35 protein-coding genes and 2 riboswitches are annotated in these 57,671 nt (G+C 42.5%); of the genes, 26 read left to right on the forward strand and 9 right to left on the reverse strand.

Annotated features, from left to right (window positions below):
- Positions 1–103: 103 nt before the first annotated feature.
- The gene (locus V7D18_RS20990) at positions 104–814 is read left to right on the forward strand and encodes a 4Fe-4S binding protein (protein WP_426157179.1); all 711 of its coding nucleotides are present in this window, start codon (positions 104–106) and stop codon (positions 812–814) included.
- Between the two features lie 77 nt (positions 815–891).
- Here the strand turns inward: V7D18_RS20990 and V7D18_RS20995 are convergent, their stop codons facing one another.
- Together V7D18_RS20995 and V7D18_RS21000 are read right to left on the reverse strand one after the other, a co-directional pair.
- Complete coding sequence (locus tag V7D18_RS20995; protein ID WP_426157181.1) at positions 892–3,303, reverse strand: PEP/pyruvate-binding domain-containing protein; 2,412 nt, start codon at positions 3,301–3,303, stop codon at positions 892–894.
- Positions 3,304–3,382: 79 nt separating this feature from the next.
- A complete protein-coding gene (locus V7D18_RS21000) occupies positions 3,383–3,958 on the reverse strand; it encodes a TetR/AcrR family transcriptional regulator (RefSeq protein WP_426157183.1) in 576 nt (191 codons plus the stop codon).
- Positions 3,959–4,134: 176 nt separating this feature from the next.
- Between V7D18_RS21000 and V7D18_RS21005 the strand changes: the two genes are divergently transcribed.
- Entirely contained in the window at positions 4,135–5,031 is an 897-nt protein-coding gene (locus tag V7D18_RS21005) for a metallophosphoesterase (protein WP_426157185.1), read from the forward strand.
- A 10-nt stretch (positions 5,032–5,041) separates the two neighbouring features.
- On the opposite strand, the gene V7D18_RS21010 is transcribed toward V7D18_RS21005, so the two are convergent.
- Together V7D18_RS21010 and V7D18_RS21015 are read right to left on the reverse strand one after the other, a co-directional pair.
- Positions 5,042–6,433, reverse strand: coding sequence for a sensor histidine kinase (locus tag V7D18_RS21010; RefSeq protein ID WP_426157187.1), 1,392 nt, complete (start codon positions 6,431–6,433; stop codon positions 5,042–5,044).
- Positions 6,414–7,127, reverse strand: a complete 714-nt coding sequence (locus V7D18_RS21015; RefSeq protein WP_426157189.1) for a response regulator transcription factor — start codon at positions 7,125–7,127, stop codon at positions 6,414–6,416. Before V7D18_RS21015 ends, V7D18_RS21010 begins: the two co-directional genes overlap by 20 nt.
- Positions 7,128–7,294: 167 nt before the next feature.
- On the opposite strand from V7D18_RS21015, the gene V7D18_RS21020 reads away from it, so the two are divergent.
- A complete protein-coding gene (locus V7D18_RS21020) occupies positions 7,295–7,777 on the forward strand; it encodes a hypothetical protein (protein WP_426157191.1) in 483 nt (160 codons plus the stop codon).
- Between the two features lie 112 nt (positions 7,778–7,889).
- On the opposite strand, the gene V7D18_RS21025 is transcribed toward V7D18_RS21020, so the two are convergent.
- Both V7D18_RS21025 and V7D18_RS21030 read right to left on the reverse strand, forming a co-directional pair.
- Positions 7,890–10,439, reverse strand: coding sequence for a cation-translocating P-type ATPase (locus V7D18_RS21025; protein WP_426157193.1), 2,550 nt, complete (start codon positions 10,437–10,439; stop codon positions 7,890–7,892).
- 115 nt (positions 10,440–10,554) lie between these two features.
- Positions 10,555–10,652: riboswitch (NiCo riboswitch) on the reverse strand.
- A gap of 88 nt (positions 10,653–10,740) precedes the next feature.
- Entirely contained in the window at positions 10,741–11,373 is a 633-nt protein-coding gene (locus V7D18_RS21030; protein WP_426157195.1) for a CPBP family intramembrane glutamic endopeptidase, read from the reverse strand.
- A gap of 191 nt (positions 11,374–11,564) precedes the next feature.
- Between V7D18_RS21030 and V7D18_RS21035 the strand changes: the two genes are divergently transcribed.
- From V7D18_RS21035 to V7D18_RS21055, 5 genes are read left to right on the forward strand one after another with little or no spacing between them, the layout of a single operon-like run.
- Positions 11,565–13,484, forward strand: coding sequence for a BglG family transcription antiterminator (locus tag V7D18_RS21035; RefSeq protein ID WP_426157197.1), 1,920 nt, complete (start codon positions 11,565–11,567; stop codon positions 13,482–13,484).
- Between the two features lie 19 nt (positions 13,485–13,503).
- Positions 13,504–13,845, forward strand: coding sequence for a PTS lactose/cellobiose transporter subunit IIA (locus V7D18_RS21040; protein WP_426157199.1), 342 nt, complete (start codon positions 13,504–13,506; stop codon positions 13,843–13,845).
- Positions 13,842–14,147 carry a PTS sugar transporter subunit IIB gene (locus tag V7D18_RS21045; protein ID WP_426157201.1) on the forward strand — a complete coding sequence of 102 codons (306 nt, stop codon included), beginning with the start codon at positions 13,842–13,844 and terminating at the stop codon, positions 14,145–14,147. The genes V7D18_RS21040 and V7D18_RS21045 overlap by 4 nt, the downstream gene beginning before the upstream one ends.
- A 49-nt stretch (positions 14,148–14,196) precedes the next feature.
- On the forward strand, positions 14,197–15,504 hold the full coding sequence (locus tag V7D18_RS21050) for a PTS sugar transporter subunit IIC (protein ID WP_426157203.1): 1,308 nt from the start codon (positions 14,197–14,199) through the stop codon (positions 15,502–15,504).
- 30 nt (positions 15,505–15,534) lie between these two features.
- Positions 15,535–17,016 (forward strand): sulfatase-like hydrolase/transferase, encoded by a 1,482-nt coding sequence (locus tag V7D18_RS21055; RefSeq protein ID WP_426157205.1) that lies wholly within the window; start codon positions 15,535–15,537, stop codon positions 17,014–17,016.
- Positions 17,017–17,058: 42 nt separating this feature from the next.
- On the opposite strand, the gene V7D18_RS21060 is transcribed toward V7D18_RS21055, so the two are convergent.
- From V7D18_RS21060 to V7D18_RS21070, 3 genes are read right to left on the reverse strand one after another with little or no spacing between them, the layout of a single operon-like run.
- Complete coding sequence (locus V7D18_RS21060) at positions 17,059–17,646, reverse strand: accessory gene regulator ArgB-like protein (protein WP_426157207.1); 588 nt, start codon at positions 17,644–17,646, stop codon at positions 17,059–17,061.
- Positions 17,615–18,943, reverse strand: a complete 1,329-nt coding sequence (locus tag V7D18_RS21065) for a sensor histidine kinase (protein WP_426157209.1) — start codon at positions 18,941–18,943, stop codon at positions 17,615–17,617. The genes V7D18_RS21060 and V7D18_RS21065 overlap by 32 nt, the downstream gene beginning before the upstream one ends.
- A gap of 12 nt (positions 18,944–18,955) precedes the next feature.
- The gene (locus tag V7D18_RS21070; protein WP_426157211.1) at positions 18,956–19,663 is read right to left on the reverse strand and encodes a LytR/AlgR family response regulator transcription factor; all 708 of its coding nucleotides are present in this window, start codon (positions 19,661–19,663) and stop codon (positions 18,956–18,958) included.
- Between the two features lie 269 nt (positions 19,664–19,932).
- Here V7D18_RS21070 and V7D18_RS21075 point away from each other — a divergent pair, with 269 nt between their 5' ends.
- The 18 genes from V7D18_RS21075 (at position 19,933) to V7D18_RS21160 (ending at position 57,596) form a co-directional block, all read left to right on the forward strand.
- A complete protein-coding gene (locus tag V7D18_RS21075) occupies positions 19,933–20,052 on the forward strand; it encodes a cyclic lactone autoinducer peptide (protein WP_314459683.1) in 120 nt (39 codons plus the stop codon).
- Between the two features lie 28 nt (positions 20,053–20,080).
- Positions 20,081–20,169, forward strand: a riboswitch (cyclic di-GMP riboswitch).
- Between the two features lie 78 nt (positions 20,170–20,247).
- Positions 20,248–29,163, forward strand: a complete 8,916-nt coding sequence (locus tag V7D18_RS21080) for an amino acid adenylation domain-containing protein (RefSeq protein ID WP_426157213.1) — start codon at positions 20,248–20,250, stop codon at positions 29,161–29,163.
- A gap of 23 nt (positions 29,164–29,186) precedes the next feature.
- Entirely contained in the window at positions 29,187–30,461 is a 1,275-nt protein-coding gene (locus V7D18_RS21085) for a hypothetical protein (protein WP_426157215.1), read from the forward strand.
- A 22-nt stretch (positions 30,462–30,483) separates the two neighbouring features.
- Complete coding sequence (locus V7D18_RS21090; protein WP_426157217.1) at positions 30,484–44,265, forward strand: amino acid adenylation domain-containing protein; 13,782 nt, start codon at positions 30,484–30,486, stop codon at positions 44,263–44,265.
- On the forward strand, positions 44,252–44,974 hold the full coding sequence (locus tag V7D18_RS21095) for a thioesterase II family protein (protein WP_426157219.1): 723 nt from the start codon (positions 44,252–44,254) through the stop codon (positions 44,972–44,974). The genes V7D18_RS21090 and V7D18_RS21095 overlap by 14 nt, the downstream gene beginning before the upstream one ends.
- 74 nt (positions 44,975–45,048) lie before the next feature.
- Complete coding sequence (locus V7D18_RS21100; protein WP_426157220.1) at positions 45,049–45,405, forward strand: ArsR/SmtB family transcription factor; 357 nt, start codon at positions 45,049–45,051, stop codon at positions 45,403–45,405.
- A 137-nt stretch (positions 45,406–45,542) separates the two neighbouring features.
- Complete coding sequence (locus V7D18_RS21105; RefSeq protein ID WP_426157221.1) at positions 45,543–47,000, forward strand: VanW family protein; 1,458 nt, start codon at positions 45,543–45,545, stop codon at positions 46,998–47,000.
- A 39-nt stretch (positions 47,001–47,039) separates the two neighbouring features.
- Positions 47,040–48,566 carry a peptidoglycan-binding protein gene (locus V7D18_RS21110; RefSeq protein ID WP_426157223.1) on the forward strand — a complete coding sequence of 509 codons (1,527 nt, stop codon included), beginning with the start codon at positions 47,040–47,042 and terminating at the stop codon, positions 48,564–48,566.
- Positions 48,567–48,761: 195 nt separating this feature from the next.
- Positions 48,762–49,604, forward strand: a complete 843-nt coding sequence (gene licT, locus V7D18_RS21115; protein WP_426157224.1) for a BglG family transcription antiterminator LicT — start codon at positions 48,762–48,764, stop codon at positions 49,602–49,604.
- 69 nt (positions 49,605–49,673) lie between these two features.
- Positions 49,674–51,503, forward strand: a complete 1,830-nt coding sequence (locus V7D18_RS21120) for a beta-glucoside-specific PTS transporter subunit IIABC (protein WP_426157226.1) — start codon at positions 49,674–49,676, stop codon at positions 51,501–51,503.
- Between the two features lie 12 nt (positions 51,504–51,515).
- Positions 51,516–52,967 (forward strand): glycoside hydrolase family 1 protein, encoded by a 1,452-nt coding sequence (locus V7D18_RS21125; protein WP_426157227.1) that lies wholly within the window; start codon positions 51,516–51,518, stop codon positions 52,965–52,967.
- 150 nt (positions 52,968–53,117) lie between these two features.
- Positions 53,118–53,399, forward strand: coding sequence for an autorepressor SdpR family transcription factor (locus tag V7D18_RS21130; protein ID WP_426157228.1), 282 nt, complete (start codon positions 53,118–53,120; stop codon positions 53,397–53,399).
- The gene (locus V7D18_RS21135; RefSeq protein ID WP_426157230.1) at positions 53,386–54,051 is read left to right on the forward strand and encodes an SdpI family protein; all 666 of its coding nucleotides are present in this window, start codon (positions 53,386–53,388) and stop codon (positions 54,049–54,051) included. The genes V7D18_RS21130 and V7D18_RS21135 overlap by 14 nt, the downstream gene beginning before the upstream one ends.
- A 49-nt stretch (positions 54,052–54,100) precedes the next feature.
- Entirely contained in the window at positions 54,101–55,249 is a 1,149-nt protein-coding gene (locus V7D18_RS21140; protein WP_426157232.1) for a serine hydrolase domain-containing protein, read from the forward strand.
- Positions 55,250–55,251: 2 nt separating this feature from the next.
- The gene (locus tag V7D18_RS21145) at positions 55,252–55,659 is read left to right on the forward strand and encodes a hypothetical protein (protein WP_426157233.1); all 408 of its coding nucleotides are present in this window, start codon (positions 55,252–55,254) and stop codon (positions 55,657–55,659) included.
- 47 nt (positions 55,660–55,706) lie between these two features.
- Positions 55,707–56,381, forward strand: coding sequence for a response regulator transcription factor (locus tag V7D18_RS21150; RefSeq protein WP_426157235.1), 675 nt, complete (start codon positions 55,707–55,709; stop codon positions 56,379–56,381).
- The gene (locus tag V7D18_RS21155; RefSeq protein WP_426157236.1) at positions 56,371–57,441 is read left to right on the forward strand and encodes a sensor histidine kinase; all 1,071 of its coding nucleotides are present in this window, start codon (positions 56,371–56,373) and stop codon (positions 57,439–57,441) included. Before V7D18_RS21150 ends, V7D18_RS21155 begins: the two co-directional genes overlap by 11 nt.
- A 17-nt stretch (positions 57,442–57,458) precedes the next feature.
- The gene (locus V7D18_RS21160) at positions 57,459–57,596 is read left to right on the forward strand and encodes a hypothetical protein (RefSeq protein WP_426157238.1); all 138 of its coding nucleotides are present in this window, start codon (positions 57,459–57,461) and stop codon (positions 57,594–57,596) included.
- Positions 57,597–57,671: the final 75 nt, after the last annotated feature.

Raw genomic sequence — 57,671 nt, forward strand, 5'->3', positions numbered from 1 at the left:
ACTCTGAAAAACTTTTATTGACTAACATATCATAATGTTATATCATAAAAATATATTAAATAAATAAGAATAATACCAATAATTAAAAAAGGAGTACATCATAATGAGACAACGAGTTCGCAAGGGTATATTAGTTTATTCCGCTCTGATGTTTCCGATGACATTCTTACTTTTATCACCTTTTATAATTGTTTTATCCGCAGCAGAAGGTGTTTTAAATGGAAGCGCAATGATTTTTGGACTTTTCCTGATGTTTTCTGTCGTCGGTAGCCGTCTTTTCTGTGGCTGGCTTTGTCCGGGAGGTGCTGTACAGGATTACATTTCTGCTGCAAACAACCGCCACTGGAACAGTAAGTGGAAAAATCGGTCCAAATATGTGATCTGGGTGGTGTGGTTTTCTTTCATCGTTTTTCTATGGATACATAACCGGCCGATAAAAGGAGATTTTCTGCATTTTATGGGCATTAACAAATTTTATCTGATTATCTATGTAATTGTAATGTCTATCATATATTTGTTCACGCTAGTGACCGGCAGACGCGGAATGTGCCACAGCCTCTGTTGGATGGCTCCGTTTATGGTAATTGGTGAATCAATTGCAGATTTTCTTCATATACCAAGATTCAGGCTGAAAGCAAACCCTGATGTCTGTGTTTCCTGTGGCAAATGCAGCAGAATCTGTCCAATGGGGTTGAATGTAGCTGATATGGTTAAATCTGGAAGTGTGGATAGTACGGAATGTATTAACTGTCTGGAATGCGTGGATGGATGCCCGAAGAAAGCAATTGGATTTGGAATATGTCAGAAACGGTAATATGTATGAGCAAATGGTGAAACTGCAGGAGATAAACGGAAAGGCAGTCTCCTTTTTCAACAGAGCCTGCCCTGAAATTACTTTAATATAATTACCTTGCCGGAACTGCCGTCAACAAACACCTCATCTCCATCCTCTAACAGATCTGTGGCATTTCCAATTCCCAGAACTGCAGGAATGTTATATTCTCTGGCAACAATTGCACTATGAGACAGAGGGCCGCCTGTATCCGATATAACCGCCGAAGCAAGAACAAACAGGGGCGTCCAGGAGGGATCTGTATAGCGGCAGAGCAATATGTCACCGGGCTGCATTTTATCAAATGCCTGCTGAGTCAGTATTTTCCGTACCCGGCCCCGGCACCGTCCGCCGTTTCCGGAAACACCGGTCAGGATATTCTGAGTGCCTGTTTTTGTGCCGATTGAAAACCCAGACCAAAGCACTTCGTTTTTCTGCCGGTTGAATTTTCTTACAGAAATCAATTCTTTCAGGTCCGTTATGTTGTCCGGTAATTCATATACCTCGTTTAGGGTGAGATACCGGATATCGTCAGCCTGTTTAAACAGCTGGGGAAAACGGTTCGCCAGCTCAAATGCAGCCCTGCGGGCAAGACCGTAGCACATTTCTATCATATAAAGGCTTTCTTCCCGGTTCACATGATATGCGCGTATTTCTTCAATTTTTGTTTTCAACCGTCTGGCTTTCTTTTTATCAAATTGCTTTGTAATCTTTGTCATAATGTTTTGAAACTTGTCTGATGCTTCCTCGTTTCTTCCGGAGTTTTGCAGCACTTTCAGCATTGAAAACAGGGAATCCGGATTTTCAAACCATGAAACGGAGCCGAAGGCGCAGTAACTGCTGTTTGATTTCCAGCCGAATTCATTTAAGAAATTTTGTAGTTTTGCCTTAAAATAAGGCTGATTAGAAAGAAATTCCGACATGGCACGGGGATTGGTTCTGTCCAGCTCCATAAATAACTGCTCCAGTTCAGGGCTGCTGTGGATGTAACCGGATAGTTTTTTTAACTCAATGTTTAAATTCCAGGTTTTATAGGAAAGATTACTCAGCAAATCATATTCGTTCATATTTTTATCTATTTTTTTCAGGTCATGATGAATGAGTTTTGAGACAGCGACAGACGGAAAGATATTGTATCGGAATCTTGTGTAAGCAAGCTCCTCAGACAGTTCCATGAGTTCCATGATCTGCCGGATCAATGCTTTGGAAGCTAATGAAGAAGGGTCCGTTTTCTCTATGGTGGTCAATTCCTTCCTTATGGTATGAAAAGAATCGTTTGTCCTGGCTGAATTGATGGAATAGTCGGTAAAACTTCTCAGCAGGAAGGGAATATTAAATATCTTAGGTGAGATATGTATTTTTCCGGCAGATAGTGAAAGCAATCCGTTATCAGCCATGGTCAGTTCGCTTTCCACAAAGATGCCAAGCTCATGAAACACTTTGTTTTTTGCTTCATCCACTAACAGGCATGGTGCCACATCAAGGGGATAAAGCGGGGTGGGGCAGTGCTCAATCCAGTTGTTTAATACCGCTCTCTGGGATTTTGTAAGCTGGATCTCGCTGTTATTTTTTACGTTCAAAGTGGTGATTGGGCGTGCCTGCAGTAAATACAGCCTGTTTTGGGAGATGGCCCATTCCAGATCCTGGGGGCACTGAAAGTGCTGTTCTGTTTTTCTGCCCAGTTCAAATATTTCTATTGCCTGTTTCTCAGTTAAACTAAATTCACTTCTTAGCTGTGAGGATGTTTCTTTTTCTTCGGTTCCGTCTGCGCTGTAGCAGATCAAAATCTTTTTATCACCTAAACGCTTTTCAATTATCTGCCGGTGGTCTCTGTCGTATATATAGATATCGGGAGTTACTTTCCCTGAAACAATGGATTCGCCCAGCCCCCATGAGGCATTGAGCATCATTCGGCTTTTATTTTTACTAACAGGATCCACTGTGAAAAGAACTCCGGATATTTCACTGTTCACCATGCACTGGACCACAACTGATAACGAGATCTTTATGGTATCAAAGTTCGTCTGCTTTCGATACGCGGCCGCCCGTGATGAAAATAGTGAAGCAAAACATTTTTTAACGGACAGATAAAGCTGTTCCAGCCCCTGTATGTTGAGATAAGTTTCCTGCTGCCCGGCAAAACTCGCTTCCGGCAGATCTTCGGCTGTGGCAGAGGAACGTACCGCAACCTTTAAATCGGGGGCCAGTGCATGATAATATTCTGCGATTTCATCCTCCAGTTCCTTCCAGAGCTGCCCTTTTGCTATGTTTTCGCTGGTAAGGTTGTTTTTTGATGAAGGAGTATCAAACCCATTCCGTTTCATGTAATCATCAAAAGCACGGCTGGTAATGCAGAAACCATTGGGAACCGGAAAACCGGCATTAAACAGTTCACCGAGATTCGCACCCTTGCCGCCTGCAGCAGAGATATCTTCTTTTCTTATTTCACTAAATTTCATAACATAATTCATAGTTCAAGCACCTCCTTTTTCGATTATAACACTGACCTGTGAAAATAACAAATAATATTCATAGCTTTGATAAAAAATATCAGATAGTCTCTAGAATTAATTTTTGTATTTTTTCATACCAGAAAGAAAAGCCCTCACCAATCATTTCTTTCTGCATGCATAAAACAGCCAGTGCAGCAACTGCAGAAGCGATTTCTTCATCGGAAGCTGACAGGGAAATCCCCTTACCTGCCCAGATATTCTTAAGCTTACTGATAAAGTCTAAATTATCCTGTAATGCAGATGTATCATTATTCCAGACCAGTGATTCTAAAAGACCGCCGTATTCACTGGCATAAAATTTGTTTGTTGAGGTTTTTTCCAGAAACACATTTGCCAGATCGGAAAAAAATCCCTGAGGTGTCTGATTTTCCTCATCGATGATTGTCAGAATTTTCTGCCTTATTCTGTTTTTTTCATCTCGCAGGATTTCTTCGTAAAGTGCTTCTTTGTCTTTGTAGAAGGTATAAAAGCCCCCCATGGAAATACCGGCCTTTTTGGTTATCTCCTGTATTTTGCAGTTTTTAAACCCTTTCTCCATAAACATGAGATAAGCGATTTCCTTTATTTTATTTTTTAATTCTTCCCGTTCTTCCTCAGTGTAAGGCCGCCCCAAGATGACTACCCCCTTTCCTTATTTGCATTTCTATATTAACTTGCCGCCATAAATTCGTCAATATCAGATTTGTTCTGATTATTTACGTGTTCTGGCATATTCCTTTTATCCAATGGAATCAGTATAAAACATTAAATAAGTTAAATACTAATAAAAAAAGTGAAAATGGAGCAAAGATGAAAGCAAATAAAAGACTGACAAAAGCATTTAAACATGCTGAAAACAGAACATTTGATAAAAATTCAAAATATATATTCTTTAGTGACTGCCACCGTGGTGATGACAGTGTTTCAGATGAATTTATCCGGAACCAGAACATCTTTTTACATGCATTAAATTATTATTATAAAGAAAATTATGTATATGTAGAGGTTGGCGATGGCGATGAACTATGGGAATATAAAAAATTCGGTGTGATCCGGCTGGCACATACCGATGTGTTTACTGTAATGAAAAAGTTTTATGATTCCGGCCGGTTCATCATGCTGTATGGGAACCATAATATATATTTAAAATCCAAACATTTCGTAAAATCTAATTATTATCAATATTATGATTTATATAATCAAAAAACCGTAGATTTATTTAAGGGATTAAAGCCAAAGGAGGCATTGGTTCTTAACTATAAAGATAACAGACAGAAGATCTTTGTAATTCATGGGCATCAGGGAGACATTATGAATGATCAGCTATGGTTTCTGTCCATGATTCTGCTTCGGTATTTTTGGAGATATCTCCATCTTGTAGGTTTTGACAATCCCACAAGCCCTGCCCGCAATTTATTTAAAAGGCATAAAATAGAGCGGATATATGATGAATGGATTGATAAGCATAAGATCATGCTGATTTGCGGACATACCCACAGGCCGAAATTTCCAAAAGCAGATGACCTTCCGTATTTTAATACCGGATGCTGTACCCGGACCAGGGGAATATCGGGAATTGAGATAATTAACGGGGAGATTTTGCTGGTTGACTGGAGAATCGCAGCCGATGAAGAGGGAGGGCTGAAAGTCCTCCGTACCGTAGTCAGAGGACCGGAGCCCATTGAAAAATTTGATGGCAGGAAATAATCCGCGTTTGTTAAAAGGAAATCTCAAATACAGCGCCCTGTTCCTGGTTATATGCAGCAATTCTGCCATTCAGCAGTTCTGCTGCAGATTTTGCTATGGCAAGCCCCAAACCGAAATTGCCGTTTTTCCCTTTATAGAAACGGTCGAAGATAAAGGGGTGGTCACTTTGAGGGATGCCGTCTCCGTCATCAGATATTCTTAAGAATACAGTTTCGCCTTTTTTTTCAAGGACGATGGTGACTTTTTGTCTGGCATAGCGCATACAGTTGGATACGATATTTATAACTGTCTGGGATAGAAGTATGTCATCGGTCTGAATCATTACATCATATTCCGGCAGAAGCAGCTCTAAATTTTTATCTGATTTCGCCGCCAGCCCCATAAGACGCTGGGAATAATCCTTTAATAAGTGGCAGAGATTGACTTCCTCCCATTGGGGTTTGTACATGCCGCTTTCGTATCTTGAGAGTGTAAGAAGTTCGCTTACCAGCTCATTGAGGCGTATGCTCTCGCGTTTGATGATCCGTGCGGCTTCCTTTGCATCCGGAAATATACCGCTTTCAATCCCTTCGGCATATCCCTGGATGGACATAAGAGGTGTGCGAAGCTCATGAGAGGCATTTTGCAGAAATGTCTTTTGATTTTTGTCATAAGTTTCAAGCCTTCCAACCATGATGCAGATATTATCATAAAGCTGTTTGAATTCCAGGGTGTCCTGGGGCATCGTGAAATGGCTGACATCGAAATTGCCCTGTCCGATCTGCAGGGACAAGACACCAAGTCTGGTGACAGGAACCGTTATATGTGCCGCTATTTTCTCCGAGAAATAGATGGCGATAAGGATACCCAGAAGCATGATGGCAAAAAGGATAAGATTGACCGCACCCAGGTATTTCTTCATATGGTCTGTTGGGAGAGCAAATACGGCAGTTAAATTGCTCAAATCGTCATTGTTCATGGAATAGGCAATGGTAAAATATTTTTTGCCGTTTACAGGAATGGTGTAAACGGTTCCCTGTTCCATCTGATGAAACTTAACCTTTATCACATCTAAATATGCAATCTGTGAAGGGGCAAGCTTTATTTGTGCCGGAAATACAGGCAACGCATCCTGGTCCAGAAGGTAGAAATCCATCCCCTGTGAGAAATGAGAGGATTTAAGGGCCATCAGGATGTTTCTTGCCATATTTAAGGCTTTCTTTTCTGATGGCTGGCCTCCGTCTGTTTCCAACTCACTTTTTATTTCCTTTTCTACTGCCCGGATTGTGGCTTTTAATTCATTCTTTGCAGTAGCGTTGATGTAGATCTGAAAGGAAAAGTTGAATAATATAAGCGTTGCAAGGGGGATTACGATAAGCAGGATCAGAAATGGCTTCCGGATCTTATTTTTTATACTCTTCATGGGTATCTCCTAATTCCAGTCGGAAACCAAAGCCCCAGACTGACTGGATTTTCACATCTGCTTCGGCTGCCGCCAGCTTTTTCCGAAGCCGTTTAATCACATCATCGGTTGCTCTGGTATCCGCATCAAAGTCGAATTTCCATACATGCTTTAACAGCTCTTCCCTGGACACTGCCTGTTCCTTTTTTTCCAGCAGATAGACCATAAGTGCAAATTCCGTTGGGGTGATATCAAGTGTCTTTCCGTTAACGGAGAACTCTCTTTTATTCACATCTGCTTTTATATTACCAAAGAGATAGATTTCACCCTTGTAGCTGCCTAAGTCTAACTCCATTCTTCGAAATAATGCTTTTACTCTTGTTACAAGTTCCATTGGGGAAAATGGTTTTGTTAAGTAGTCATCAGAGCCTAAGGTAATTCCGGCTATGCGGTCGGTTTCACTGTCTCTGGCAGAAACGATTACAATCAGTGCATTGCTTCTCTTTCTGATCTCCCGGCAAAGTACCAGACCGTCCGTGCCGGGCATCATGATATCAAGAATTACCATATCGGAAGGATTTTTATCAAATGCGGCATATAAGCGATCGCCGTCAGGAAATGTCTGAACCTCAAACCCCTCAGCTGCCAGAAAAAGCTGTATTAAATCCCTGATGGGCTGTTCATCATCTGCAAGGTAAATCCGTTTCTTTTCCATTTATCTGTAACCCCTCCTCTCAGCTGTTTCCCCTATTTTATCATTTTATTTTTCTATTTGATAGAGCTGCCACAATTTTGCCACAGTTTCACCTTTGAAATGCGTCAGGGAAAGGTAGTATATTTCAAAAAGAAAAGCAAATTCCCCCATTGAAAGGAGTAACAATTATGAGAAAATCCATGAAATCAATTACCTCTCTTTTGACAACAGCTATGCTTATTACAGGAACAGTAACCGTTCCGGCCCAGGCAGCACAGACAGCGGCGGCAAACCCGACCAAAGCAGCAACCAGCCAGGCAGCCACAACCCAGAACAGCAAGTCCGGTACGGCAGCAAAAACAACAGAAGCAGCAAAGGCAACAGAAGCAGCAAAAACAACAGAAGCAGCAAAGGCAACAGAAGCAGCAAAAGCCGGCTCAGCAAAAGCAGGAGCTGTAAAAGCGGATAAAAAAGCGACAGCAAAAAAAGCGACAGCAAAAAAAGTCAAAAAGGCTAAAAAGGTATCTGCAGTTAAAAAACATAAAAAAGCAGCAAAAAAGACCAGTAAGGCAAAAACACATAAAAAAGCAGCAAAGGTAAAAAAGACGGCAGCCAAATCAGCAGTAAAGAAAGCAGCAACAAAAAAGGCAGCAGCCACTGCAAAGAAATAATACATGAGATGTAGTTAATGTTCACGTAAAATGATGCATGATATTTTATACTGCAGCCCGTTCCCATTGATCTGGAAACGGGCTGTTTTTAAATACTGGTTTGATTTAAAGATTACAGATTGGCGGACGTTTCTTCTGTTTTAACAGCTTTTTCATTTACTTTGGTCAGTTTAACCAACTCATACCAGAGAACCGATGCGGCAGCCAGCCCAAGAGCAGTTAACATCTGCCAGGCAGAGAGAGGAGCCAGTTTTAAAAGTCCTGCAATAGGCGAATAAAGGATGACAGCCAGCAGTACAATGGTGCCCACATTGACAGCCCACATGACCTTGTCATTTAAAAGCTGTCTGAATGAACAAAAGACGTTGTTATAATCGGAACTGTTGACCTGCACAAGAAATAAATTTGCCAGCATGATTATGGCAAGCCCCATTGAACGGGCAGCAGGTGCATGAGCAGGACTGCCGGCCAGAGTGATGAAATATGCTCCAAAGGAAGCAGCAAATACAAACAGACCCTGGAGTATGCTTTTGGCAAGCAGTTTTCCAGTCAGCAGTTTTTCTTTTGGATTGCGGGGGCTGCGTTTCATAATATTGGTTTCAGCAGGCTGGCGTTCCAGCACAACGGAACAGGTGGGGTCGATCAGCACTTCCAAAAGCACCACATGAAGAGGCAGGAGTAAAAGCGCTGCAGGGGCAATGCCAAGGAACGGACCGAGCAGGGAGGAGAAAGCAATGGGGATATGGATTGTAAACACGTAACCCACGGCTTTGCGGATGTTGTCATATATACGGCGTCCGTCCCGGATCGTTTCCACGATGGTGGTGAAGTTGTCATCCATTAAGATGAGGTCAGCGGCCTCTCTGGACACCTCGCTGCCGCGTTTTCCCATAGCGATACCGATGTCGGCATATTTGAGGGCGGGAGCATCATTGACTCCGTCACCGGTCATGGCAACAATATCCCCATTCTCCTTAAATGCTTTTACAATCCGCATTTTATGCTCGGGAATAACCCGGGAGAAAATGGAGACATTTTTAACGGCCTCCTGCAGCTGGGTATCGGACATGGCTTCCAGCATTTCTCCTGTGATGATACGGTCGCTGCCGGGAATTCCGATTTTCCTGGCAATTGCGGAAGCTGTAATACCGTTGTCGCCAGTGATCATGACGACACGGATGGCGGCCTCTTTGCATACGGCTATATCATTTTTCACATTTTCCCGGGGAGGATCGGCAAGACCCACCAGTCCGAGCAGAGTCAGGCGGCAGTTTGTAATGGAAGCAGGAATCGTTTCGTCATTCTCAGGATTTGCAGTTGCAATTCCTATAACCCTCAGTCCTTCGCTGGATAAGTCGTTGATCTGTTTTTCAACAATCGTTCGTTCTTCATCGGTGAGTTCACAGATTGTCAGGATCCGCTCAGGACTGCCTTTTGCCGCGATGACCAGCTGTCCGTCCCGGCGCCAGACATGCCCCATCATTTTTAATTCATTGGTAAAGGCGTATTCTGTTACGAATTCATTATGAAACAGGCTTTCTTTTGAGACACCATGTTCCTCACAATAGCTGAGCATGGCTTTTTCCATAGGATCATAGGTATCTGTTTCACAGCCAAGTCCCATTGTTTCTATCAGTTGTAGTTCCGATTGGTTTACCGTCCATATTTTTTGAACCGTCATCTGATTCATGGTGATAGTGCCGGTTTTATCCACACACAGGACTGATACTGCACCAAGTGTCTCCACACTGGGCAGCTTGCGCACCAGTGAATTCTTCTTTGCCAGTCTCCAGGCCCCCATAGAGAGAAAAACTGTGAGGATAACTGGAAACTCCTCCGGAATCATAGCCATGGCCAGAGTCACGCCGGAAAGGATACTTTCAATAAGCCTGTCACTGAAACTGTGATCAGGAATATTAAACCAGGTAAAGATGCCTACCAGCAGAAAAAGAACACCGGCGATAACGGCACAGGTTTTAACCAGCTTTCCGGTCTGCTTTTGCAGCGGGGTATCTTCCTGTGGAGTTATGGCTACTCCCAGACCGATTTTGCCGTATTCGGACTGTGCTCCGGTCTTATCCACTTTAATGGCTCCGGTGCCCTGCATAACCAGTGTACCGGCATAGCAGTAGTCCTTTCGCCAATAGTCCTTTGCAGGTTTCTCATTTCCTGAAGGTATTTTCCAGACTCTTTCGGCTTCACCGGTCAGAGAGGATTCATCAACACATAAATCAGCACAGCGGATCACCACACCATCTGCCGGAATCTTCACACCTTCATAAATCATCATTAAATCACCAGGCACAAGGTCTGCGCTGGCAATCAGTTTTTCAGCCCCATCCCGTATGACCGGAATTGTGGGTGCAGAAAGGTCTTTCAGGGCGTTTAAGGTTTTATCTGTTTTCCATTCCTGAATTACATCAATGCTGATTATGCCGACCACAAAAATAAGCATAATAGCACCATCTCTGGGTTCCCCCAGAATAAAATAAATGACAGCTGCGATGATAAGTAAAAGGAACATGGGTTCACAGATGATGTGAAGAACTTTCATGAAAAAGTTCTCCTTCTTCTGGGGTGTCAGCTCATTTTTACCATACTGCTGCTGTCTTAGCCTGGCCTCCTCGCTGGATAGGCCGTTGTAATTTGGGGTGTCTGTCATAAAAAAAATCCTCCGTTTCTCGCCATTACGGCGGTGTCATGATTTCTCCTATGGCACTTCATTTGAGTTCGTTGTTCCGTAAGTGAATATAAAAAAACACACCGGCGGAACATACTACTGTCCCGCAGATGTGCATAAGATGCAATCCGCTGCCGTTCGTTGGACGGCCCAGCCCCACGCCCCTTCGGGCATCGCCTGCTCAGTTTGTACTGTTGATCTCAAATTCCATTGGAATATAATGCAGTGCAAAGAGATTTTTATATTATATGAAGAGATATGGAAAATGTCAACCAATATTTTTTCATCTGCCGAAAATATTAAGTATTCCGTGAAGAAGTATGGTGGAAAAAATGTTTTTCGTCTTAATGCGCAGTGCTCCCAGGACAATTCCAAAACAGAACCCCGTAATTACTTTCCATATCATAACTGTCGCCAGTCCTGATTCCACACGAAAAGAGATTGTATCAATATATCCAAGATGCCAGATTGCAAACAGCAGTGTCGATAAGAGGTATGTGATCCACTCTTTTTTACTTATGTTATTCAGCTCGTTCCATACAAATCCCCGAAAAATTAGTTCTTCAAATGCAGGTATGATGATTGCAGAATAAATCAATAAAAAAATTCCCGTAAAACTGGTGCTTTGTGTAAGTATGGGGGTTGAAATCAGCAGAGCCGCATAAACAACCGTGAAAACAAGATAGCCTGCGCCAAAATGAGCAGGAAAGACGGAAAGTTTTACTTCCTTTAATTTAGCTGTCAGCAGGATAAATGAGGAAATTAGTACCATTGCAATCAATGAGATAATTCTGTCGGATAATTCTGTTCTTTCAATCACAAGAAAGCAAACGTATCTGATTCCAATACGAAGTAACTGCAAAACAATTAATAAGCCTGTTATCTTTAAGACAGTTTTCAAGTAATTTGTGTTCAATGTTTTCCCTCCAATATTATGCTGTAAATATAGATATTATAGCATTCTATATTTATGACGTAAATACATTGACTGCAAGTAGAGTATAATAGATTGTCGATTGCTAAATTACCGTAATGAATACGGAAAATAACCGGGTTGAGTTTCATTATCCCAATGTTATAATGAAATTACCGAAAGGAGGTGGCAGCTTGATTGAAAGAAGGCAGCAGCTTTTGTTCTCAAAACTTACCGGAAATGAGTACATCACGGCAGCTGAACTGGCGAAACAGATGGGGATCAGTGAAAAAACAGTCAGGACCAGAGTAAAGGAGTTAGATAAAGAGCTTTTGCCCTGCGGCGCCCGTATTATATCGAAACAGGGGCATGGATACCGCATATCCATAACCGATAAAGCGCTATATCAGGAGCTTATCAAATCCCTGTCAGCAGACGGGAATGCATTGCCCACATCTTCACAGGAACGGATTTTATATCTTCTTTCGTGTCTGCTTAACAGCGGGGACTATGTAAAACTGGATGATTTAAGTTCCTTTTTGTTTGTATCAAGAAATGTGCTGACAGGGGACTTAAAAAAGGCAGAGGACATGCTTTTGAAATACGGTGTCAGACTGGTGCGCAAACCTCATTATGGCATCAGGGCAGAGGGGACTGAATTTGACAAGAGGCTGTGTATTTCCAATTATCTGATGAAGCCGGATTTTATTCTGCAGGGGCACCGCCGCAGAAGTACAGATGAGATGAGGTCCATCGGAGACACGCTTCTTACCTGCATCAGAGAGCATAACATCAAATTGTCTGAGGTTTTATTTCAAAATCTGATCATTCATATATACATTGCAGCAAAGCGCATGAAAGCCGGGCTTTATATGACTGCAAAGGAGACCGATTTTTTTCAGATAAGCCTTGGCGAGAAAGAAATGGTCATAGCACAGGATCTGGCGAAGGGGCTGGAGGCCAGTCTGGGGATCGTTTTTTCAGAGCCTGAGATAAAATATCTGGCAATTCATCTGGCTGGAAAAAGAAGTATTGGGGAAGAAGACGGTGAAAGTCTTAAACCGGAAATTCCCAGGCGGCTTATAGATCTGATTATGGAAATGCTGCAATCGGTGTATGACAGTTTTAAAATAGACTTCAGACAAAACCAGGAGTTAATTTTGTCGCTTTCTCAGCACATGGTCCCTTTGGACATCAGAATCCGGTACGATATGGGAATCGATAATCCTTTGCTGGAGGAAACAAAAAAGAATTATTTTCTGGCCTATGCCATTGCCAGGCAGGCTTGTATTGTTCTTAACGAACATTACCACAAGAGTCTGTCAGAGGATGAGGTGGGGTTTATAGCGCTTCTCTTTGCACTTGCCCTTGAGCAGGAGAAGGGAAACAACGGCAGGAAAAATATTCTGATTGTATGTGCATCAGGAAAGGGAAGTGCCCAGCTGTTAACCTATCGCTACAAAGAGGAGTTCGGCAATTATTTAAATCAGGTTTATACCTGTAACACACATGAACTGGATCATTTTGATTTAAGCAGAGTGGATTACATCTTCACCACAGTTCCTCTGGAAATTTCTGTTCCGGTTCCAGTTATTTCAGTGAAAGATTTTCTCGGGGACAGAGAAATTCTGGCAGTTAAAAAAATCCTGTTTATGGGGAATAAAAGTTTTCTGTATGAATTTTACGACAGGCGTCTGTTTTTTACGGATATCCAGGGGGAAAGCAAAGAAGAGATAATTGGAGAGTTATGCAGACGTATCAGTACGGTAAGAGAATTGCCCAAAGGATTTTATGAAGCAGTTTTAAAGCGGGAAAAACTTGCCCAGACAGACTTTGGAAATCTTACGGCGTTCCCGCACCCATATAAAACGCTGACTGAGGAAAGTTTTGTTTGCGTGGGAATTTTACGAAAACCGATTCTTTGGAACACAAACCAGGTGCAGGCAGTTTTTCTTGTCTCTATCGGTGAAGAGGAGCAGGAACAGCTTCAGGCTTTTTACCAGCTGACTATGAATCTTCTGCTGAATCAGAGGGGAGTGTTAAGGCTTATTAAGGAAGCATCCTTTGATACGCTGATCGAGCTTTTAATGGATGACAAAAATATCAGACAGTGATAATGGGGGAGAATAACAAATGGACTTAACTATTGAAACAATCATGATGGAGCTGGTTGTAAACGGCGGTAATGCCAGGAGCTGCGCAATGCAGGCAATTGCTGCGGCAAGAGAGGGAAAGCCTGATCTGGCTGAACAGTTAATGAAAGAGGCAGATGAAGCAATTGAGAAAGCTCACGAGTTTCAAACCGGGATTTTACAGGCAGAGGCCTCAGGGGAACATCTTGATATGAGCCTGATTATGGTTCATGCACAGGATCATTTAATGAATGCCATGACCGTAAGAGATCTTGCAAAGGAGTTTGTAAAGCTTTATAAAAATCAGATATCTGCGGCAGGTAAGGAAGGAGTGGTAATATGATAAACATTACGTTGATTTGTGCGGCGGGAATGTCCACATCCATGCTGACTCAGAGAATGCTAAAAGCGGCGGAAAGTAAGAATCTGGAGGTTGAGATCATTGCTATGCCTGAATCAAAGTTCCGGAAATATAAGGGAGAGACACAGGTTCTTCTTCTGGGGCCTCAGGTGCGGTATCTTTTCGAAGAAATCAAGGCAGAATTCCAGCCAAAGGGAATGAAAGTGTCAGTTATTGATATGAAAGATTATGGAATGATGAATGGGGAAAAAGTATTGGAGGATGCATTAAAACTTTTGGGGTGAAACAGGGCGCAGCAGATAAACGGTATGTATGTTAAAAGGAGAGGGATATATGAATAATTTAACTGGATTAATTGAGAAATATTTCGTTCCCATGGCTGGAAAGCTTTCAAAAAACAAGTTTTTAAAAGCAATTTCCAATGGATTTTCTGTGCTTTTGCCAATTACAATGATAGGTGCAATCTTTACACTTCTTGCCAACCTGCAGATTGCGCCCTATCAGAGCTTTGTTAAAGCTGTTCACTTAAAAGAAATATTTGGTTTTGCACCTAAGGTGACGACGGATATGCTTGCAGTATACGCGGTTTTTCTCATTGGAAAAGCGTTGGCGGAGCAATTTGATTTTGATGACAATGTTTCCACTATAGTCGGGGCGCTGAGTCTGTTTTCATTCCTGGTTTTAATTCCTCTTGGAGTTTCAGGTAAAGCGGAGAAAAGTCAGGAAATTGTATCGATCGCCGGGGCAATGCCTACCACGTATCTGGGAGCTGCCGGTTTATTTACAGCCATGATTGTCGGTTTGCTTGTACCGTTTATCTATCAGATATTTATTAAGTACAATATTGTTTTAAAGATGCCGGAGCAGGTTCCGCCCACAATCGCAAAATCCTTCAGCGCTTTGATTCCGGCCTTTAGTATCGCATTTATTTTCGGTCTGATCCGGTTTTTATTTTCCTTAACACCTTTCGGGGATGCGAATAGTTTTGTATACACAATGATGAAGGCGCCTCTGGCCAATCTTGGAGCCAGCCCTGCAACCTTTATCCTGTTTATTCTGGTCGGCTCCCTCATGTGGTTTTTCGGTCTCCACGGCGGTATGATTGTTATGCCTTTTATCAATGTTCTATATACGGCAGCAGGGCTTGAAAACCTGGAAGCATATGCAAACGGCGTGGCAGGTCCCAATCTGATCACAAATGCATCATGGTTAATTTTCGCCTCTGTGGGAGGAGCAGGCGGAACTCTTGGACTATGCATTATTATGGCTTTCATGGCAAAAAGCTCCCGGTATAAAACCCTTGGAAAACTTGCACTCCCGGCAGGAGCCTGTGGCATTAACGAGCCGATTACATTTGGTCTTCCAATGGTATTAAATACCATCATGATAATCCCACTGATAATTACACCCATTACCACGTTTCTTATTTCGTATTTTATGATGAGGATTGGAATCATTCCTCCCCTTAATGGTACAACCATTCCTCTTGGCACTCCGGTGGTGTTTGCCGGTCTTATTGCAGGAGGATGGAAAACAGCAGTTTTGCAGATTGTATTAATTGCAGTTCAGATGATAATCTATCTTCCGTTTTTTAAAGTTCTTGATAAACAGGCCGTCCTGGAAGAAAAGGGTACAGCCTGACCTTAAAACAAATAGAAAAGGAGGGGCACGGTGGAAAAGAAATCCAATATACTGCTGTTTGTAGCAGATCAGATGCGCAGTGATTCATTAGGTCACTTAGGAAATCCGGCATCAATTACTCCTAATCTTGACAAGCTTACAAAGGAGGGAGTTTCATTTCGGAATGCCTACTGTCAGAATCCGGTATGTGTTCCTTCCAGATGCAGTTTCCTTACGGGATTATATCCGCATACTTCGGGACACCGCACCATGCATTTCCTTCAGAATCCGGATGAACCTAATATTTTAAAGGTTATGAAGCAGGCGGGCTATGAAGTGATCTGGGTGGGCAGAAACGATGTAATACCAGGAAACCGTTCCAAGGAAGAGTATTGCAGTGAATATTATAATGGTGTGGTAATGGAGGACACAAAAGGGGAGAGTAACAATGCCTTTGGTTTCAAAGGAAAGGGTGAAATTCCCAAAGCCAGGCCGGAAGAGGATGATAATTATTATTCTTTCTATACCGGAAAGCTTGATCAGGCAGAAGCGAAGGAGAGTTTTGACTGGAACTGTATGAAAAGTGCACTGGATTATCTGGAGAGAAGAAGCAAAGAAGCAGATTCCCCGCCATTCTTTCTGTATGTGACGCTGACCTTCCCCCATCCGCCTTACGGGTGTGAGGACCCATGGTATTCCAGCATAGACAGGAAAAAGCTGCCGCCAAGAAGACCTTGTGTGGAAAATTTAAAAGATAAGCCGTCCATGCTTTATGGGATTAATTCTAAACAGAACTTAAACGGCTGGTCCGAAGAGCGTTTTGATGAACTGAGAGCTACCTATCTGGCTATGGTTTCACGATTTGATTATCAATATGGTTTAATCTCAGATAAGCTGAAGGAAACAGGGATTTACGATGATACCAATATCATTGTTTTCAGTGATCACGGCGATTACACCGGAGATTACACCATAACGGAAAAAGTACAGAATTGTTTTGAGAACCCCATCAGCAATGTTCCGCTTTTAATAAAGCCTTCCCGGGATCATGAATGCAGTCCCCGTATATCGGAAGCACTTGCAGAGCTGGTGGATATTCCGGAAACAGTGGCAGATATGGCTGGAGTCAGGCTGCCGTATAAGCAATTTGGAAAATCACTTCTGTCTGCGGTGAGTGGCCTGGAATTTCATAAGGATGCGGTATTCTGTGAAGGAGGCAGGCTTCATGGGGAGGAGCACTGCATGGAAAAGGGACACGGACCTTTATCTCCTTACTGGCCCCGACTTGATACGCAGTGCAGTGAGGGGGCAGAGCATACAAAGGCAGTTATGATAAGGATGGGGAATTTGAAATACGTCAGGCGTTTGTATGAGACAGATGAACTTTATGATCTTGAAAAAGATCCGATGGAGTTGAATAATGTAATCAAAGACAGGGATTATAAGGAAGAAATATTTAGACTGAAAGAGCGTATGCTGACCTTCTTTCTTGAAACAGGGGATTATGTGCCCAACCGCAAAGATGTTCGTTAGATCATGAGGGGAATGGATGATAGCCATTCCCCTCATAAGTTATTATATTTCGTTTTTTTCGCCGGCTGTTTTGTTTTTTATTACTCCAAGAATCAGCATAACCGCTGCGGACAAAAGAGAGAGAGTAATATTGTTTGCAAGCTGAGCCAGCCCGGTTGCAAGGAAGCATAATGTCAACGCGGAAAGAACAGACAATACAATACGGGATCTGTGTCTGTAAACCATCTGTTCCGTTTCATCCAATGGCTTATTTTCATCCTCCACAGGCGCAAGAAAAAAGATGACCGTTCCTGACAGCAGTAGTATGAGAATGCAGACAATGCTGTTCCATTGAAACCACTTTAATATACTAAGTACTATTACAATAAGAAGCATCGAAACTATGTAGCAGTTTCTTTGGCTGCGGGCGTGATAGCCGCCTGCCACCGGGCGGATCAGGCCGTAGGAGATTATGAATACAAGACTCTGCCACACCATGCCAAACAACAGTCCGATTAAAAATACGCTGGCATAATTGAAAATATAGATACCTCCCTGCCAGAAACCATAAGCATATAATTCCCGGTCCTCGCTGTTTATTATTTCCCAGTCTACTAACTTATCCGTTAGTGCATTTGCTAAGTGTTCCATGGCATCCTCCCCAGTTATATAATTTCATGTACATTAAAACCTTTACCTGAAAGCTTTTTTCATCATGGAATACCTGCATGGCGCCGTCATATTTTTGTATGGCTTTCTGAACGCTTTTAAGTCCTAAGCCATGGTTCTTCTCATCAGCTTTCCGGGTAATATAGCTGTCCTGCATTTTTTTAACCAGTCCATCAAAGGAGTTGCTTATTACAATAATCAGGCGGCCCTTTGTGTATTTTATCTTTATATCAATCCAGCGGTCCTCTGTTTTGACGACTGCTTCTAAGGCGTTATCCAGAAAGTTTCCAAGAATCACTGCCATATCGAAGGTTTCCACAGTTAAATCAGCGGGAATAAGAATATCAGTCCTGATTCTGATATTCTCTTTTTCAGCCTGCTGTAATTTGAAATTAATGATACTGTCAATTGTGCTGTTTCCTGAAACGGCATATTCTTTTGTAATCCGGCACATATCGGTCAATTCAGAAAGGCGCTCGGTTAATTCACTTATTTTACCGGATTTTGCCAGTTCACACAGGGGAGAGAGTTTGTTCTTAAAATCATGGCGAAGCATTCTCATGTTTTTTAAGGCCGATTCCATCATCTCCACCTGATTTTCGTAATAACGATTCTGTTCTTCTATAATTCTTCTGTTCATCTGTGCAACCAACAAGTCGGAAATTTTATCATACAGATAGAAGGTAACGATATTTATGGCAAATGCACTTGCCATACAAATAAAAATAATAGTGCGGGAAACAGAGTTGTTTGTAAAAACCGTAAGAAGCATGACAATCGTACCCAAAGGAACTGTTATTAAGCTTAACCAGTATACATTTGGGAGAGGGTATTTCGTTTTCACATTCTTAAACCCCTGTACAAACAGCACGTAAGAAAAAGACAATATGTTAATTGCCACAATTCCGAATCCCGATTTATATTTAAAGGGAGACAGGAGATTCAACTCCAGTATACTGGTTAAAAATGCAACTAGTGTTTCAATGATCATCAATGAAAAATATATGATGGTAATGGAAAGAAGCGCTTTACTGATTTTGCCTTCATATAAAATTGCAATTAAGAAAAGCGTTATAAGATTGACTGCCATATTGGTCAGAGGAATTTTCAAATAGATATATGTTAATGTGATCAACACAAAATAGCCGAGATAAGCCAAACGTTCCAGCCCGAAATTCACCCTGCAGTCTGAGTAGAAAATATGTATGTATTTGTAAATGACAAAAGTCATGAACAGATTGCCCAGACAATAGATCGCATTGTAGCTTTCCATATTCATAAAGTATCCCCCTTATTCTTCACTGATCTGCAGTTTCCGGAATTCATGACGCTTTGACCTGCTGATCGGAAGTATTGTACCATTTGACATCACTACTTCGGTATAACGTAAAATTGCAATATGATTATAATTAATTAAATAGGACCGATGTATTTGTATAAACTGATATTTCGTAACACTTAATGCAGTATCCTCCAGTTTACCGTAAAAAAAATCCTCTCCTGTTGTAAACACAATTCTGTTTTCCCGGTTTAAGCTTTCAAAATATATAATCTCACTAATCGGTATTTTGTGAGTATCATAACCTTTTTGATAGCTGAAATATCCTCCCAGCCTCTGTGTCCGTTCCAAAGCCAGTTTTAAATCTTCGATGACAATCAGGGGATTGATGGGTTTGGGTATGAAGTGCAGCGGCTGAATATCAAACAGCTGTCTGTCATAGGCATCTTTTCCTGAAATATAAACGATTTCCGTGTTATAATTTTTCAGCACTTTTCGAATCTGCCTGCCTGCTTCCACACCATTCATGCTTCCGAGTTCAATATCCAGAAAAATCAAGTCGAAGGTTTTTTCCTGGTTGAACGATTTCATCAGACTTTCGCCGCTGTTAAATATGCTCAGATCAATTTTTAAAAAGTTTCTGGAAGCATAATCCAATATAATGCTTTCCATCTGAGAGCATATGGCATTGTCATCATCACATATAGCAATATAAATCATAGATACTCCTTTCTGTAAAAAATTAATAAATATGTAAATAATTGTCGATTACACTCTTATTATAGCAAATTGTGTCATTTTTGCTACATTAAATTTTAAGGATTACCCACAGGAAAAAACAACTGATTTTTATTACATTTCACATCAGCCGAAACTACCATTCACTACATTAAGTTATTTTATAGATTTTTTTTTGATAAAATATAGACTGAAAGTAGACGAAAAGACAGAGAGGAGGAGAAATCATAGAACTTTTATTTTTTAAACTAGTGAAAATATTGGCGAGTCTTGCGCTGGGCTTTACATCATTAAATATGAATTTAGCATGTATGCTTTTTGTTCATCAGCCCAAGCTTCCGGACAATGCTAAAAAGTTACGCCGCTTTTAAGTTGTGAAATAAAATTTAATTTATGGTTTACCGATAACAGCAAACACCGCGAAAGCGGTGGACGCAAAGCTATGGGTCTAAAACTGGTCAAACAGTCAGGATTGCCAGGCCGCCGAAGTAAACAGGCAGTGATAGCAGCCTGTTCCAATAATTATTATGGGGACAGTCTGCTTTTTTTTATGAGGGGAGATATATATGAGTACAAATGAGAATGCCAGAGAATACAGATTAAGCTCTTATCAGAGAGATATCTGGTTAGAGCAGTGCATGCATCCGGGAAAACCAATATATAATCTTGGTGGTTATATCAGGATTAAAGGGAGCATTGATACCCAAATCTTCAGAAATACCATGCAGCGAATCATCAATCAGAATGATACGCTGAGAACACGTCTTATGAACCGGGCAGGAGAAGCTTATTTGTCCATACTGCCGGAAATCGACTATAAAGCTCCATATCTGGACTTTTCAATGAAAGAAAACCAAGCTGCTTTTTGTGCCGATTGGATTAAAAGTGAGTTTTTAAAACCATTTGATCCTGACGATTATTTTTTCCAGTTTTGTTTATTAAAAAGTGGAGAAAATGAATATTTTATTTTCCTGAAAGTTTATCATATGATCATCGACGGCTGGGGCTTTGCATTATTGTACAGCCAGATGATTGATACCTACAATGAACTGTCGGAAGGAAATCTGGAAGTAAAGGCAGATACCTTTTCCTACACCGATTTTATCGCCGAGGATCAGGAATACAGAAATTCCCCGGCCTTCTTAAAAGACATTGAATTTTGGAAGAACAAATACCGAACGATTCCTGAACCACTTTTAAGCAAAGGGATCGGATATGATTATGAAAATGACAGCTCCATTTGGAGTGACAGGAGTACTTTAAAAATTAAAAAAGTGCTATATAACAGAATGCTTGAGTTTTGCAAAGAGGAAAACAGCTCGGCATTTCATTATTTATTAGGGATTTTATATCTCTATTTCAGCAAGGTCTGCAATCAGAAAGACCTGGTGATCGGTGTCCCTGTTTTTAACCGGAGCAATGCAAAATATAAACAAACCATGGGACATTTTGCAAATGTAATACCGCTGAGAATAAATCCGGAGACGGATATGAGCTTTAAAGAGCTCATGAAAATAATCAGGCATGGTCTTTTTGAATGCTACCGCCATAAAAGAACCAACTTTGGGGACATCAGCCGTGCGGTTTATGAAGGGGTAAGTGAGAAGGGGAATTTATTTGATATATCCCTTTCTTTTGAAGAACAGGAAATCAGAAAAACATTTGTTACTGCTGATGAATGCCAGAATGTAACATTGACGCATCAACATGAAAGAAATGCTCTTATGCTTCTGATCTGGGGACATGAGGGGGAAGCGGATGTATGCGTTAATTTTGATTACCGGCTGGATGTGTTTAAAAAGTTTATTCCCATTAAAAACTTCATTTCCCATTTTGAATATTTATTCACAGAAGCAATGGAAAATGGCGATATTCCGATCTCTGCAATAGAAGTGGTGCCGGAGGCAGAAAAGCGGATGCTGCTTCATGATTTTAATCAGACAGTGATGGAATATCCAAAAGATCAGACCATCCACGGTTTGTTTGAGGAGCAGGCAGAACAAAGACCGGATCATACAGCGATTGTTTTCGGAGATAAAAAACTGACCTACAGGGAACTGAACAAGAAGGCAAACAGGCTGGCGAATGTACTGCGAAGGCAGGGAGTGAAACCGGACAGCATAGTTGCTGTGATGACGGAACGTTCCTTAGATATGGTAACAGGCATTTTTGGAACACTCAAGGCCGGAGGTGCCTACCTGCCCATAGATCCAGGCTATCCGGAGGACAGGATTGAGTATATGCTGGAGGACAGCGGCGCAGGCGTGCTGCTTACGCAAAAGCATTTAAAAGACAGAATTAAGTATAACGGTATTATGATCTGTCTGGACGATGAGGAGGCTTATCTGGAAGAGGATGCCAATCCGGAGCCTGTAAATACACCAGATGATCTGGCGTATATCATCTATACGTCAGGCTCTACCGGAAAACCGAAGGGGGTTATGGTAGAACATCACGGAATTTTAAATCTCCAGAATTATTTTAAGGAAAGCTGGGGCGTGGATGAATCAGACCGGATGCTTCAGTTTGCCAGCAGCTCCTTTGATGCCTCGGTGTGGGAGACCTTTACCATTCTGCTGGGCGGGGGAACGCTGTATCTGATTTCCAGGGATGTGATTAATAATCTGGATGATTTTAAGAACTTCATCAATGAAAACAAAATCACCATCACCCTGCTGCCACCTGCATACCTTACAGGCATTGAGCCGGGAAGCCTTCCGTCATTAAAGAAGCTGGTAACCGGCGGATCGGCTGTCACAAAGGAACTGGTTTCAAAGTGGAAGGACAAGGCTGCCTATATGAATGCCTATGGTCCTACTGAATACAGCGTAATTGCAACAGCGTGGAAATACCGGAACGAGGAGATGGGATATGATTCGGTACCCATTGGAAAGCCTGTGTCCAATACAAGAATTTATATACTGGATAAGGACCAGAAGCTTTTACCGGTGGGAGCGGCCGGAGAGATGTGCGTATCAGGAGACGGCATAGCCAGAGGCTATTTAAACCGCCAGTCCCTGACTGCAGAAAAGTTTGTTGATAACCCGTATGAAGCCGGAGAGAAAATGTACCGGACAGGAGATCTTGCCCGCTGGCTGCCGGATGGGAATGTGGAGTATTTAGGAAGAATTGATGACCAGGTAAAGATCCGGGGATTCCGGATTGAGCTTGGGGAGATTGAAGCAAACTTACATAAGTATCCGCTGATCCGGGATGTAGCAGTGATCGCCAGAGAGGATAAAAAGAAAGAAAAGTATCTTTCTGCGTATTATACGTCGGACAGCCCGCTGAAAGCAGATGAACTGCGGGAACATCTTTTAAAGGAACTGCCGGATTATATGGTGCCGTCTTACTTTACACAGCTGGAGCATATGCCCATGAATCAAAGCGGAAAGATTGATAAGAAGGTCCTTCCTGAACCAGATACAGGTATGTGTGCTGCAGTGGAGTATGCGGCTCCGAGAAACAAAACAGAAGAAATAATGGTACGGGTATGGGAAAAGGTACTTGAACTGGAACGGGTGGGGATCAAAGACAATTTCTTCAATCTGGGCGGTGATTCCATTAAAGCCATACAGGTATTATCCAAACTGAACAGTTATCAGTTAAAGCTTGAGCTGAAGGACATTTTTGAACACCCGTTCATCGAAGAACTGAGTGCTTATACTAAAACAGCGGAACGTACCGCTGCTCAGGAGATTGTAAAAGGAGAAGTAATTCTTACACCAATTCAGAGCTGGTTTTTTGAACAGTATTCTGAGTACAGAAATCACTTCAACCAGTCAGTTATGCTGTACCGGAAAGAGGGCTTCAACGAAGAGGCGCTGAGAAAAGTACTTGACCGTGTGGCAGAACACCACGATGCGCTGCGGATAGTAATGAGGGAAAAAGCGGGGCGGATTGTCCTTCTTAACCGCGGGATGGAAGGCAATCTCTGCCCGCTGGCTGTGAAAGATCTCACAAGTATGCAGGCTGACCAGAAAGCATTGGAAGAGGAAGCCCGGATTCTTCAGTCCTCTATGGATTTAAAGCAGGGGCCGCTGGTCAATGCAGGTTTATTTAAGACGAAAGAGGGAGACTATCTGCTACTTGCCATCCACCATCTGGTGGTTGACGGAATTTCATGGAGAATTCTCTTTGAGGATCTTTCTACAGGATACCGGCAGGCGGTTAACGGAGAAGAGATTAAATTCCCCGCAAAAACAGACTCCTTTAAGGAATGGTCGGAGAAACTTTATGCGTATGCCGACAGTGAGGAGCTTCAAAAGGAAATTCCGTACTGGAGTGCGCTGGAACAGATTGAGGTGAAGCCCCTTCCAAAGGAACATACTGTCAGCAGCAGAAAATATAAGGACAGTGACCAGGTTTTCATGGAGCTTGATGAGATCCGGACTTCCCGGCTGATCAGGGATGTGAACAAGGCATATCATACCGAAATTAATGATATTCTTCTGGCTGCGCTGGGCGAGGCTGTTTCGGAATGGACCGGGGAGGATAAAGTTCTTATTAACTTAGAAGGACATGGCCGTGAAGAGATTTCCGGGGATATTGATATCAGCAGAACCGTAGGATGGTTTACCACCCAGTATCCCGTGATTTTGGATATGAAAGAGACAGGGTCCTTATCTTCCAGGATTAAATCCGTGAAAGAAAGTCTGCGTACCATACCGGAGAAGGGAATGGGTTATGGTATTTTAAAATATCAGACGATTCTTCCAGATGAAGAAATGCTTAAGTTTAATTTAAATCCGGAGATCAGTTTCAACTATCTTGGACAATTTGACCAGGATATTGACAGCGGCTTATTTACCTTATCGGACATTTCAGCAGGCGAAACCATTTCACCGGAAATGCAGCGGCCATACTGTCTCGATATTTATGGAGGAATTAATAACGGGAAGCTGGGGCTTCATTTTACATATCACAGGGGCGAATATGAAAAGACCACAATAAACCGGATTGCTGAGAATTTTAAACGCAGCCTGATACAAATGATTGAACATTGCGTATCTCAGGATTATACCGAACTGACACCTGGTGATTTAAGCTCTTCAAAGATCACGGCCCGGGAAGTGGAGACGGTATACAGCGTGATGGAAGCATCAAAACAGAATATCAGTGATATTTATTCACTGACACCCATGCAGACTGGAATGCTGTATCATTTCCTCAGGGAAAAAGATTCCAATGCTTATTTTGAGCAGGCAGTGATCACATTAAAGGGCAGTGTTGATAAAGACGCGTTTGAACGTGCGTTTTGGCAGGTGATTTTAAGACATGATATTTTAAGAACGGCTTTTATCTATGAAAAAGTAGAGAAGCCGGTCCAGGTGGTCTTAAAAGAAAGAACCTCCAAAATAGACTATAAGGATATTTCCCTTTTATCAGAAGGACAAAAAAAATCCTATTTGGAAGAATGGATGGCTGGTGACAGGAAAAAGGGCTTTCACTTAACCCATGAGCCGCTGATCCGGATCACGCTGATTAAAGTGAGTGAGGAAATATACCATTTAATCTGGAGCTTCCATCATATCATCATGGACGGCTGGTGTCTGCCTGTTGTATTTAAGGAGCTTCTGGAATCTTATAAAGCGTTTCGGGAAGGCAGCGCCCCCCAGTTAGGCAGGGTGTTCCCATACAGCCAGTATATACAATGGCTGGAAAACAGGGATGACCAGGAAGCATCGGATTACTGGGAAGAGTATCTCATGGAATATGAGCAGACCGAACAGCTCTCCAGAATGAAAACCACAACTGCCGGGCAGGGATATCTTCAGGAGGAATACGATTTTACAATAAATGAAGAAATGAAAACAAGGCTTGAGAAAACCGCAAGAGATAACGCCGCCACTTTAAGTACGGTGATGCAGGCAGTATGGGGAATCTTACTGCAAAGGTACAGCAATACCCGGGATGTAGTGTTTGGATCAGTAGTTTCAGGCAGACCGGCCGAGGTAGAGGGGGTTGAACGAATGGTAGGGCTCTTTATCAATACCATTCCAGTCAGAGTCCGGGCAGAAAAAGGTCAAAGCTTTTCCTCTCTTATTGCAAAACAGCAAAGGGCGGCGCTGGAGTCTGAGAAACACAGTTATTATCCGCTTGCAGAAATCCAGTCCAGAACATCCTGCAAAGGGGAACTGGTTCAGAATCTTATGGCTTTTGAAAATTATCCCATGGAGGAAGCGGTTAAGGGAGATGACAACGGTAAGGACGATATCACCGTACTTTCCGCAACGGTATCTGAGCAGACGAATTTTGATTTAAATATTATTATAATGCCTGGAAAGGATCTGCAAATAAAGTTCCGATACAACAGTCTGGCTTATAACAAAAGCTTTCTCGCCCGGATCGCTGAGCAGATGAAAACCATAATCAATGAAATTGTAAAGCGTCCGGATATGGCCATTGAAGAAATCGATATAGTACCGGAAGCAGAAAGGCGGATGCTGCTTCATGATTTTAATCAGACAGTGGTGGAATATTCAAAGGATCAGACCATCCACGGTTTGTTTGAGGAGCAGGCAGAACAAAGACCGGATCATACCGCGCTTGTTTTTGAAAACAAAAAGCTGACCTACAGGGAACTGAACAAGAAGGCGAACAGGCTGGCGAATGTACTGCGAAGGCAGGGAGTGAAACCGGACAGCATAGTTGCTGTGATGACGGAGCGTTCCTTAGATATGGTAACAGGTATATTTGGTACGCTCAAGGCCGGAGGTGCCTATCTGCCCATAGATCCAGGCTATCCGGAGGACAGGATTGAGTATATGCTGGAGGACAGCGGCGCAGGCGTTCTGCTCACGCAAAAGCATTTAAAAGACAGAATTAAGTATAACGGTATTATAATCTGTCTGGATGATGAGGAGGCTTATCTGGAAGAGGATGTCAATCCGGAGCCTGTAAATACACCAGATGACCTGGCGTATATCATCTATACGTCAGGCTCTACCGGAAAACCGAAGGGGGTCATGGTAGAACATCACGGAATTTTAAATCTCCATAATTATTTTAAGGAAAGCTGGGGCGTGGATGGATCAGACCGGATGCTTCAGTTTGCCAGCAGTTCCTTTGATGCCTCCGTGTGGGAGACATTTACCATTCTGCTGGGCGGGGGAACGCTGTATCTGATTTCCAGGGATGTGATTAATAATCTGGATGATTTTAAGAACTTCATCAATGAAAACAAAATCACCATCACCCTGCTGCCGCCTGCATACCTTTCAGGCATTGAGCCGGGGAGCCTTCCGTCATTAAAGAAGCTTGTAACCGGCGGATCGGCTATCACAAAGGAACTGGTTTCAAAGTGGAAGGACAAGGCTTCTTATATGAATGCCTATGGTCCTACCGAATACAGTGTAATTGCAACAGCGTGGAAATATCGGAACGAGGAGATGGGATATGATTCGGTACCCATTGGAAAGCCTGTGTCCAATACAAGAATCTATATACTGGATAAGGACCAGAAGCTTTTACCGGTGGGAGCGGCCGGAGAGATGTGCGTATCAGGAGACGGCATAGCCAGAGGCTATTTAAACCGCCAGTCCCTGACTGCAGAAAAGTTTGTTGATAACCCGTATGAAGCCGGAGAGAAGATGTACCGGACAGGAGATCTTGCCCGCTGGCTGCCGGATGGGAATGTGGAGTATTTAGGAAGAATCGATGACCAGGTAAAGATCCGGGGATTTCGGATCGAGCTGGGGGAGATTGAAGCAAACTTACATAAGTATCCGCTGATCCGGGATGTGGCAGTGATCGCCAGAGAGGATAAAAAGAAAGAGAAATATCTCACAGCATATTATACGGCGGAAGATGAGCTGGAAGCGGAAGAATTGAAAAAACATCTTTTAAAGGAACTTCCGGACTATATGGTACCATCCTTCTTTATGCAGATGGAGCTTATGCCCATGACTCAAAGCGGCAAGATAGACAAAAAACTACTTCCGGAGCCTGAAATGCGTGGAAACTGCGGGGCAGATTTCATAGGCCCGAGAAACGATGCGGATAAGAAGATTCAGGAAGTGTGGCAGGATACACTGGGAATTGAATCGATTGGGATTGATGACAATTTCTTTATGCTGGGCGGTAATTCCATCAAGGCAATTCAGGCAGTATCAAGGCTGGCGTCGGAATTTGAAATTGGGATCAACGACATTTTCCAATATCCCACAATACGGAGTCTGTCAGATCAGATAAAATACTCCAAAGACAGGCTGAAGACAGCGATTGAAGCACTTCAGGAGACAGCAGTCACCAGGATTGAAGGAAGGGGAGCCAGTGATGGCAGAATCCTTAAAAGCCTGAAAGAATACCATAAAAGAAATCAGAAGTATAAAGAAGTTGAGATTTCAGAAAAGGCTGGCTACCAGAATATACTGGTGGCGGGAGGAACCGGTTATCTTGGAATACAGATTGTACATCAGCTGCTGAAGATCACTGATTATAAGATTTACATAGCTGTCAGGGGAACGGATGACAGTGATGCACGGGAACGGCTGCATGCAAAGCTTAAGTTCCACTTCGGAGATGAGATCTGCGGACAGGGAACACTGGAAGACAGATTGTGTGTGTTCTGCGGAGATTTGACAAAGGAATACCTGGGGCTGAGCAAAGAGCGTTATGACAATCTGGCAGAAAAAATTGATGCAGTCATAAACTCGGCGGCAAATGTAAAGCATTTCGGGAATTACTCAGAGTTTTATGCGATTAATGTGGAAGGAAATAAAAGGCTCATTGAATTTGCCGGTACAGGGAAGAAAAAGGTGTATAACTTCATCTCTACCACCAGTGTGGGAAGCGGATTCATAGAAGACCAGTCAAGCGTGGTATTTACCGAGTATGACTGTGATGTGGAACAGAGCTCCGATAACTACTATGTAATGACGAAACTGGAGGCTGAGAAGGAGATCGTCAGGGCGAGAGAAAATGGTATTGAATGCAATGTGTTCCGGGTAGGGAATCTGGTCTTTGATTCAAAGTCCGGTATATTCCAGGAAAATATTCAGGATAATGCGTTCTACACCATGGTGAAATCCCTGATAAAACTTGGATATGTCCCTGCGATTGCCGATAAAACCATGGACTTTTCATTTGTAGACCAGGTGGCCAAAGCAGTCGTACTGCTGTTTGACAGGAAGAATTTAAAGAATGAGACGTACCATTTATTTAACAGCCATCGGATCAATATGATTTCCTTTGCCCGGTTTTTAAATCAGGCGGGAGTGGAAGTGGAGACGATGCCCGTGGATAAGTTCACCTCATTTATTCTAAAAAAATACGATGATAATGAGGCGAATCAGGAAGTATCCAGAATACTTGTCCATTCCAATATATTCTTTGAAGGAGCCAGCAAAACATTATTCCTGGTGAAGAACAGAAAGACTGACGGTATCTTAAAGGCGCTGGGATTTGAGTGGCCGAAGCTTGACAGCAGCAGAGTAAAGCTCATGATTGAACATTGCAGAAATGTAGGGTTTATGCAATAAAAATACGCTGGAGGCAGTAATAGATGGATGCAATCAAACTTGCAAGTTTATATTTTTTTGGAACAGAAGAATTCAATTCGTCCAATTGCATGATAGCAACAGTCAGCTTTAAGAAAACAATTGATCCGGATCGATTGTATCCCAGCTACCGGGCGCTGGTTATGGAAAATCCGCTGCTGCAGGCTAAAATGGTGGAACAGCCTGAAAAAAATACGTTTAAATGGAACCGGTTTCCCAAAGAGGAGCTGGAAGCTTTGCTTGATTTTGAAAAGGAGCAGCTTTCTAAGTATTATACCGAGGAAGAGGTTTTGGAACGATACGATTCCACCAATTCCAGGCTGGTTTTTCATCTGTTTCCTGTAAATGAGAATACGATGGTATTTTCCATGCATCATGCCGTGACAAATGGCCGGGGACTGATATTCTGGATTAAGAAGTGGCTTGAATATTATTCGTGTGAAATTGACACAGTGCCGGGAGAGACAGACGTCTCTTCCGGCGTAAGAGAACGGATTCTTCGCACCGGCAGAAGAATATCTGCCTATTTGTGGCTGCCTGTTTTTTTAACAGGCTTTGCATTCAATGCTAATAAGAAGGATAAAAACGAAACTTTAGATTTAAGTTATGACAGAAAACCAAAGAGAGGCAGAGGCTATGTGAAAAAATCCTACAGCTTCAGTGCTGAAAAAACCCGGGAAATTTTACGCCAGAGCAGACGCAATGATATGACATTTGGCGAATATCTCTGTTACAGAATGACGGATGGATTATTGGAGCATGATTCCGGAAAACAGCGGGTGCTTGTCTCCATGCCAATGGACATACAGCCTTTGCATTCCTATTCGCCGCAGACCATGCATGGGAATTATGTAGCGAGTCTTCCGGCTCAGTTCTTCCGGGAGGGAGATTTGAGAAAACAGGTAAAAGAAGAATTTAAATGGTTCAAAAGAGGAGTCCCGTACGGCTTGCTGCGTCTGGCAGCTGTATTCTCCAATTCATTGAAAAAATACAAGAGACTATGTTTAAAATCATGTAAGAAAACCATGTCCGAAAGGGGGCCGTTGATGAATACGTCCATCACTCTTTCTAACCTTGGCATTATTTCATATCCGATTATGGAAAAATGGGTGGAATCGTTTTATATCTCTGTGAGAGCCCAGTCACTTTTCCTTTCGTCGGCTACCATTTCAGGGCGGTTAATGATGGAACTTTGCGTTTCAAAAAATCTTTACGATCCGGAAGAAGTTATTTCTCTTTTTGACCGGATATTATCTGAGAAACATTTGTTAAATTCATAGTAATAAGGGGAGATCAATCAGTATGGAAGCAGAAATGAAAAACGTTACAGAATATCCGTTAAGCTCATACCAGAAGGACATATGGCTGGAACAGTGTATGTATCCCGGTAAGCCGATTTATAATATTGGCGGATATACAGAAATAAAAGGCGAAATTAATGTACCAATATTCAACCAGGCCATTCAGGTTTTTATAAACCGCAATGAAATGATGCGGGCTAACGTGACAGAAAGGGATGGAGTACCATATCTGAACATATTATCAGAGTCTCTATATGAACTGCCTGTGCATGATTTTTCCGGGAAGGAAAATTCCCGTGAGTTTTGTATGGAATGGATGCGGGGAGAGTTTCAGAAGCCCTTTGATATGGGAAAACAGCTCTTCCAGTTTGACCTGCTGAAATGGAGTGATAACCAGTACTTTGTATTCATCAAAGCCTTTCATCTTATTATAGATGGCTGGGGCTTTGTTCTCACTCACAAACAAATCATAGAAAACTATAATGAATTATACAGAGAGGGAAAAACGGAAGAGAAACCGGTCTATTCTTATCACGATTTCCTGTTGGAAGATCAAAGCTATCATGATTCAAAAAGCTATATAAAAGACCGGGAATTCTGGATGGAAAAGTACTTAACGATTCCCGAGCCTTTATTTAACCGAAACGCGAACGGCACCGATCCGGACGGGCAGTCAGACTGGAGCGGCAGGCGTGTTTTAAAGATAGACAGGGAATTATATAACCGGATCATTCAGTTTAGTGAAGAAAGGGGCTGTTCTGTCTTTCACTTTGTACTTGGAACCTTATTTACCTATTTCAGCAGAGTATGTGATAAGGAAGAGGTAGTAATCGGCGTACCGGTTCTAAACCGAAGTAAAACAAAGTACAAGCAGACAATGGGGCATTTTGCCAATGTGATACCGTTAAGGATATCTCCGGGAAGCGATATAAGCTTCCAGGAACTTGTGAAATATATTAAAAATGAGCTCATGGATTGCTACAGGCACATGAGGGTTTCCACCGGAGAAATCTACCGGTCTGTTTTCAGTACAGCAAACGAAAAAAGCAGTCTTTTTGATCTTTCGTTTTCCTATGAAAAGCATGGGGCGACGGAAAGCTTTGTGGATGCTGAAATTGGAAGCCATGTAATGCTGCCTCATCATCATGAACGCAATGCCCTGACAGTCTATTTAAGAGAGTATGAGGATGCAGAGGTTTATATTGATTTTTCCTACCGGATGGATGTATTTGACAAATTCATTCCAATTGAAAATGTAGTCTCTCATTTTGACTTTTTATTCCGCCAGGTATTGGAATATCACGAATCCGGCATATCAGAAATCGGAATTGTACCTGAATGGGAACAAAAGAAAATGACAGAAGAGTTTCATGCAGCTGCTGCGGATTACTCCAAAAACAAGACCATACACACTCTGTTTGAGGAACAGGTTTTAAAATACCCGGAACAGGCTGCCGTATGTCTGGAAGATGAGAAGCTTTCGTACCGTGAATTAAACCAAAGGGCTAACCAGCTGGCATGGACCCTGAGAGAGAAGGGGGTAAAAAAAGATCAGATCATTGCCATCATGACCGGACGTTCGTTTGAAATGATCATAGGTATGATGGGAATTCTCAAAACAGGCGGAGCGTATTTAACCATTGATCCCAACTATCCTTCAGAAAGAATCAAGTATATGCTGGAAGACAGCGCGTCGGAAATTCTGCTGACTCAAAAGCATCTGAGGGATAAAGCAGATTTTAACGGTGAAGTGATCCTGCTTGATGACAGCCAAAGCTTTCATGATAACAAAGACAATCCGGAGAACAGAAGTAATCCGGAGGACCTGGCATATATCATCTACACTTCCGGATCTACCGGAAAACCCAAAGGAGTTATGGTGAAGCATCAGGGAATCTTAAACCTTCAGGCCTTTTTTGTGCAGAAGCATGAGATGAATAAAAATGACAGAATGCTGCAGTTTGCAAGCAATTCTTTTGATGCCTCCGTATGGGAGATTTTCACCACCCTGCTTACCGGTGCTTCCCTTTACTTAATACCTAAAGAAACCATAAACAATTTAATGGAGTTTGAAAAATATGTAAATATAAGGGGTATCACCATAGCATTGCTCCCTCCAACCTATTTATCTAACTTAGAACCAGGAAAACTGCCCACTCTCACAAGACTGGTTACCGGAGGGTCCGCAATCACAAAAGAAATGGTGAAAAAGTGGAAGGATGGGCTTACCTATATCAATGCTTACGGGCCTACGGAATACAGCGTTATTACTACTACGTGGACATATAAAGAGGAAGAGATGGAATATGAATCGGTACCCATCGGAACCCCTGTGAACAATACCAGAATTTTTATTCTTGACAAAAAGCGTCATATACTGCCAATCGGTGCAGCGGGTGAATTATGCATTTCAGGTGACGGACTTGCAAGAGGCTATTTAAACCGTCCGGAGCTTACGAAAGAAAAGTTCGTGGATAACCCCTTTGAAGAAGGAGAAAAGATGTACCGGACAGGGGATCTTGCCAGATGGCTGCCAGACGGCAATATTGAATTCCTTGGCAGAATTGACGATCAGGTAAAAGTCAGAGGTTTCAGAATTGAACTGGGGGAAATCGAGAGCCAGCTGCTGAAACTGCCGCAGATCAAAGAGGCAGCAGCCGTTGCAAGGGATGATTCACGGGGCAATAAATATATTGCAGCTTATATTGTGGGGGAAGAAACATTACCGTCAGACAGGCTGAGAGCAGAACTGTTACAGGAACTGCCGGATTATATGGTACCTTCCTGTTTTGTCCAGCTTGACCAGATGCCGTTAACTGTCAATGGAAAAATTGACCGCAAAGCCCTCCCGGAACCTGATCTGACTATGGATACAGGTGCAGAGTACGAAGCGCCTTCTGATGAACTGGAAGAAGGTATCTGCCGGTTGTGGAAGAAAATATTTAAGGCTGAGCGTGTGGGCATTAATGATAACTTTTTTGCACTTGGGGGAGATTCATTAAATGCTATTGTACTTTCCTCTGAAATCCACAAAGAATTTAATAGTAACATCCCGTTAAAAGAGATTTTCGCAGGTCCCACTGTAAGAGAAATGGCAGAATTTTTAAGGAATGCAAAAGAGGATATTTATGCTTCCATCAAACCGGTGGAACAGGCGGAATATTATCCCATGTCATCTGCCCAGAAGAGAGTATATGTATTAGGGCAGCTGGAGGACGGGAAGACAGTATATAACATACCGGGGGCTGTACTGATTGAAGGCAGTATTGACGTGCAAAAAACAGAAGCTGTTTTTAAAAAGCTCATCGAACGTCATGAAACTTTAAGAACCTCCTTTGAGATGATGAATGGGGAACCGGTCCAGAGAGTGCATGAACAGGCAGAATTCAGTGTGTCTTACATGGAAGCGCCGGAAGAAACAACAGATAACCTGCTGGATGAATTTATAAAGCCCTTTGATTTAAGCAAAGCCCCTCTTTTACGGGCAGGTCTGGTGAAAACCGGAGAAAACAGGCATGTTCTTTTGTTTGATATGCACCATATTATCTCTGACGGAGTTTCCCTGGAGATACTGATCCGTGAATTTTCAACCCTTTATGAAGGAACGGAGTTAAATCCGCTCAGGCTTCAGTACAGGGATTATTCCGCATGGCAGAATCAGATGTACGGGGATGGAACCTTGAAAAAGCAGGAAGAATACTGGCTGAAAACCTTTGAAGGTGATATCCCTGTACTTAACATGCCCCTTAATTATCAAAGACCGGCAGTACAGAGCTTCGAAGGAGACAGAGTCAGGTTTCATTTAAGCCAGGAGATTTCCCGGAAGCTTCAGGGTGTGGCAAAAGATAACGGAGCGACCATGTATATGGTGCTGCTTGCAGCGTATAACACATTGCTTTATAAATACACCGGCCAGGAAGATATTATAGTGGGTTCACCGATAGCTGGAAGGCCCCATGCAGATCTGCAGAATATTATAGGAATGTTTGTCAACACTCTGGCAATGAGAAACTATCCCCAGGGAGAGAAGACATTTCAGGAATTTTTGGCGGAAGTCAGGGAAATGGCTCTCGGTGCGTATGAGAACCAGGATTATCCCTTTGAAGAGCTGGTAGAAAAGCTTAAGCTGAAAAGGGATGTAAGCCGTAATGCTCTATTTGATGCGTTCTTTGCCCTTCAGAGTGTAGATACTGCAGCGTTTGCAATGAATGGGCTGGAAATGATGCCTTACAGCTATGATGTGAAAATGTCCAAATTTGACATTGCCCTGACTGCCAAAGAGGAGGAAGCGGGGATCGAGTTTGAGCTGGCATACTGTACCAGGCTGTTCAGCAAAGAATCCATGGTGAAAACTGCAATTCACTACGGCACATTGCTGGAGGAAATTGCCTCTGATCCCCAGACCCGGCTTAAGGATCTTCAGATGCTGGAAAAGGAAGAAATTCAAAGAATCGTATATGGCTTTAATAACAACTCTGCAGAGTATGCCAGAGATAAGACCATCATTGAGGTATTTGAAGAACAGGCGGAGAAAAATCCTGATCGTGTAGCTGTGGAATTTGAAGAAAGCAGCCTGACCTATGGGGAATTGAATGCACGTTCCAATCAGCTGGCAGGAGTATTGAGAGAAAATGGAGCCGGTACGGAAAAGACCATAGGTATCATGACAGAGCGCTCGGTAGAAATGATAGTTGGAATTATGGCAGTACTGAAAGCAGGAAGCGCTTATCTGCCCATCGATCCCCTTTATCCGGAAGCAAGAATCCGGTATATGCTGGAAGACAGCGGGACGGAAATCCTGCTGACGCAGACAGAGTTAATGGATAAGGTGCAATTCTCCGGAAAAATACAGGACTTAAAGAATGAGTCATTGTATCAGGGAGACGCAGCAAATATAGCTCCTCTTAATTTCCCGGATGACATGGCCTACGTGATCTATACCTCCGGAACAACAGGTATGCCAAAAGGAGTCATAATCGAGCACAGGAATGTGCTGAATCTGACAGCAGGTTTAAACAGGCATATTTACGGAAAGTATGACAGGAATTTAAAAGTCGCCCTGGTGGCGCCCTACGTTTTTGATGCATCGGTGAAGCAGATATTCCCGACTCTGATGCTGGGGCATACACTTTGCATCGTTCCGGAAGAAGCAAGGCTGGACGGCATGAGTCTGCTCCGTTACTATAAAGAACATTCCGTGGATGTCTCCGATGGTACCCCGGCACATATCCGCTTTCTGGAGAATGCCATGCTGGATTGGGAGGAGGTCTTAACGGTAAAGCATTTTGTAATCGGCGGTGAGGCGCTGGGGATAGAAACGGTAAAAAGTTTTTATGATCGGATTTCCGGCGAAAAACCCAGGATCACCAATGTATACGGACCCACAGAATGCTGTGTGGATTCCACCTTATTTTCCATTGATTATGAAACCGCCTCCGGACTGAACTCCATTCCCATCGGAGTGCCGCTTAACAATGTCCAGGTCTACATTCTTGGAAAAGACAGAGAGGTACTTCCGGTTGGCGCGGCAGGAGAGCTGTACATATCCGGTGACGGAGTGGGAAGAGGCTATTTAAACAGAATGGAACTGACAGAACAGAAATTTGTAGAAAATCCATTTGTTCCGGGAAGCAGGATGTACCGGACAGGGGATTTGGCAAGATGGCTGCCTGATGGAACGATTGAGTTCCTTGGAAGAATTGATTATCAGGTAAAAATCCGCGGATACAGGATCGAACTGGGCGAGATCGAGAATCGTCTGCTGACCCATGAGTCGGTCAGGGAAGCCGCAGTGATTGACCGGGAAGACGGATATGGAACAAAATATCTCTGTGCATATATTGCAGGAAAAGAAGATCTTACGACAGGGGAACTGAGAGAGTTTCTGTTAAGGGATCTGCCTGAGTATATGGTGCCGTCCTATTTTATTCAGCTTGAAAAGCTGCCCCTTACCTTTAACGGAAAGCTTGACAGAAAGGCACTGCCGGAGCCGGAGGGCAGGATTGATACCGGTGTGGAATACGAAAAGCCGGAAGGAATGGTGGAAGAAAAGCTGGCCGAGATCTGGCAGGAAGTGTTGAAAGCTGAGAAAATCGGTAGAATGGATAACTTCTTTGAACTGGGAGGACATTCTTTAAAAGCGACCGTGCTGGTTTCCAGAATCCACAAGGAATTCAACATCAACATTCCGTTAAAAGTGATTTTTGCAGGACCGACAATAAAGGAAGCTGCAGAATATATTAAAAATGCAAAAGAAGATATTTATGCTTCCATCAAACCAGTGGAAAAGGCAGAATACTATCCGATGTCTTCAGCCCAGAAGAGAGTATATGTATTGGGGCAGCTGGAGGACAGCAGGACGGTCTATAATATGCCCGGGGCTGTTATGATTGAAGGCGGTGTGGATGGACGAAAAACAGAAGCTGCGTTCAAAAAACTCATCAAACGTCACGAGACGTTAAGAACCTCTTTTGAAATGATAGATGGAGAGCCGTTGCAAAGAGTGCATGATGAGGCAGACTTTTGTGTGTCCTGCAAAGAGGCACCAGGAGAAATAACAGAAGACCTGTTAGGTGAATTTATAAAGCCCTTTGATTTAAGCAAAGCACCTCTCTTAAGAGTAGAATTGGTAAAGACCGGGGAAAACAGTCATGTTCTTTTATTTGATATGCACCATATTATCTCCGACGGAGTTTCCATGGAAATCCTGATCCGGGAATTTATCACCCTTTATGAAGGCACGGATTTAAATCCGCTCAGACTCCAGTACAGGGATTATTCGGCCTGGCAAAATCGGATGTACGAGGATGGAACCTTGAAAAAGCAGGAAGATTACTGGCTGAAAACCTTCGAAGGTGAAATTCCGGTACTCAACCTGCCGCTTGATTATCAAAGACCGGCAGTACAGAGCTTTGAAGGAGACAGAATCAGGTTTCATTTAAGCCAGGAGATTTCCGGGAAGCTTCAGGGTGTGGCCAGGGAAAACGGCGCAACCATGTACATGGTGCTGCTTGCGGCATATAACACACTGCTTTATAAATACACAGGACAGGAAGATATTATAGTCGGATCACCGATTGCAGGAAGACCTCATGCAGATCTTCAGAACATGATAGGAATGTTTGTCAACACTCTGGCAATGAGAAACTATCCCCAGGGAGATAAGACCTTTGAGAAATTTTTGGCTGAAGTCAGAGAAATGGCCCTGGGTGCGTATGAAAACCAGGATTATCCCTTTGAAGAGCTGGTGGAAAAGCTTAAGCTGAAACGGGATATCAGCCGGAGTGCCCTTTTTGATGCTTTCTTCGCGCTGCTTAATGTGGATTCAGCCGCACTGGTGATGGATGGACTAAACATCACGCCTTACAGCCATGAAGTGAAAATGTCCAAATTTGACATTGCCCTGACTGCCAAAGAGGAGGAATCGGGGATCGAGTTTGAGCTGGCATACTGTACCAGGCTGTTCAGTAAAGAAACCATGGAGAAAGCCGCAATCCATTACAGCGCATTGCTGGAAGCGATTGCCTCTGATCCGCAGACCCTGCTTAAGGATCTTCAGATGCTGGAAAGGGAAGAAATTCAAAGAATCGTATATGGCTTTAATGACAACTCTGCAGAGTATGCCAGAGATAAGACCATCATTGAGGTATTTGAAGAACAGGCGGAGAAAAATCCTGACCGTGTGGCTGTGGAATTTGAAGAAAGCAGCCTGACCTATGGGGAATTGAATGCACGTTCCAATCAGCTGGCAGGAGTATTGAGAGAAAATGGAGCCGGTGCCGACAAGACGATAGGTATCATGACTGAGCGCTCGGTAGAAATGATAGTGGGAATTATGGCAGTACTGAAAGCAGGAAGCGCTTATCTGCCCATCGATCCCCTTTATCCGGAAGCAAGGATCCGGTATATGCTGGAAGACAGCCGGACGGAAATCCTTCTGACACAGACAGAAGTTTTGGACAAGGTACAATTTACTGGAAAAATACTGGACTTAAAAAATGAGTTATTGTATCAGGGAGAGGCAGGCAATATAGCACCCGTTAATACTCCACAGGACATGGCTTACGTCATCTACACTTCAGGAACATCAGGTATGCCGAAAGGAGTCATGATCGAGCACAGGAATGTGCTGAATCTGACAGCAGGTTTAAACAGGCATATTTACGGAAAGTATGACAGTAATTTAAAAGTTGCCCTGGTGGCACCCTACGTCTTTGATGCATCGGTCAAGCAGATATTCCCGACTCTGATGCTGGGGCATACACTTTGCATCGTTCCGGAAGAAGCAAGGCTGGACGGCATGAGTCTGCTCCGTTACTATAAAGAACATTCCGTGGATGTTTCCGATGGTACCCCGGCACATATCCGTTTTCTGGAGAATGCCTTGCTAAGTGGGAAAGATACCTTGACGGTAAAACATTTTGTAATCGGCGGTGAGGCGCTGGGGATAGAAACGGTAAAAAGTTTTTATGACCGGATTTCCGGCGGAAAACCCAGGATCACCAATGTATACGGCCCCACAGAATGCTGTGTGGATTCCACCTTATTTTCCATTGATTATGAAACCGCATCCGGACTGAACTCCATTCCCATCGGAGTGCCGCTTAACAATGTCCAGGTCTACATTCTTGGAAAAGACAGAGAGGTACTTCCGGTTGGCGCGGCAGGAGAGCTGTACATATCCGGTGACGGAGTGGGAAGAGGCTATTTAAACAGGACGGAACTGACAGAACAGAAATTTGTGGAAAATCCCTTTGTCCCCGGAAGCAGGATGTACCGGTCAGGGGATTTGGCAAGATGGCTGCCTGATGGAACGATCGAGTTCCTTGGAAGAATTGATTATCAGGTAAAAATCCGCGGATACAGGATCGAACTGGGCGAGATCGAGAACCGTCTGCTGACCCATGAGTCGGTCAGGGAAGCCGCAGTGATTGACCGGGAAGACGGATACGGAACAAAATATCTCTGTGCATATATTGCAGGAAATGAGGATCTTACAACTGGGGAACTGAGAGCATACCTGTTAAAGGATCTGCCTGACTACATGGTGCCGTCCTATTTTATCCGTCTTGAGAAGCTGCCGCTTACCTTTAACGGAAAGCTTGACAGAAAAGCACTGCCTGAGCCGGAGGGCAGGATTGATACCGGTGTGGAATACGAAAAGCCGGAAGGAATGGTGGAAGAAAAGCTGGCCGAGATCTGGCAGGAAGTGTTGAAAGCTGAGAAAATCGGGAGAAGGGATAACTTCTTTGAACTGGGAGGACATTCTTTAAAAGCGACCGTGCTGGTTTCCAGAATCCATAAGGAATTCAACATCAACATTCCGTTAAAGGAGATCTTTGCAGGACCGACAATTGCTGAAATGAAAAAATTCATAGAAAATGCAAAGGAAGACTTCTATGCATCGATTGAGCCGGCAGAAAAAGCGCAGTATTATCCAATGTCCTCTGCTCAGAAGCGGGTTTATGTATTAAGCCAGCTGGGAGGTGGTGGAATTACCTATAACATGCCTTCTGCATTGCGGATAGAAGGTAATATTGATGCAGAACGTCTGCAGGCGGCCTTCAGTCAGCTGATTGAGCGCCATGAAACCTTAAGAACATCCTTTAAAACAATAGAGGGTGAACTGGTCCAATGGGTGGACGATCAAGTCGATTTTACAGTCGGCTATGAAGAAGCCACGGAAGAAGAGGGGAAGGAGATTGTCCGTAATTTTGTAAAACCTTTTGACTTAAGCAAGGCACCTCTTTTGAGAGCAGGACTGGTAAAATTGAAAAATGATACCTATATCCTGATGTTTGACATGCACCATATCATTTCCGACGGAGTTTCCATGGAGATTCTGCTAAGAGAATTCAGCGCCCTTTATGAAGGGAAGGAATTAAAACCGCTGCAGTTTCAGTACAGGGACTATACCGTATGGCAGAATCAGATGTATGGGAACGGTTCACTGAAACAGCAGGAAAATTACTGGCTGGAGACATTAGGTGGTGAAATACCTGTACTTAACATGCAGATAGATTTCAAAAGACCGGCAGTGCAAAGCTTTGAAGGAGGCAGAGTCCGTTTTCACTTATGCAGCGAAATTGCCGGAAAGCTTGGTGAGATTGCAAAAGAAAACGGAGCCACCATGTACATGGTACTGCTGGCAGCCTACAACACGCTGCTTTACAGATACACAGGGCAGGAAGATATTATAGTAGGCTCCCCCATTGCAGGAAGGCCTCATGCTGATCTGCAAAATATAATAGGGATGTTTGTTAACACCCTGGCAATGAGAAATTACCCCCAGGGAGAAAAAACCTATAAACAATTTCTGGCGGAAGTCAGGGAAATGGCCCTGGGCGCTTATGAAAACCAGGATTATCCCTTTGAAGAGATAGTAGAAAAACTGGGCTTGAAGGGAGACATGAGCAGAAATGCGTTGTTTGATACCATGTTTGCTCTTCAGAATATGGAAACCGGAATCTTTGAACTGGCTGGATTGAAAGCTGCTCCTTATGGCAGCGGAGCTTCTATATCCAAGTTCGACATCACTCTGGCTGCCATTGAAACACAGGAAGGCATTTCCTTTGAACTGGAATATGGGATTAAGCTGTACAAGAAGGAAACCATGGAAGCTCTTTCGGAACACTTTGTCAATATTTTAAAAGAGGTGGCAGAAAATCCTGAGGTGAAGCTGAAGGATATTCAGATTCTTGATGAAGAAGAACGTAAAAAGATATTATATTGCTTTAACAGGACTGTGGAGCCGTATCCAAAAAACAGTACCATTCATGGAGCCTTTGAAGAACAGGTGAGAAGGGCTCCGGATAAGGCGGCGGTAGTCTTTGGTGAGAGCAGTTTAAGCTATCTGGAACTGAACAAAAGGGCCAACGGTCTGGCTAAAATACTGCGAAACAAGGGTGTGGGGACGGATAAGATTGTCGCCATTATGGCGGAGCGCTCCCTGGAAATGATCGTTGCAATGTTTGGAGTTTTAAAAGCAGGAGGAGCCTATCTGCCTGTAGACCCCAGTTATCCGGAGGACAGAATCCGGTATATGCTGGAGGACAGCGGTGCAGCGGTAGTCCTGACACAAAGGCATCTTAAGGAGAAGGCTGTGACTGACAGTGAGGTGATTTTCCTCGATGACCAAATTGGTGAATGTGGGGAAAACCCTGAGAACTTAAGCAGTGCAGGAGATTTAGCGTATATTATCTACACCTCAGGATCAACGGGAAAACCCAAAGGAGTTATGGTAGAACATCATGGTATCATAAACCTCCGGAATTATTTTAAGAGATACTGGAAGGTGGACGAAAATGAGCGGATGCTTCAGTTTGCAAGCAGTTCCTTTGATGCATCGGTATGGGAGATCTTCACCAGTCTGCTGGGATGCGGGACCCTGTATCTGATATCAAAAGACACCATAAACAACCTAAATGAATTTGAAGCATACGTCAATGAAAAGGGAATAACCATAGCACTGCTTCCGCCTACTTACTTAGCCGGAATTGAACCGGGAAAACTGCGTACACTGAAAAAACTGGTTACCGGCGGTTCCGCTATTACAAAGACTATGGCGGATCAGTGGAAGGACAGTGTTGAATATATGAACGCCTATGGTCCGACGGAATACAGTATTATAACCTCCGCCTGGAAGTACAGGGAGGAAGAGATGTGCTACAATTCTGTACCGATTGGGAGACCTGTGGACAACACGAGAATCTATATTCTGGACAAAAACGGCAATCTGCTGCCGGCAGGAGCGGCAGGTGAATTGTGTGTAGCCGGAGACGGAATTGCCAGAGGTTATTTAAACAGACCGGAGCTGACAGCTGAAAAGTTTACTGCTGATCCATTTATGGCCGGTGAAAGAATGTACCATACGGGAGATTTAGCCAGATGGCTTCCGGATGGAAATATCGAGTATATGGGAAGGATTGACGACCAGGTAAAGATCAGGGGCTTTCGGATCGAGCTTGGAGAAATCGAAGCCCGGCTGCTTCAGTGTCCGTCTGTACGCGAGGCAGTGGTGATAGCCCGCGAAGACAGTTATGGAGATAAGTACCTTGTTTCCTATTATACCGGAGAAGAAGAACTGGAAGCAGCAAAACTCAGGGAACAGATGGCAGAAGCATTGCCTGACTATATGGTGCCGTCCTATTTTGTACAGTTGGATGCAATGCCTGTGACTGCCAATGGTAAGATCGATAAAAAAGCATTACCGGAGCCGGAAATAGGCGGAAGTGGGGAAGCAGAGTACATCGAACCGAGAAATGACACAGATGCCAAAATCCAGAAGGTATGGCAGGAGGTCCTGGGAATCGGACAGATCGGTATCGATGACAACTTCTTTATGCTTGGCGGCAATTCCATTAAAGCGATCCAGACAGTATCCAGACTGGCTATGGAGTTTGAAATAGAGATCAACGATATTTTTAAGTGTTTAACCATAAGGGTTTTATCGGATCATATCAGATATTCCAAAGACAGGCTGAAGAATATGCTGAGTGCCTATAAAGAAGCAGCTGTTACAGCACAAAGCGGAGTGTCTGCCTTAGAGGAAGGCATGGAAAAGCGTATCATTAAATATAAGACCAGGATTCAGAAGTATAAAAAAATGGACTTATCAGAAAAAGCAGATTACAAAAATATCCTTCTGGCTGGAAGTACCGGTTATCTGGGAATACACATTTTATACCAGCTGCTGCAAAATACCGGTTATAAGCTTTATGTGCCAATCAGAAGTAAGGATGACAAAGAAGCCTTTGAAAGGCTATGTAAAAAGCTTGAGTATTACTTTAATCCGGATGCGCAGTTAAAGAATATTCTGGCAGACAGAGTCTGTGCATTTAGCGGAGATCTGGCAAAAGACAATATGAGCTTAAGTCAGGAACTGTATGAAGCGCTGGCAGATAAAATCGATGTGATCATTAATTCAGCGGCGAATGTGAAGCATTACGGCCACTACTCTGAGCTGTACGACGCCAATGTGGCAGGAAATGAAAGGCTGATTGAATTTGCCCGGACAGGGAAGAAAAAGGCGTACAACCTCATTTCCACAACCAGCATTGGAGAGGGGAATATAGAGGGAAAGGCCAGAGAGCTGTTTACCGAATACGATTGTGATCTGGGGCAGAATTCGGAAAATTACTACTCACAGACGAAATTTGAAGCGGAGAAGATGGTTGTAAAAGCCCGGGAAGAAGGAGTAAACGCCAATGTGTTCCGGGTAGGTAATCTGGTATTTGACTCTGCCACAGGCATTTTTCAGGAAAATATCACAAACAACGCGTTCTATGCTGTGATCAGATCCTGTATCAATCTTGGCTATTTTCCTGAGACGACAGAAAAGAACATCAATTTCTCTTTCATCGATCAGGTGGCCAAAGCGGTTGTACTGCTGTTCGACAGGAAAAAATTGCAGAATGAAACGTATCACCTGTATAACAGTCACACCGTGAGCATGAGTTTCGTTGCAGGACTGATCAATCAGGCCGGGGTGAAGGTTAAGATCATTCCTCCTGCAGAATTTGTGGAGAATCTGCTTAAAAAATATGATGATGAAGATAAAACGGATGATATCACCCAGATTCTTGTTCACACCAATATGTTATCCGGAAGCATGGAAAAGACCTCATTTACCCTGTTAAACAACAAAACGGATGTGATTTTAAAAGCTGCAGGCTTTGAATGGTCCAGGCTTGATCGTGAGAAGGTAACATTAATGCTTGAGCATTGCATGAAGGTGGGATTTATTAATGGTTTTGTAAAGGAGAGAGAACGTGAGCAGAATTAAGTTGTTTTGTCTGCCTTATGCGGGAAGTTCAGCTATGATATACTATCAATGGAGCAAATTTCTGGATAAGGATATTGATTTGCAGCCTGTGGAATTAGCAGGAAGAGGGAGCAGAATTGATGTACCCTTATATGACAGTATGAATGGAGCAGCACGGGATGTGTACTGTTCAATAAAAAATCAGATAAAAGATACGCCATATGCCATATTCGGGCACAGCATGGGCAGCTGGATTGCATTTGAATTATATCATGAGTTAAAAAAGTCAGGTCTTCGTATGCCGGAACATGTTTTTTTCTCCGGAAACAGGGCCCCTCAGCTGAATGTGAAAAGAAAGAGAATAATCCATAATCTGCCGGAAAATGAATTTAAGAATGCCATTTTAAAAATGGGGGGCACGCCGAAAGCTGTTTTTGAGGACACCGAGCTGGCTAAAATTTTTGTTCCGTTAATAAGGGCAGATTATAAAATTACAGAAAAGTACATATATACGCCTGGAAAAAGCAAACTTGAGTGCGGAGTTTCGATTCTGTGCGGTAAGGATGATACGATCACCGAAGAAGGCATAGAAGCGTGGAACGAAAATGTGTTAAATGAGGCAGAAATTGTATATTTTAGCGGAGGGCATTTTTTCCTAAACCAAAATGTTGGAAATGTCACTGCCTACATTAACCGTACACTTAAAAGAGCTGATAGCTATGTATCATAGAATCAGTACATTTAATGGAATATCTGCGTATAATTAATAATTGAAGTTCAGAAGGGATCAGGAAACGGTGCAGTATGGGAGGTTCAGTTAATAAGTGTGACTGCCAGGCGGTTAATGAGGATTTGGCAGAAAGAGTGAAATCAGAAATGAAAGATGACGGCTGTTTTTCTATTCTCTCTGCATTCTTAAAATTAATTAGTGATGATACCAGAATAAAGATCATGTATGCATTATCAAAAAGTGAATTATGTGTGAATGATCTGGCCGTCATTTTAGATATGACGAAATCAGCAATATCCCATCAATTAAAGCTTCTTAAGGTATACGGCCAGGTAAAATCAAGAAAAGAGGGGAAATTTGTTTATTATTCCCTGAATGATGAACATGTATTTGAGATAATGGAAAATGCTTTGATTCATGTAAAACACTAAATATAGTATATCATACAGCGCCTGTGCTTCTGCATCAGGCGCTGCTTTTTTCTTCTCCATAAAATCTCCATATCTCTATGATAAATTAAAAAACAAGTCTGTATATTGCCTGTGGCAAAAAAAGGAGAGTGTTAAATATGCGCCAGAATGGCAGAAGAGAAAGAAAAAAATACGGAAAACAAAGAAAGGTGAAAAGCAGTTATATGACACTGGCTGTGCTTTCTGGGGTTTGTATTTTTGCTCTGGCAGCATTTTTACTGGCTTTTGTTTTAAAGGAAAAAGAACAGCAGGAAGAAACAGACCGTTCAGCCGATTTTCGGGAATTGGATCATTATTCATGGAACTTAAAACTAAAGTATAAGGAACAGACTGTATCCTTAAAAAATCCATTGTCTGGGCACATGGGCCAGCAGCCGGAGGACATTTATTTACAGAAGGAAGGCGGAGCGTATAGTCTGGATTTGTCGGCTGTAAAAGAGGATATAACGGATCAGGTGGCAGATGCAGCCTCTAAGTGGAATAAAAAGCCGCAAAATGCCCAATTGACCGGGCGCGACAAGGAGAATGACACATGGATCTATTCAGAGGGCGGGAGCGGAATCCAAATTGACGAAGAAAATACAGTTAAGAAGATAATGAATCTGGTCATGGAAAAGAAGTTTGAGGGAGAGGTGGAAGTGGAAACAATAGTGAACTCTCCGGATTTAACCGTTTCCAAAGCCAGGAAGCAATATCAGGTAATTGGTACGTTTACCACAGATGCCACCAATAATCAAAATAGAAATAATAATATACAGCTTGCTGTAAGGGCATTAGACGGTCTTGTGATATTCCCAGGAGAGGAGTTTTCATTTAATAAAACTACCGGGAATCGGACAGTAGAGCGTGGATATAAACCCGCAGGAGCATATAGAAACGGCGAATTTGTAGAAGAGCCGGGCGGTGGTGTATGTCAGGTTTCCTCCACTCTTTATAATGCGATTATACTTTCAGGAATAACAACAACGGAGCGGCATCCCCACAGCTTTGAGCCGTCATATGTGACACCGGGAGAAGATGCAATGGTGAGTTATGATGGTTACAGCGGTCCGGATCTTCGGTTTGTTAATAAAGATACAACTTCTGTTGCAATCCGGGCAGTTTTTAAAGATAAAAAGATAACCATTTCCATAATTGCAAGACCGATTCTGGAGGAAGGAGTTACTGTGTCCATGCATTCCGGGAAAGTAAAAGAGTATGATCCACCGGAACCAAACTATGAGGAAGACCAGACCCTGCAGCCGGATCAGGAAGTGGTAATTACACAAGGGTTAAAGGGAACCGTCTGGAAGACTTATTTAATTACATCAAAGGACGGGGGAATGGTAAAAGAGGTTTATTTTCATACCAGCACTTATAAAGGAAAACCAGGTCTGGTAAAAAGGAATACAACCGGTGTTGTTATTACAAATACAAATGAGACGGTGGGGGAAACGGTCCCGGAAGAGACGCCTGCTCCTTCACCGGAATTAGAACAGGAAACGGAAGCGGTCATAATTCCTTCCCTCGGGGAAACAAAAGAGAGCAAAGCAAAGGCTCTGGGACCAGGAGTATAATCATACATTGGACAACGGAAAGGATTAAAGAATACAATCATGTTAAATATCATTAAAACACATAAACGAGCAGTTCTTATTCTTACTGCAGCTGTATTGTTTGCAGCAGTGTACGGTATGTTTGTATACAAACAGGCAGAAACCAGTTCTCAATTTGGACAGAAATCAGAAGCGGTAACTCCTGATGAGAGCAGTCAGATCATGAAACTGGAAACGGTTAACGAAGCTGTTTTGCCTGCTACAGAAAGTGAAGCACGGAAAGCACCCATACCGGATAATTTAAAAGAAGGGACAGAGCATCCTTTTGTTGCTGAATTGCAGGAGCGCCTGATGGAACTGGGATTTATGGAAAATGATGAACCGACTCCGTTCTACGGACCTGTAACTGCCAATGCCATCAGGACATACCAAAGGCAGAATAATATTGTACAGGATGGAGTTGCGGGACCGGAGACACTGGCTGCACTTTTTTCCCAGGAAGCAAAATATTATGCCGTATCCCTGGGAATTTCCGGGGATGATGTAGTACGAATCCAAAACAGACTTTATGAGCTGGGTTATCTGGCGAAGAAAGAGGAGGTAACCGGAGAATTTAACGAAGCAACAGAAAAAGCGGTAATGAAACTGCAGGAGCTCAACCAGCTGTCAATAGACGGAAAGGTAGGGCGCATGACAATCAGTCTGCTTTACAGTGAAGAGGTGAAACCTGAATATCTGGCCTACGGAGAGAAAAATGAAGTGGTTCTTTCCGCACAAAAGCGTTTAAAAAGTCTGGGGTATTTAACGACTGTACCAGATGGTAATTATGGAAAAGACACAGTAGCTGCAGTAAAGCAGTTCCAGGGCAGAAATGATCTGGTAGTGGATGGATACCTGGGACCTTCTACAAGAATTGCATTAGAACAGGAGGAAGCCACACCCAATGGAATCATGCTGGGAGAACAGGGAGAGGGTGTAAAGCGGATTCAGGAACTTTTAAATAAATATGGTTACCTGTCCTCTTCTAATGTTACCGGGTACTTTGGAGAGGTAACCGAGCAGTCAGTGAAGCGCTTTCAGTCAGATAATGGTTTGAAAGCAGACGGGTCGGTTGGTATCCGGACTCTTTCGCTGCTTACCGCAGATAAGGCTGCCAAAACGGGCAGGGGCTCCCTCCCCGCAGCAGGAGATGCAGGCACTGGCGGCGGAGGTAAAACAGTTAATGGAAATGTAAAGGCATTTATTGATATCGCAGCATCGAAGGTGGGCTCAAAGTATGTATGGGGGTCCAAAGGACCCAATTCGTTTGACTGTTCCGGTTTTGTTTACTGGAGTCTGAATCAGATCGGTGTAAGACAGAGTTACCTTACTTCCAGCGGTTGGAAAAGCATGGGAAAATACAAAAGAATATCCAATTACAACGATATAAAGCCAGGTGATATTGTGGTGGAAAATGGTCATATGGGGATTGCAGCAGAGGGCGGAAAGGTGATTGATGCTTCTTCCAGCAACGGAAAAGTAGTCTACAGGCAGCGGACAGACTGGTGGAGAAATAACTTTATTGTAGCGTGGAGAATATTCGAGTAGTTAAATAAATTATCTTGCTAAAATCATTTTTTTATATTATACTATGGTCAAGTGGATGGTGATTGCATTTGCAAGCTATACCTGTTTATTATGTTATTGTGGCATTTTTTGCTCATAATACATGGTAAACAGGTTTTTTTTCGCCAAAAACTGGAACTTGAGGATCGTTTATACCATTGGACAGGGGTGAGAAGCATGATCATTTACAAAATTTTTAATAACAACGCTGTAGTTATTAAAGATGAAAACGGGGTGGAGAAGGTTGTTATGGGCTGCGGCCTGGCGTTTAAAAAGAAGAACGGAGATGAACTTGATGAAAGTAAGATTGATAAGATTTTTGTTTTGTCCGACCCCCTGATTAACAATCGGTTTCAGGAACTGGTTGCCAATATTCCCATCAGTTATGTGGAACTTGGTGAGGAGATTATTGAATATGCTTCAAAGGTTTTAGAGGCAGACTTAAATGATACCATCCATTTATCCTTAATCGATCATATTTATTCTGCAGTGAAACGGTTTCAGGAGGGGATTGGAATAAAAAATGCCATTCTCTGGGATATAAAGAAGTTTTATAAGAAGGAATTTGAGATTGGTTTAAAGGCTCTGGATATGATAGAAAAACGTTTTTCCATCCGTCTGCCGGAAGATGAAGCCGGTTTTATTGCCATTCACTTTGTGGAAGCTGTGACGAAAAAAGGCGCTGAGGAGATTCATCAGGTTGCTGAGCTGATCGCTGAGATTACAAGCATCGTTTCCTATAATTTTCACTTGTTTTTTAACGAAGACTCCTTATATTATTACCGCTTTATCACTCATCTGAAGTTTTTCGCCCAGAGACTGCTGGAGGGAAAAACCTATCTTGATGATGAACAGGATGATCTTCTTATAATCATTAAGAAAAAATATGTGAATGCCTATGAGTGTGCCCAAAAGATATGTGAGTTCCTCAAAAAGAAATATAACTATCAGGTATCCAATGATGAAAAGCTGTATTTAACGCTTCATATTGAACGAGTTGTTTATAAGACTGTTTTATGACAAGATGGTTACATTAGGTTGGCTAAACTTTCATATTTCAAATAAAAAAGAAAAATGGAGGATTTAACAATGGGAAAATATGACCTGTTGGCAAAAGACATTATCAAAAAAGTCGGCGGCAAGGACAACATTTTAAGCCTTGTACACTGCGTGACCCGTCTGCGCTTTCAATTAAAAGATGAAAGTCTTGCAGATGATGAGGCACTGAAACAGACAGAAGGTATCATAACAGTTATGCGCAGTTCCGGACAGTATCAGGTAGTCATCGGAAACCATGTTCCACAGGTATTTGCGGATGTGTGCAGAATAGCAAATATCTCAACAGAGAAAGCTGCAGAAAAAAGGAAAATGAGTTTCAGGGAAAAATCACTGGATTTAATCTCCGGGATTATGATGCCTGCAATCGGCCTCCTCTGTGCCTGCGGTATGTTAAAAGGACTTAATTCCATTTTTTCCTACCTTGGACTTTATTCCAATGCGGATGGAATCTATATACTGCTCAATGCAATCGGAGATTCCATCTTTTATTTCTTCCCGGTTGTCATCGGCTACAATACAGCAAAGAAGATTCAGATGAATCCATTCCTGGGTCTGATTATAGGTGCTGCGCTGTGTTATCCAACTATTAACGGAGTGGATGTGCCGCTGTTTGGCCATGTGTTTAATGCGACTTATACTTCCACACTGCTTCCAGTAATTTTGATCGTAGCCATGGCAAAGCCTCTGGAGAGCTTTTTTAACCGGGTAATCCCTGATATGGTGAAGACCTTCATCACGCCAATGCTTGTGCTTTTGATATCTGTACCCATTGGCTATGTGGTAATCGGTCCTCTTGCCAATATGCTGTCTAATGCCATTTCGCAGGCAGTATTATCTGTATACAGGCTAAGCCCTATAGCCGCCGGATTTTTAGTGGGCGGATTCTGGCAGGTAATGATTGTATTTGGTGTTCATATTGTATTAGTTGTTTTGTGTATTACAAATATTATATCCGGAACTCCTGACCCAATTCTGGCATTTACCACTTTTGTTACCTTTACAACTACCGGTATGGTATTTGCCATGTGGCTGAAAACAAAGGATAAGACATTAAAGCAGATCGCTCTTCCTGCTTGGATTTCAGGCTTTTTCGGAGTGACAGAGCCGGCTATCTACGGTATTTTACTTCCAAGAATGAAGCAGTTCGTTCTTTCCTGCCTCTGCGGGGCTATTGCAGGTGCAGCAACAGCTGCTCTGGGATTAAAATACCACACAATGGCAGGTATGGGACTGTTTGAGATACCGGCACTTCTTGATCCGGCACAGCCTGGAGTCAGTCTGGTGAGAGCGGTAATTGCTGCAGCTGTCTCACTGGTAATTGGTTTTGTAGTTTCCTTTGTAACTTTTAAAGATGAGGAGCATTCTCAGACGAAAGGGGAGGAAAGTATTTCTGTAAAATGTAAAAAAGAAGTGATCGCCTCTCCGTTAACCGGCAGGGTGAAACCCCTTAGTCAGATTGATGATGCGGCATTTTCCAATGAAACTCTTGGAAAAGGGGTTGCAGTTATACCAGCAGAAGGAAAAGTGACGGCTCCGTTTAACGGCACGGTTATGATGCTGTTTCCCACAAAGCATGCCATAGGGCTTATGTCTGATCAGGGCTGTGAAGTTATCATCCATATAGGAATGGATACGGTTCGTTTAGATGGAAAACATTTTGAAGCACATGTGAAAGAGGGAGACAAAGTTAAAAAAGGAGATCTTCTTATTACCTTTGATAAAGATGCCATTGAAAAGGAAGGATATTCTCTTGATACCCCGGTTATCGTGACCAATACAAATGATTATATGGATATCATAGCAATGATGGAAAGCGGTTCAACCGTCCACCATGGTGATGAGTTAATTGCCATATTATAACAGACAGGAGGAATGAAATTGTTTCCGGATAATTTTTTATGGGGCGGTGCTGTTGCCGCCAACCAGTGTGAGGGAGCCTGGGAGGCTGATGGAAAAAAAGAGAGCATCTGTGATCACTTAACGGCAGGATCTCTGCATAAGAACAGAGTTTTTACTTCTGAGATTCTTGAGGGGGAAAGTTATCCCAGCCATACCGCAGTTGATTTCTATCACCGCTACAAAGAAGATATTGCATTATTTGCAGAAATGGGGTTTAAGGTATTCAGGCTGTCCATCGCCTGGAGCAGGATTTTCCCCAATGGAGATGATGAAATCCCCAATGAGGAAGGCTTACAGTTCTATGACCGGGTTTTTGACGAATGCCGCAGATATGGAATTGAACCAATGGTGACACTGAGCCATTTTGAGATACCCTACCATCTGGTGAAAGCTTACAAAGGATTTTCAGACCGGAGGGTGATTGGCTTTTTTGAACGCTATGTAAGGTGCGTAATGGAACGGTATAAGGATAAGGTAAAGTATTGGCTGACCTTTAATGAGATCAATTTTGCTACCATGCCTATGGGGAATCTTGAGGTGCTTGGCATCATTAACAGGGAAGACGATGAGGTGGCTGATCCGTTAGATGACAAAAACCTCCGCTTCCAGGCGCTGCATCACGTATTTCTTGCCAGTGCAAGAGCAGTGGCTGCAGCGAGAGAAATCAACCCGGATTTTAAAGTGGGCTGCATGATCGCACATATCACCATGTATCCTTTGACTTCCAGACCGGAGGACATGCTTCTTTTGCAGGAACTTGACCATTTAATCAATGATTTCTGTGCAGATGTCCAGATAAAAGGGAGCTATCCCGGATATGCGCTGCGCTATCTGGAGGAAAATAACATAGATCTGACTGTTGAGCCGGAGGATGAGGCTGTATTACGAATTGGCTGCGTGGACTTTTATTCATTTTCCTACTATATGAGCAACTGCGTCACCACAGAGGAAGGCCATGCCACCACCCTTGGAAATCTGCTGGGCGGAGTGAAAAATCCTTACCTGGAAACAAGTCAGTGGGGCTGGCAGATTGATCCGAAAGGTCTTCGGTATACACTCAATAAGATTCAGGACCGTTACGGTATTCCTGTTTTTATTGTTGAGAACGGACTTGGAGCGGTTGATGAGCCGGATGATAATGGCTGTATCCATGACGATTACAGGATTAACTATTTAAGACAGCACATAACTGAAATGGAAAGAGCCATTGCCGGTAAGGTGAATCTCATGGGATATACAGTCTGGTCGGCTCTTGATATCGTAAGCTCCGGTACAGGAGAAATGAAAAAACGGTATGGCTTTATCTATGTGGATAAAGATGATCAGGGAAATGGGACCATGAAGCGGTTCAGAAAAAAATCATTCTACTGGTACAAAAAAGTAATCGAAACCAATGGGGGAGATTTAACAGATATAGAAATCTAAAAACAGGGACATGCAGAAGGCATATTGCTTTGGCATGTCCCTGTTTTGCAATAAAATGTCAGGAAGTTAAAATGCAGATACTCTTGACAGGAATTCATACAGGGAGTAATATCTATTTAGAAAAATATCTAAATAGATAGGAGGACAATATTGGGCTTCCCAGATACGTTTAAGGCTCTCTCAGATCCGGTCAGGCGGGAAATCCTGCTGATGCTGAGAAACGGCCGCTTATCTGCCGGACAGATAGCAGAAAAATTTGATATGACAAATGCAACGATTTCATACCACCTTGCACAGTTAAAAAAGGCAGACCTGGTATTTGAAACAAAGCATAAAAATTTTATTTATTATGAACTGAATACATCTGTTTTTGAGGAACTTATGCTTTGGCTGTCTCAATTTAAGGGAAAGGAAGGAAATGATGAAGAATAAAAGAACAATTATCTTAACCTCTGTTATGTGTATGCTTCCAGAGATACTGTCTGTTATACTCTATAAGAGACTTCCGGAACAAATCGCTGTACACTGGAACAGCGCAGGTGAGGTTGACGGATATTTTCCAAAAGCTTTGGCAGCGTTTGGAATGCCTTTTGTATTTCTGCTGTTAAACTTCTATTCAAACATTCGGCTGCTCTATGACCCCAGACGGGAGGGGCACTCGAAAGTTCTCCGTGCAATCAGTATCTGGACGATACCGCTTACTTCCCTGATTCTGATTCCCGCTACGCTGTTTATCGCACTTGGCGTTAAAATTCCAATGTCTGCATTATCATCTTCCGTGGTAGGTATTCTGCTTATTGTAACTGGAAATTACTTACCGAAAAGCAGGAGAAATTACGTGATGGGAGTGAGGCTTCCATGGACCTTTCATGATCCAGATAACTGGAATAAAACAAACCGGATGGCCGGCCATATTATGGTGGCTGGAGGAGTTATTATCCTGGTGAGCGGATATTTGCAGCAAATAGCTGTTATACATGGAGTTTCAATTATTGTTGTTATAACAGCTTTGATCATTGCAATTCCCTTTTTTTATTCCTTTTCCCTCTATAAAAAAGAGCAGGATAAAAATCCTCTTACGTAATAAAGAAATTTATTTCCATTAAAGTTTAAACATTCTATGGGGGACAGTTATGAAGAAAATAGCTGTAATACTTCTTATTCTGGTTATACTGGCGGCTGCTTTTCTGTCCTATCTGTTCCGAATCAGACTCAACCGTTTGAAGAATTTAAAGGATACAGGGGATCTGCAGGGGAGAATTGATCAGTTTGGAGAGGATTATTTAAAATCAAATAATGGTGTGGGTCTTGTTATTGGAGTGGTTCAAAGAGGGAACGTTTCTATTCAGGGGTACGGAAGAATCAGTAAAGAAAGTGATAAGAGGCCTGATGAAATGTCCCTTTTTGAGCTGGCATCGGTTGGAAAGCTTTTTACGGCTGCAGCGCTTGCGCAGTTTGCAGACAGAGGAGACCTTTCTGCCGGCGACAGAATCGATCAATATTTAGCTGATGAAGTAAAACTTCCCGAAACAGCGCAAGCCACAACCTTAATTCAGCTGGCCACCCATACCTCTGGCTTTCCTTCCATACCTGACAGCTTAAGAAGAAGGATGAAAGATCAGAAGAATCCATATAAAAGTCTGACAAAGGCAGATCTTTATGAATATCTTTCCACCTGCAAAGGAAAAAAGAGAGCAGGGCATTATGAGTATTCCAATTTCGGCATGGGACTATTAGGTCATATCTTTGAGTTAAAATATAAAGATACATATGAGAATATTATAAAAAAAGAGATCTGCAGCCAGTTAGATATGGAAAACACAACGATAACCCTGAATGAAAGCCAGCAAAAGCTTCTGGCACAGGGCTATGATGCAAAAGGCGCTCCCAATCCTGTCTGGGAAGATTATGTTCTGACAGGTGCAGGTTCGTTTTTATCAAATGCGGAAGATATGGTGAAATTTATAAAGGCAAATCTGGATGAAGAGAAAACTCCGCTTTCCGCCTCGCTGTTTAAAACCCATGTAAAGCAGATGAATGGAAAAACCGGTCTTGGGTGGCATTTTCCAATGCTTGGAGAAAGGCTTCTGGGATTAAATGATATCATCTGGCACAATGGAATGGCAGGAGGCTACAGCAGCTATATCGCAATAGATAAAAACCATGAAACTGGAATCATTATTTTATCAAATACTGCTTGTGATGTCAGAGCACTTGGTGTTAAAATTTTACTGTATGTCCGTAATATCTCGCTTAATAATGATGGAATTGGAGAATCATGAAGATGGATCGATGCATTTATTGCCATAAGGAAATTTTAACTGCTCATACGCTGCCTACAGGAGACAAAGAGGAACAACTGCTTTGCTGCAGCGGGGAATGTGTACAGAAAACGAAAGATTTTTTAAATTATTTTAAAAGAATGAAACGCTGGTTCTATATGGGTATTTTCCTGTCGCTGGGCCTTGTTCTTGCAGGAACAGTAGTGGCTGCACTAGGATATTCCCAGTCTCTCATGACGTTGTGCATGACAGGGGGGCTGGTTATTCAAGGGATCTCTGTGTTCTTCTTTCCCTTTGCCACTTCGGAATCGTACCTTTTATGGGGAATAATGAAAACAACAAAACTTGTTAAATTTTTGGGCGTAGTTTTTATCTTAATGGGACTTAGCTTAATATACATACTAATTTAAGTACAATAGTTATATTAGTTTATATAAATTAGATTTGGAGGTGTTATATGGCAACAATTCTGGTAGTTGAAGATGATAAACATACAAGACTGCTTACCTGCGCCAGATTGAAACCGTATTATGCAGTGGCAGAAGCGGAAAATGGGGAAGAAGCGTTGAAAATGCTGGATCAAAATCATATAGATCTCATTATAGCCGATATTCAGATGCCTGTTATGAATGGATATGATCTTGTAAAGGAACTGCGGGAATCAGGGATACAAATACCAGTTATCATGCTGACAGCAATGCACACGTTTGATGATAAAAGAACAGGCTTCGCTTCTGGTACCGATGATTATATGACAAAGCCGATTGATTATGAGGAGCTTCTCTGGCGTATAAAAGCACTTCTAAGAAGGGCTAATATAGTCAGCCAGAGAAAAATTATAATTGGAGATATTACTCTTGATTCTGCCGCTTATACCGTAACAAGAGAAGGAATAATTACAGAACTGGCTAAGAAGGAATTCGATCTTCTTTTTAAATTGCTTTCCTATCCTGGTATGATTTTTACGAAATCCCAGCTTCTTGATGAAATATGGGGGTATGAAACCAATAGCGACGAAACAACGATTAAGACCCATATAAACAGACTGAGGAACAAATTTGCAGACTGCACGGAGTTCGAAATCATTACAATCAGGGGACTGGGGTATAAAGCGGAGATCCATGAAAAATAATTACAGGAAAGGGAGGCAGACAAAAATTACAGGAAAATTTAATAAGAAAAAACCACTTACTATACATTGGGCAGTGTGGTTTTACATTTTAATACTGATTAGTTCTGTTATGGCATTCGGAACTATTGCATATTTTGAATTGGATATGGATAGCAATGATGCGATTTACATGCTGGCCATGATGCCTTGTATGGGTATAATTGCAGGAGCAGCCCTGCTAAAAATAATAAGAATTCTCAAACTTCGGATGAAAAAAATTCTGGATGGCATTACCAGTGTGGCAGAAGGCGACCTGGATGTTGTGATAGATTTAAATAATTCCGGTGAATATAGAGAAATGTACGAGAATTTTAACCGTATGGTAAGGGAACTTAAAAATACGAAAACAGAAATGCAGAATTTCATGAATGATTTCTCCCATGAATTTAAAACCCCCATAACATCCATTCATGGTTTTGCAGAACTGCTGTTAGAAGAAAATATAAGCGTAGAGGATAGAAAACAATACCTTCAGATTATATTGGAGGAATCCCAGCGGCTGGCATCACTTTCTCAAAACACGTTATTACTTTCAAAGCTGGATGCACAGGAGGTTTTAACGGATAAAAAGGAATTTCAATTAGATGAGCAGATTAAAAAATGTGCAATTTTATTATTCCGGCAAATAGAAAAGAAACAAATCATATTAAATATGGAGCTGGCTCCCGTAACATATTATGGAAGCGCAGAACTGCTGCATCAGGTATGGATGAATCTCATTAGTAATGCGATTAAATTTACTCCCAATGGCGGGGAGATTACTATTATAATGATTGCTGTAGGAAATCAGATCACCATTAATATATCGGATACAGGAATCGGGATGGATGAGGAAACTGCCAGGCTTATATTTAATAAATACTATCAGGGAGATTCATCTCATGCTACCGCAGGGTTTGGACTTGGGCTTTCTATCGTGAAGCGAATTGTGGATTTGTGCAAGGGTGAAATCATTGTAACCAGTGTTCCCGGTAGAGGAAGCACATTTTCAGTAGTATTACAAAATCAAAAAAACAAATAAAAAGAAAGAGGTTTTACATGGACGTTGATCGTGTAATGCCTCTTTTTTTGTATTATAAAAAATTTGCTGTTTTTATTTTAGTTTACGTTCAGTTTACAAACACTTATTACAATGCAGAAGCAGTCATTCAACAGGCTTGGGAGGAGATTCAATGAAAGCAGATCATAAAAACGGAACAGGCAGCTAAACAGATTATAGAAGCGATGGAGAAGAATCGTTTCCAGGTTTTT

The sequence above is a fragment of the Lacrimispora sp. 38-1 genome, assembly GCF_049890855.1.
In the GTDB taxonomy this organism is placed as follows: Bacteria; Bacillota; Clostridia; order Lachnospirales; family Lachnospiraceae; genus Lacrimispora.

Excerpts from the sequence above, each read along its gene's own strand:
- V7D18_RS20990 (WP_426157179.1), top strand. The coding sequence starts at position 104 with ATGAGACAACGAGTTCGCAAGGGTATATTAGTTTATTCCGCTCTGATG.
- V7D18_RS20995 (WP_426157181.1), bottom strand. The coding sequence starts at position 3,303 with ATGAATTATGTTATGAAATTTAGTGAAATAAGAAAAGAAGATATCTCT.
- V7D18_RS21005 (WP_426157185.1), top strand. The coding sequence starts at position 4,135 with ATGAAAGCAAATAAAAGACTGACAAAAGCATTTAAACATGCTGAAAAC.
- V7D18_RS21010 (WP_426157187.1), bottom strand. The coding sequence starts at position 6,433 with ATGAAGAGTATAAAAAATAAGATCCGGAAGCCATTTCTGATCCTGCTT.
- V7D18_RS21015 (WP_426157189.1), bottom strand. The coding sequence starts at position 7,127 with ATGGAAAAGAAACGGATTTACCTTGCAGATGATGAACAGCCCATCAGG.
- V7D18_RS21020 (WP_426157191.1), top strand. The coding sequence starts at position 7,295 with ATGAGAAAATCCATGAAATCAATTACCTCTCTTTTGACAACAGCTATG.
- V7D18_RS21025 (WP_426157193.1), bottom strand. The coding sequence starts at position 10,439 with ATGACAGACACCCCAAATTACAACGGCCTATCCAGCGAGGAGGCCAGG.
- V7D18_RS21040 (WP_426157199.1), top strand. The coding sequence starts at position 13,504 with ATGGACTTAACTATTGAAACAATCATGATGGAGCTGGTTGTAAACGGC.
- V7D18_RS21045 (WP_426157201.1), top strand. The coding sequence starts at position 13,842 with ATGATAAACATTACGTTGATTTGTGCGGCGGGAATGTCCACATCCATG.
- V7D18_RS21050 (WP_426157203.1), top strand. The coding sequence starts at position 14,197 with ATGAATAATTTAACTGGATTAATTGAGAAATATTTCGTTCCCATGGCT.
- V7D18_RS21060 (WP_426157207.1), bottom strand. The coding sequence starts at position 17,646 with ATGGAACACTTAGCAAATGCACTAACGGATAAGTTAGTAGACTGGGAA.
- V7D18_RS21065 (WP_426157209.1), bottom strand. The coding sequence starts at position 18,943 with ATGAATATGGAAAGCTACAATGCGATCTATTGTCTGGGCAATCTGTTC.
- V7D18_RS21070 (WP_426157211.1), bottom strand. The coding sequence starts at position 19,663 with ATGATTTATATTGCTATATGTGATGATGACAATGCCATATGCTCTCAG.
- V7D18_RS21080 (WP_426157213.1), top strand. The coding sequence starts at position 20,248 with ATGAGTACAAATGAGAATGCCAGAGAATACAGATTAAGCTCTTATCAG.
- V7D18_RS21085 (WP_426157215.1), top strand. The coding sequence starts at position 29,187 with ATGGATGCAATCAAACTTGCAAGTTTATATTTTTTTGGAACAGAAGAA.
- V7D18_RS21090 (WP_426157217.1), top strand. The coding sequence starts at position 30,484 with ATGGAAGCAGAAATGAAAAACGTTACAGAATATCCGTTAAGCTCATAC.
- V7D18_RS21100 (WP_426157220.1), top strand. The coding sequence starts at position 45,049 with ATGGGAGGTTCAGTTAATAAGTGTGACTGCCAGGCGGTTAATGAGGAT.
- V7D18_RS21105 (WP_426157221.1), top strand. The coding sequence starts at position 45,543 with ATGCGCCAGAATGGCAGAAGAGAAAGAAAAAAATACGGAAAACAAAGA.
- V7D18_RS21110 (WP_426157223.1), top strand. The coding sequence starts at position 47,040 with ATGTTAAATATCATTAAAACACATAAACGAGCAGTTCTTATTCTTACT.
- licT (WP_426157224.1), top strand. The coding sequence starts at position 48,762 with ATGATCATTTACAAAATTTTTAATAACAACGCTGTAGTTATTAAAGAT.
- V7D18_RS21120 (WP_426157226.1), top strand. The coding sequence starts at position 49,674 with ATGGGAAAATATGACCTGTTGGCAAAAGACATTATCAAAAAAGTCGGC.
- V7D18_RS21125 (WP_426157227.1), top strand. The coding sequence starts at position 51,516 with ATGAAATTGTTTCCGGATAATTTTTTATGGGGCGGTGCTGTTGCCGCC.
- V7D18_RS21135 (WP_426157230.1), top strand. The coding sequence starts at position 53,386 with ATGATGAAGAATAAAAGAACAATTATCTTAACCTCTGTTATGTGTATG.
- V7D18_RS21140 (WP_426157232.1), top strand. The coding sequence starts at position 54,101 with ATGAAGAAAATAGCTGTAATACTTCTTATTCTGGTTATACTGGCGGCT.
- V7D18_RS21145 (WP_426157233.1), top strand. The coding sequence starts at position 55,252 with ATGGATCGATGCATTTATTGCCATAAGGAAATTTTAACTGCTCATACG.
- V7D18_RS21150 (WP_426157235.1), top strand. The coding sequence starts at position 55,707 with ATGGCAACAATTCTGGTAGTTGAAGATGATAAACATACAAGACTGCTT.
- V7D18_RS21155 (WP_426157236.1), top strand. The coding sequence starts at position 56,371 with ATGAAAAATAATTACAGGAAAGGGAGGCAGACAAAAATTACAGGAAAA.
- V7D18_RS21160 (WP_426157238.1), top strand. The coding sequence starts at position 57,459 with ATGGACGTTGATCGTGTAATGCCTCTTTTTTTGTATTATAAAAAATTT.